This is a genomic window from Pseudarthrobacter sp. NamB4 (assembly GCF_005796185.1).
GTDB lineage: Bacteria > Actinomycetota > Actinomycetes > Actinomycetales > Micrococcaceae > Arthrobacter.
Window position 1 is genome coordinate 113,172 of the sequence record NZ_VAHM01000003.1, and the last position, 57,671, is coordinate 170,842.

Below are 57,671 nucleotides of genomic sequence, written 5' to 3' on the forward strand. Positions count from 1 at the left end.
AAGAAGACCTCTTTGAGGCACGCGGGCGGCTGCCCATGGTGTACGTGGAAGCAGTGCCGGTCAGGCTGGATCCGCTGGGTTTCGTCAACGAAGTGGGAACCCTGCTGCAGGCAGACTCGGACGGGACCATGGTCCGGTCCCTGGTATCGGGCCGGGTCATCTACCGTGAAACCATCCGCGCCGCCCTGCTGCGGCATATGGAAAAGGACCTGGGGCCGCTGGCGTTCCCGCAGCTGCCCATCAGCCCCGTCCCATTCACCGTGGCAGAATACTTCCCCGCGCCGTCCCAGACGGGCTTCACCGACGAGCGGCAACACGCCGTGTCCCTGGCCTACGTGATTCCTGTGACGGGCGAATGCGAGCCCCGGCAGGATGCACTGGAACTGACCTGGATGACCCCCGAGGAAGTGCTCAGCCCCGGCGTCCAGATGGAGTTCGCGGGCGGACGCGGCGGACTCATCCGCCAGGCACTGGCGTTCGCCGGCGTGGGCTTCTGACACCCCCCGGGGGGACAGGGGGTCCCCGGTTTTGAGGGCCCGCCTTTGTAGACTGGAGCGCGGACCGCAAGAGAACTTAAGGACTCCCATGACCGAAACACCAGCCGTCCGGCGCCACCAGGAACAGCAGGCTGGATCCCTGGTTACCGGCAACCATATCCTCCTGCCCGACGGCGGGCGGACGGCCGAAATACACCAGGTTGAGCTTGAGCGGGACGACTTCGGGGCGCCTGCGCTGGTCCTCGCCAGTCTTGCCGGTGGAGGGACCCTGCGCATCGCGGTGGGCACCACAGTGACAGTTGTGGACGGCATATCCGACGCCGTCACGCAGCTTCCGCCGGCTCCGGACCTTGCGCCGGCGGAGGGCCAGGAACAGCCCAAGCAGTCCGGCGCTGCCCCTGCGCCCGCTGTCGCCGCTCCCACCGTCGTCGTACCTCCGCTGCCTCCGGTACCGCCTGCGGTTAGCGGCCCCAGCGAGGAGGACCTGGCACTGATCCCCACTCCGGCCGGAACGCCGGAATCAGTGGTGGAGGCTGCCGCCGAGGCCCACCCCGATGCCATGGGAGTGCTGCTGCTGGCGGACCGGCTGGCCAAGGGAGTCAACTTCAAGTCCGGCAGCTGCCTGAAGGACCTGAGCGACCTCGCGCACGAACTGTTCATCACGTTGAAGGACGCGGATGGGGCCCTGGCCGTCGCCGACCTCCTCAACGTCCTGCCGTTCGACGGCAACCCCGGCCGGTGGGCGTCGGTGGAGGCGTCCCTGGCGCTGTCCAGCTACATCTGCAGGCAGGGCGGCCAGGCGGAACGGGCAGCGGTGTATGAAAAGCTCATCCGCACCCCGGAAAACCAGGAAACGGACCCGTTCAAGGCCCGGATGGCGGCAAAGGTGCGGCAGCGCTCGCTGAACGAGCCAAATCTGTACGACAAGGAGATCTTCCGCTCCATCGACAACTCCAACCACGATGCCGAACGTGAGTGGCGGCTGCTGCGGCTGGAATCCCTGCTGTTCCTGCGCGCGCACGGCGGCTCCGAAACCATCGGCACGGGCGAGCTTGAGCGCCGCATCAGCAATGAGCTTGAGGCCGTACGCGCCTGACCTCGCACCCCTTTTCGACGGCGTTGTTGTGCAGGGGGAAATTGCCCCTACCCGGGGCACTGACTCAGTTGTACATTCGGGGCTATGACGAACAATCTCAGCGTAGTGATCAACGCCGACGCGCCGCAGGTCTGGACCATGCTGCGTGAACCGTCCAAGGTAGCCCAATGGCATGGCTGGCAGTCTGAAGACCTGGACGCCGAGATCAAGGAGCTCTACTTCTCCGGCGATGTCGTGGAGTCGGCGGACCATACCAGCCTCACGGTCCACGGCGGCGATACGTTCGAACTCCATCCCGTTCCAGGCGGCACGCAGGTCAGCGTGACGCGCGGGGCACTGGACCACGACTCGGAGTGGGTGGCGTGGGACGAGGACATCACCCAGGGCTGGCTCACGTTCCTGCAGCAGCTCCGCTTCGCCCTGGAACGCCACCCGCACGGCAAGCGGCACACCCTTTTCCTGCACCTGACCGAGGGGCAGGGTTCCGCGCTCGAGAAGCTCGGCCTCGCCGACCTCCCGGCGCCGGGCGAGCCCTACCAGCTGACCCTTGACACCGGCGAGGAGATCAGCGGGAAGGTCTGGTACCGGACCAGCCACCAGGTGGGCCTGACCGTACACAGCTACGCGGAGCACGGCGACGGGCTGTTGGTGGTGGCCGACCATCCGGCCATCAAGGAAGTGCGCGAGGAGGGTGAAGGATCACTGGTCATCGCGTCCACCTACGATCTTGGCGCCGCCAGGCTGGAATCCATCCGCTCGTCCTGGGACTCCTGGCGGTCCAGGAACTATCCCGCCTCCGAACCCGTGAGCTGAGCCCCTGTCCCGTTTGCCGGGGCGGGGCTGATTGCTGGCACACTGGTACGGTGCCAGCCGACCCCGCTTCCGCCCCCTCCCCTGCCTCCGGCGCTGCCCACGTGCCGGCCCAGTCACAGTTCTCCTTCACCGTGGGCACCCGGCTGGCGGAATCATGCCCGCCCTCGGTGGCGCAGACCGTTGACAACGGCGGGGCATTCCTGGGCCGCACCGGCACCATCACCACCCCGCACGGCGAGATCCGCACCCCGGCGTTCATCGCCGTCGGAACCAAGGCCACCGTCAAGTCGGTGCTGCCGGAATCCATGGTGGAGCTGGGCGCCCAGGCGCTGCTCGCCAACGCGTACCACCTGTACCTGCAGCCGGGTGCGGACATCCTTGATGAGGCGGGCGGGCTGGGCGCGTTCATGAACTGGCCCGGCCCCACCTTCACTGACTCGGGCGGGTTCCAGGTGATGAGCCTGGGCTCGGGGTTCAAGAAGGTGATCGACATGAAATCGGTGGACGCCTCCGGCCCCGATGACGCCGTCGCTCCCGGCAAGGAGCGCCTGGCCCACATCGACGACGACGGCGTCTGGTTCAAATCGCACCTGAACGGGGACCGGCACCGCTTCTCCCCCGAAATCTCCATGCAGGTCCAGCACCAGATCGGCGCGGACATCATGTTCGCGTTCGATGAGCTGACCACGCTGCAGAATTCACGCGGCTACCAGGAGGAGTCGCTCGAGCGCACCCGGTTGTGGGCACTGCGGTGCCTTGAGGAGCACTTCCGGCTGACTGCCGAGCGGGCGGGCAAGCCGTACCAGGCGCTGTTCGGCGTGATCCAGGGTGCCCAGTACGAGGACCTGCGCCGCAAGGCCTGCCGGGATCTGGGCGCCATGCCATTTGACGGCTTCGGCATCGGCGGGGCGCTGGAAAAGGAGAACCTGGGCAAGATCGTGCGGTGGTGCAATGAGGAACTGCCCGAGGACAAGCCGCGGCACCTGCTGGGCATCTCGGAACCGAATGACATCTTCACGGCCATCGAAAACGGCGCTGACACCTTCGACTGTGTCTCCCCCACCCGGGTGGCCCGGAACTCTGCCTTCTACACCCCTGACGGGCGGTTCAACCTCTCCGGTGCAAAGTACAAACGCGATTTCGGCCCGCTCCAGGACGGCTGCGACTGCTACGCCTGCCGGAACTATTCGCGGGCGTACATCCACCACCTTTTCAAGGCCAAGGAAATGCTCTCCGCCACGCTGATTTCCATCCACAATGAGCGGTTCGTGGTGAAGATGGTGGACGACGCCCGCCTGGCCATCGAGGATGGCACGTTCTTCGATTTCAAGGCTGAGACCCTGGCGCGGTACTACTCGTAGCGGTTGCGACGGCCAGCAGCCGGGCCGCGGCCGCGGGATCCGTTCCTCTATCCTGACCCCATGCTGATTGAGATTCCGACCGCGCACGGCACCGCCGAGGCACTGGTGGCCCGTCCCTCCAGCGGCGAAGGCCCTTTCCCGGGTGTGATCCTCTACATGGACGCCTTCGGCCTGCGGCCCCGCATCGAGGAGATGGCACAGCGGATTGCCGATTGGGGCTACGTTGTCCTGGCACCGAACCTCTTCTACCGGGAGGGGACCGCTGCAGAGCTGGCCCCAAAGGGGGACATGACCACGCCGGAGGGCAGGAAGGCCGTCGGCAGGCCCGCTTTCGCACGGATCGGCCGGCTAACGGCGGACAAGGCGCTGCCGGACATCGATACCTGGGTGGCGGCGCTCAGGAATCTCGACGGCGTGGCGCCTGGTCCCATAGGTACTGTCGGCTACTGCATGGGAGCCAGGCTGGCCATGCGCACGGCAACAGCCCACCCCGAGGTGGTGGCGGCGTGCGGGGGCTTCCACGGCGGCGGGCTGGCGACTGACGAGCCTGACAGTCCGCACCTCGGACTAGGCAACGCCAGCGCGAGGTTTGTGTTCGGCCATGCGGACCATGACCCGAGCATGGCGCCAGACGCCATAGCCAGGCTGGGTGCCGCGCTGGAGGCTGCTGGCCTGCAGGCTTCCAACGAGACCTACCGTGGAGCGCCGCACGGCTACTCAATGGCGGACACGTCCGCTTACCACGCCGACGCCACCGAGCGGCACTTCCGGGAACTGCGCGACCTGCTGGACGGTACGCTCAAGGCCTGATGGCGGCGCCGCTGGAGGAGCTGCCGTCGTCCTCCCCCCGCCAGGCCTGGCCGTAGCTCGGTTCCCGCTTCTTCATCCAGCCGATCGCCAGGAACGTCACCGGGACCAGGATGAACTCCACCACGGTCTTGTACAGGAAGCCCACCACGACGTAGTTCACAAAGGTCGCGAAGTCAGCGATGCCAATGACCGGGGCCGCGATGCTGCAGAAGATCAGGGTGTCCACGAATTCGCCGGCCACGGATGAACCCATGATGCGGGCCCACAGTGACTTCTCCCCCGAGCGTGCCTTCATCCGCACCAGAATCCACGAGTTGATGGTCTGCCCCGCAAGGAAGGCCAGCAGCGACGCCAGGACGATCTGCGGCACCGGCCCGAGCGCGCCCTCGAGGGCTGACTGCTTGGCCGTTCCGAACTCGTCGTCGAAGCCGGGAAGGGCAATGATTACCCAGTAGCACAGCGAGGCAAAGACGGACAGCGCGAAGGTGGTGAAGATGGCTTTCCGGGCAACCTTGAAGCCGTAGACCTCGCTGATGACGTCGCCCAGGATGTACGCCAACGGGAAGAGGAAGAAGCCGCCGTCCGTGACTATCGGCCCGATCACCACGCCCTTGGAGGCGCCGATGTTGGACAGGATCAGCACCACAGCCATGATGGCGAGGAGGATCCCGAAGTACGGGGACCCGATCGAGGCAAACCGTGCCGGGCTGCCCGGGGCAGCGGTTTTGGGCAGGGCGTTGTGGCCTGGGGTTGTGGGCATGAAGAGTCCGTCCGTAGTGGTTCGCGCGGGCGCGGGAGTGTATCCGGGCGGCCGGCTGTATTAGCACTGTCCGCATCATTGTCCCATTGAACGTGCCCGGGAAGAGGCACTGTTCAGGCACACAAAGCGGGCGGCCGACGCCGGATGGCAGGATGGTGCCATGACTTCCGTTTCCGTTGCACCACAGTCCGCTGCTGCTCCGGCAGTTGTCCTCACCATCGCAGGTTCCGAAGCCACCGGCGGCGCAGGGGCGCAGGCGGACCTGAAGACCTTTCAGGAGCTCGGCGTCTTTGGCATCGCCAACCTCACCTGCATTGTCTCGTTCAATCCGAACGACAGCTGGAACCACCGCTTCGTCCCGGTGGACCAGCAGGTGATCGCCGACCAGCTGGAGGCCACGACTGCCGCCTACGGCCCGGCGCAGGACGGGGAGCCGCTGGACGGCCGTCCGGTGCTGGATACGGTCAAGATCGGCATGCTGGGCAGCCCCGCCACCATTGCCACCGTTGCCGGTGCGCTGGTGGGCAACAGGTTCGGGAATGTGGTGCTGGACCCGGTGCTGATCTGTAAGGGCCAGGAACCGGGCCATGCCCTGGACACCGACCAGGCACTCAAGGCGCAGATCCTGCCGCTGGCCACGTTCGTGACCCCCAACCACTTCGAGGCGGAGTCGCTGTCCGGCCTGGCCATCACCGACGTCGAGTCTCTCAAGGCCGCCGCCGTCCGCATCCACGAACTCAGCGGCGCTGCTGTCCTCGCCAAGGGCGGGGTACGGCTGGAAGGCCCGGACGCCGTCGACGTCTTTTACGACGGCGAAACCCTGGAGGTCCTCAGGGCGCCCAAGGTGGGCGAGGTGGCTGTTTCCGGTGCGGGCTGCTCGCTGGCTGCTGCCGTGACTGCAGAGCTCGCCAAGGGTGCTTCACCACTGGAGGCTGCCCGCGCTGCCAAGGCCTTCGTCACGGCGGGCATCCGCAACCGGGTGGCGTCGGGCGCCCCCTTCGATGCCCTGTGGCAGGGCGGCGCCCGCTAACCCGCCACCCAACCCCGGACGCTCTCTCACTTAATGCGCGTTTTTCCGGAACCCTCTTGCACCCGGCGCAAGAGGGTTTCGTATTTTCCCGCATTAGCTGATAGAGCGTCTGAGGAGGAGGACGACGGCGGGCTGGTCCCGGGACGTTCATTCACCTGGGGTCGGCCACAGTTCCCATGAACAGCGGCAGCCCAGTTTCAGCGTGGACGATCTGGTAGTGGAACGGCCGGTCGAACTCGATGGTCCGGTCGGGTTCCGGCGGAGCGCTGGTTGCCATTCCATTGATCTGGGTTACTGCGGCCGCAATGGTGCCCTTTTCGGCCACCGTGATGTTCGCAGCCTGGGCGGCCTGGGTGATCTTCATCTGCGGCTGGATATTATCGAAGTCCTCTGTAGTGCGGAGCATCTGCTCCAGGCCCAGCGCCTCAAAAACCTTCCGGAGGTCAAAACTGGACCTGTGGTCCCAGCGGGGCAGTTGTATCTGCACTGATTCGGGCTCGGAACTGTCAAATATGTCTGCGATCTCCGTTAGTTTTTCGGCGTCGAAGACCGCAGGGGCGGGAGTGTCAGCAGGAGCGGCCGTGTCCCCGGGCAGGACCAGCCGCATCACGAAGCCGTCGGCGTAGGGAAGATCCACACCCTGCCAGCCGGTGCCTTCCGCATATTTCATTTTGAATTCGTTGTGCATGGCCGGCACAGCGACTTCCTCACCCCCGGCCGTTGTGAAGGGCAGGTCAGAGGTGGCGTTCGGATCGAACGGTGTGCCCCAGGCGGAGGCGAAGTACAAAGAGTTGAGCAGGCTGACGGTATTGTCGCGGTCGTACTGCGCCGGGGCTTCCTTGATCCGGCCCCCGGTGTTCCTGTTAACCCAGGCATCAATGGCCGGTTTCGTTACACCCTCGTCACTGAATTCCACGGGATATACGCCGGTTCCATAGTGCCGGGCCAGCGTGTCCAGGAAGGGTTGCCCGGTTGGCACGTCTTTGTCGACGAACAGTCCTTTGGCCGAGTGCATGACCGGTTTCCGCGGCGGGTTATCCTCATCCGCCGCGCCGGGGTCGCCGTCGAACTTTTCGAGGGTTCGGAGGACCGAGTTCATGGCCTCATCGCGCTTCTGTGCGGGGAATTGCAGGATGTTGTCCATCTCGGCCGCGGTCCCACCGGTGGCCCCCGCACGGAGCATGGCGAGGGCAATCAGGAGGCTCCCGGGTGAGGACACCACGTTCCCGTTGCCGCCGTCGCCGCCGTCAGCCAGCAGCGCTTCGCCAAGGAGGAGCGCGGAAGCCCGGAAGGAGCGCAGTTCAGCGGCGTAGTCCGCGCGGCTAACCGAGACGCGCTCGACGCCGTCGGCCGTGAGGAGTTCCGGCGGCGCCGGCGGCGGGGCTGGCGCCGCACATCCTGCCAGTTCCATCAGGGCACCCGACGCAATCATCCGCTGAAAACGAAACACCTCTGTTGCCTCCCCCGGCGTGCCAAGGCGGGAATCCGCCTCCTTCCAGTGAAACAGCGACGGCGGCGCGGGGCGATGACCGCAGGGTCACGCTTTGCACTCGATTCAGTCTCGCGCCCGCGGGACGCCGCGTCGGACCCTCTCTCACTTAACGCAGAAAAACCCGGATCGCTCTAGCACTGTCCTGAAGAGAGTGATAAAGCGTTCCGGTATTTCCGGCAGGAGCTGATAGAGCGTCCTGGCGTGGTGGGCGGACGACGGCGGGCGGGCACCTGCCGTCGCCATCTGTCCTGCCGCAGGTCCGCCTCCGGCGTCTACACGCTGAGGAGGTCTTTGTCCTTATCGTCGTCCTTGCGGGCCTGGACCCAGGCGTTGCCCTGCTCGTGGTCCAGGTGCGTGGCCTTCTTGTTCTTCAGGGCGAAGATGTACACCAGCAGTGAGAGGGCGATGGCCGCGGTCACGTAGGTGAAGAACAGGTCAACCTGGCCTGCCTTCTGCAGCGCCGCTCCGATCAGTGGAACCGTTCCGCCGAAGAGCGAGTTCGCGATCGCATAGCCCAGTCCCACGCCAAGGGCGCGGATTGAGGCCGGGAACAGTTCAGCCTTCACCAAGGCGTTAATGGAGGTGTAACCGCCCACGATCAACAGGCCGCCCATCATCAGCAGGAAAGCCGTGAACGGGTCCTTGGTGCCGGACAGCGTCGAGAGCAGCGGCCACGTGAAGAGCACACCGGTAATGCCGAACCAGAGGAGGAGCGGCTTGCGGCCGATCTTGTCCGAAATCAGGCCATAGACGGGCTGCAGCAGCATGAAGATGAACAGCGCCCAGAAGTTGATGACGGAGGTGTCTGTCTTGGCGATGCCTGACGTATCGTTCATGAATTTCAGGATGAAGTTGGTGTACGTGTAAAAGGCAACCGTCCCGCCCAGGGTAACGCCGATGCAGATCAGCAGCGGCTTCCAGTGCCGGGTGAACAGCAGCTTCAAGGTGCCGGGCTGGGCCTCGCCGGCAACGTGGACATGGGCAGCGCGGATCTGGTCCGCGGACACAGTTTCCTCCATCGAACGGCGGAGCCAGAGCACCACCAGGGCAGCAGCGCCGCCCAACGCGAACGGGATACGCCAGCCCCATTCCGTCAGCGCATCGTTGCCCAGGGTGTTTTGCAGGATCACCAGGACCAGCAGGGCAAGCATCTGGCCGCCGATCAGCGTCACGTACTGGAAGCTGGAGAAGAAGCCGCGGCGCCGGGACGTTGCGGCCTCGGACATGTAGGTGGCGCTGGTGCCGTACTCGCCACCCACGGAGAAGCCCTGCAGCAGACGCACCAGGACCAGCAGGATCAATGCCCAAACGCCGATGACGTCCTGCGTGGGCAGCACCGCGATGGCGAAGGAGCCGGCTGACATCAGCGTCACGCTGAGGGTCAGGGCGGCCTTCCGGCCGTTCCTGTCGGCGTAGCGGCCGAAGAACCAGGCGCCGATGGGCCGCATCAGGAATGACGTCGAGAACACCGCCATTGCTTCCAGGCCGGCCTGGAGGTCGTCCTTGGAGTTGAAGAAGTGGGACTGAAAGTAGGCGGCGAAGACGGTGTAGACGTAGAGGTCATACCACTCCACGAGGTTGCCGGCTGAACCCTTGAGGATATTGCCGACGGCCCTGCGGGTCTGCGCGGCCTCAGACTGGGCTGCCCCATGCGGCGGCGCTGCTTTTTGGGTGCTCATCAGTGAACCTTCCTAGATGTGATGGGTCTCCCGAAAGCGCGGAGGACCCCCACAAAGCTATGGGTGATGCAGGGCACAGCCAACGTGGAGACGTATTTCCTAACACTTCCTTAGGATTAGGACCGGTTTCCGGGCGCGGGCGGCAGGAAACCCCGCCAGAAGGTAGTCTCCAGAAGCGGGGGACGCTCATCCCAGGCTTCAACGACAGGAACAGTGGCAATGGAAGTGCTCATCGTCGAGGACGACGACGCCATGGCAGGTGCGCTGGCAGCGGGCGTCGCGGCGGCGGGCCACAAGGCGACGAGGGTTTCCCGCGGGGCCGACGCGCTGCTGGCCCACCGTAACTTTGAGGTGATCCTCCTGGACCTGGGCCTGCCGGACATGGACGGGCTGGACGTACTGCGGAAGCTCCGCCAAGTGACCGACTGTCCCATTCTCATCCTGACCGCCCGCGACGACGAACGCAGCGTGGTGCTGGGACTGCGCTCGGGCGCGGACGACTACCTGGTCAAACCCGTCAAGCTGGTGGAGCTGCTGGCCCGCATCGAGGCTGTCACCCGGCGGGCAGCCAGGTCCCGGGGCAGCAGGCAACGCCGCGTTGTGCTGGGTCCGCTGGAAGTGGACCTGGAGCGACGGCTGGCCGTTCTCGGCGCCGAGGCCGTTCCTCTGACGGCCACGGAGTTCGACCTGCTCGCGCTCCTGGCCACCCATGCAGGATCGGTGGTGACCCGCGAACAGATCCTTGACGCGCTGTGGGGCGATGCCTTCATTGCCTCCTCACGGTCCCTCGATGTGCACCTCACGGGCCTCCGGGCAAAACTCGGACTGCCGGGCTTTATCATCAACGTGCGCGGTGTGGGCTACCGCGTTGAGGCGGGTTCAGGGTGAGACTCCGTGTCCTCGGAGTGCTGAGCGTCCTGTCCCTGCTCCTTGTGCTTGTGGCGTCCAACGCCATCCTTGCCTCGGCCGGCAGGGAACTTACCCAGGAACTCCAGATCAACCGGGCGGCCGCGCTCAACCGGTTCGCCCAGGTAGCCTTCGACGCGGGGGCCGAAGGCGGGGATTCCACACAGCTGCAGGCGGAAATGGACAGGTACTCCGAGCTTTATGGTGAAGGAGTCCTGATCCGGCTGCAGCAGGGCACCCTGCGATCCGGCGGACTGGACGAGGACCGTGCGGAAGTCAGGGATGCCCTTGCGAGATCCACGCTGAACCTCAGCGGCACCACCCTGTCCCCAGTACAACCCTTCGGCAGCGGCACACAGGTCATGTCCCGCTCTTTCGGAAGCGCCAGCCAGGTGCTCGGCGCAGCCGTCCTGGAAGTCAACCCCGACGCGGCCCGGCAGAAACTGCGCGAGCGCTGGCTCGCCGTCGGCCTGGCCGCCGCGGTGATGGCAGCGATGTTGCTGGCCATTGCCTCCAGGGTTACCCGCTGGGTGCTCCGCCCTGTCCACCGGCTTAATGCAGCTGTGGCCGAGCTTGGGACGACGGGCCGGAGCAGCCGGCTACCGGAGGAAGGACCGCCCGAGCTCCGGGAATTGAGCCGGTCCTTCACCGCCATGGCACAAAGCGTCAGCCACAGCATGGAGTCCCAACGCCAGCTCATTGCCGATACTTCCCACGAACTGCGAAACCCGGTGGGCGCCTTGCGGCTGCGGATTGACCTGCTGGAGCTGGAACTGAAGGCGTCCGGCCAAGGGGCTGCCGCCGCGGCCGTTGTCACCGAACTGGAACGGGTGGAAGGGATTCTGGACAGCGTACTCAAGCTCGCAGCGGCCGAACACCGGGCCTTCGAGGACTCCGTGGCCGCGCCCCTTCCCGGCATGGGCACGACAGGCCGGTCCGGCCGGGCCGCACCCATCGATCCTTTCCCGGTCCTGCAAGAGGAAACGGAGCGGGCAGGGCCGGCAGCACGCCTCGCCGGCGCCACCGTCATTCTCGGCAGTCCCCTGGAGCGCCCGGCGCTGATCGCCTGCAACCGTGACGACCTGTCGCACATGGTCGGGGAACTGCTGGGCAACGCGGTCAAGTACGCCGGCGCTGCCCACATCTCGGTGCGCGTGCTCATGAATGCCGCAGCAGTGGTGATAGAGGTTTCAGACGACGGTCCAGGGCTTTCGGCGGAAGAAACGGCTGCTGCGCGGCAGCGTTTCTGGCGTTCCCCGCGACACCGGGACCTGAGCGGCAACGGCCTGGGCATGACGATCGTGGACAAGCTGGCGGCAGCCAATGGAGGCCGTTTGGTGCTGGCCTCCGCACAACCATACGGCCTGGCTGCCCGCCTGGAGTTCCCGCAGACGGCGGACGTGGACAGGCAGGCGGCTCCCCATGGCTGAAATGACGTCAGGCAGTTTTTCCCGGCGAATGGCCTTGAGGGCGGGTGTTGGGCTTGGCCTGGCCGGTCTCCTGTCGTCGGCCCTGGGCAGTTGCAGCCAGGATGACCGGCCCGATTCCGTCACAGTGGCGGGCGGTGAACCCGGAGGTTTCTATCTTGAATTCGCTGCCCTGCTGGCGGCGTCCCTCCAGCGGAACGGCGTGGCGCGCCAGGCATCGGCGTTGACCACCGGAGGCAGCCTGGACAACCTCGAAAACCTCTTGGCTGGGCAGGCCACTTTCGCCGTTGCCCTGGCCGATTCTGCGGCCCAGAGCGCCGCACGGAAGAGCGCGGCCGGAGCTGGGCTCACCGCCCTTGGCCGGGTTTATGAAAACTATGTTCATTGCGTGGTCCGGAAGAGCGGCGGCATCCGCACGGTTTCCGATCTGGCCGGCAGGACGGTGGCTGTGGGCGAACCCGGCTCCGGCACATCCCTGACAACTCCGCGCCTGATCGAGGCCGCCGGGCTCGTTGCTTTCACCGGCACACCACCGGCAGCACGGGCCAGCCAGGCGGCCACAGTCCTGAGCCTCGGACTGAACAACGGACTCAGCGCACTGAAGGAAGGCTCAGTGGATGCCCTGTTCTGGTCCGGGGGTGTCCCCACTGCCGCCATCGCTGCCGTCAACAGCGATGTTGGACTTAACTTCCTGGATCTTTCCGTCGTCCTGCCGGCACTCCGCGCCAGGCACGGGGTGTTCTACGACCGGGTGCTTATTCCGGAGGGCGCCTATAACGGGGTTCCCGCTGTGTGGACGGTGGGGGTAACCAACCTGCTCCTGTGCCGCAGCGACCTTGCCGATGCGACCGTCAAGAGGACTGTGGAGCTCCTGGTGGAACATGCCGCTGAGTTGATCCCGCGCTCCAGCCTTGGAGTCCAGTTCCTCAGTCCTGAGTCGCTCATCAACACTGCCGGCCTGCCGCTGCACCCGGCAGCTGCCGCCGCCTACCGGGAGCTCCATGGGTGAGAGAGCGTCCGGCGAAACACTGCAGGACCTGATGGGCCGTCCTGCCGTCAGATCCCCGAGTGTGCCTGCAGGAAGCTGTACACCTCGGTCTCATCCACACCGGGGAACGCGCCCGGCGGCATGGCGGCCAGCAGGTGCGAGTGGGCCCGGGCGGACGGCCAGGCGTTGCCGGCCCACTCCGAGGCGAGCTCCGCGGGCGGCCGTTTGCAGCAGTTCGGATCCGGGCACGTGGACTTGGCCCTCGCTGTCGTCTCCCGCCCGCGGAACCATTTCACGTGCTGGTACGGGACGCCGATGCTCAGCGAGAACTCGCCGGTGGCGGAGCGCTCAGTCCTGGCGGTGCACCAGTACGTTCCCGAAGGCGTGTCTGTGTACTGGCTGTAGGCGCTGAACTTGTCCGGCACATCGAAGACGGCCCGGGACGTCCAAGCCTTGCACGACGGCTGGCCCTCGATGGCGCCGGTATGGTCCTGCGGGAACGTCACGCCGTCGTTCTCGTAGGCCTTGTAGATGATGCCGCTCTGGTGGGTCTTCTGGAAATGCGTGGTGAGGCCCAGGTGCTGCGTGGCGAGGTTTGTGAACCGGTGGGCCGCGGTTTCATAGGAAACGGCAAAGGCGTCGCGGATGTCCTCCACCGCAATTTCCTTGGCGGCCTTGGCCTTGTGCAGGAACTCCATGGTGGCCTGCTCGGGGAGCAGCAGTGCAGCAGCGAAATAGTTCGTGGCCACACGCTGGGCCAGGAAGTCGCCGTAGTTCTTAGGCGTTTCATGTCCCAGCACATAGTGCCCCAGGGCCTGCAGCAGCACCGAACGCGGGTCGTGGTCCTGGCGCTGGTTCTGCGTCAGGTAAATTCTGCGGTTCTTCAAATCCGTGACTGACCGGGTGGAATGCGGCAGGTCACCCACATGGTGGAGGGAAAATCCGAGGTTCTCCGCGATGTCCGCGATCACGTGCTGGCTCAGCGGTCCGCTGGTGTAACCCACGGCTTTGAGGACCTTCTGCGCCTCCGCCTCATATTCCGCGAAATAGTTGCCGCGCTCGCGCATCATGGCACGCAGTTCACCGTTGGCGCGGCGTGCTTCCTCGGGGGTGGCCACCTGCTCATTCATCTTCCGCTCCAGCTCATGCAGCAGCCCTACCTGGGCCTCCAGCACGTCCAGCGGGAGCCTTGAGCTGATGCGGATTTTGGGCAGGTTCAGCGTCTCGTACAGCGGGCTGCGCTGGTAGCGTTCCAGCTCGATCTCCAGGGCTGCCCGACGGCTGGGCGGCTCAGCACCTAGCAGCTGGTCGATGCTGACGTTAAGTGCGGCCGCCAGGTGCTGAAGGAGTCCCAGTTTGGGTTCCCGCTTGCCGTTCTCGATCAGGCTCAGCTGGCTGGGAGCAGTGCCGACGGCGGCGCTCAGGTTATCGAGGGTCAGCCCGGCCTGTTTGCGCAGGTGGCGCACCCTTCGGCCAAGGCTGATGACGTCCAGTTCAGCGGATGAGGTGGGCGGTGATAGCGTCGCGGCTTCGCGGTTCCAGCTTCCAAGCGGCATTTTTGAAGGATAAGTGAAAAAGTGCAATTCTTTCCAGTACTTTCGTCTGGAAAGCGCCCTGGAAGTGCTGAAAAGTAGTTGTCACGGAAAGAAACACCGCACCGGAAAGCCGGTGGGAGCCTCAAAGGCGAGGTTCCCACCTACCCGATTCCGGAGCTCAATCAAGGAGATCAACGATGACTGCAGCATTTGAGCCCACCCAGCAGACGCCCGAACAGCAGGCTGCCGCCCTGGAGCTCGAGTGGGACGCCAACCCCCGCTGGGAAGGTGTAACCCGGGACTACTCAGCCTTCGACGTCGTCCGTCTCCGCGGCCGCGTCTCCGAAGAACACACCCTGGCCCGCCGCGGTTCCGAAAAACTGTGGAAGCAGCTCACCGAGGAGCACAAGGAAGGCAAGTACACCAATGCCCTGGGCGCCCTGACGGGCAACCAGGCGGTGCAGCAGGTCAAGGCCGGGCTGCGGGCGATCTACCTTTCCGGCTGGCAGGTTGCCGCGGACGCCAACAACTCCGGCCACACCTACCCGGACCAGTCCCTCTACCCGGCCAACTCCGTACCCACCGTGGTCCGCAGGATCAACAACGCCCTGCTCCGGGCGGACCAGATCGAGTTCGCCGAGGGTGTCCAGAGCGTTGAAGACTGGCTGGTCCCGATCGTCGCCGACGCCGAGGCCGGCTTCGGCGGACCGCTGAACGCCTATGAACTCATGAAGTCCATGATCCAGGCCGGCGCCTCAGGTGTTCACTGGGAAGACCAGCTCGCGTCCGAAAAGAAGTGCGGCCACCTGGGCGGCAAGGTCCTCATCCCCACCCAGCAGCACGTCCGCACCCTGAACGCAGCCCGCCTCGCAGCCGACGTCGCCGGCACCCCCTCGGTGGTCATCGCGCGCACCGACGCCGAGGCAGCCACCCTGATCACTTCCGACGTCGACGAGCGCGACCGCGAATTCATCACCGGCGAGCGGACCGCAGAGGGCTTCTACAAGGTCCGCAACGGCATCGAACCCTGCATCGCCCGCGCCAAAGCCTACGCCCCCTACTCGGACCTGATCTGGATGGAAACCGGCACCCCGGACCTGGAACTGGCCCGCAAGTTCGCCGAAGCCGTCAAGGCCGAGTTCCCAAACCAGATGCTCTCCTACAACTGCTCCCCGTCGTTCAACTGGCGCAAGCACCTGGACGACGCCGCCATCGCCAAGTTCCAGCGCGAACTCGGCGCCATGGGCTTCACGTTCCAGTTCATCACCCTGGCCGGCTTCCACGCCCTGAACTACTCGATGTTCGACCTCGCCCACGGCTACGCCCGCGACGGCATGAGCGCCTACGTCGAGCTCCAGGAAAAGGAATTCGCCTCTGAATCCCGCGGCTACACCGCCACGAAACATCAGCGCGAAGTTGGCACCGGCTACTTCGACACCATCTCCACCGCGCTCAACCCGAACGCATCCACCCTCGCGCTTGTCGGATCGACAGAAGAGGGCCAGTTCCACTAATCCCTTTGCCACAGGTGAGGTTGTTCGCTCCGCTCACCTGGAGGCACGACGGCGGTGCTCACCTAAGCGTGATCGTCGCCCCCACCCACTCAGGCAAGTCCCGCCGTCGAATTTCCCTTTTCGTCTTTAAGGAGACAGAAATGAACAGCTTCACTGACAGCTTCACCATCAATGGCATCACCCTGACCGCGCAGCCCATCTGCCGGCAGAACGAGGTTCTTACTCCGGACGCTCTGGAATTCGTGGCCAAACTGCACCGGGCTACTGCCGAGCGGCGGCAGGAACTGCTGCAGGCCCGCCGGACCCGCCGTGCCGAGATTGCCGCCGGCGCCGACCCCCGGTTCCTCGCCGAAACCGCGGACATTCGGAACGATCCCTCGTGGCGGGTTGCTCCCCCGGCCCCCGGGCTGGAGGACCGCCGTGTGGAAATCACCGGCCCGGTGGACAAGAAGATGACCATCAACGCCCTGAACTCCGGCGCCAAGGTGTGGCTCGCGGACATGGAAGACTCCTCCACCCCCAGCTGGCGCAACGTCATCAAGGGCCAGCTGAACCTCACTGACGCCCTGGAACGCCGATTGGACTTCACCACCGACGAAGGCAAGGAATACAAGCTCCGCCCCGCATGCGAGCTGCCCACCATCGTGGTCCGCCCCCGCGGCTGGCACCTCCCGGAGAAGCACATGATTATCGACGGCGAACCCATTGCCGGCGGCATCGTGGACTTCGGCCTGTACTTCTTCCACAACTCCCGCCGCCTTCTCGCCCAAGGCAAAGGCCCGTACTTCTACCTGCCCAAGATCGAAACGCACCTCGAAGCCCGGCTCTGGAACGACATCTTCATCCTCGCCCAGGACCTGCTCGGCATCCCGCAGGGCACCATCCGCGCCACCGTGCTGATCGAAACCATCACCGCGGCCTTCGAAATGGAAGAAATCCTCTACGAACTGCGCGACCACGCCGCGGGCCTGAACGCCGGCCGCTGGGACTACATCTTCTCGCTGATCAAGAACTTCCGCACCCGCGGCCCCCGCTTCGTCCTCCCCGACCGGGCCCAGGTGACCATGACCCAGCCCTTCATGCGCGCCTACACCGAACAGCTCGTGCGCGCCTGCCACAAGCGCGGCGCCTTGGCCATCGGCGGAATGGCAGCAGCGGTCCCCAACCGCAAGGACCCGGAGGCGAACGCCAACGCGTTCGAGAAGGTCCGCGCTGACAAGACCCGCGAGGCCAACGACGGCTTCGACGGCTCCTGGGTGGCGCACCCGGACCTTGTGCCGGTCTGCCGCGAAGTGTTCGACTCCATCCTCGGCGACAAGCCCAACCAGCTGGACCGGCTCCGCGAGGACGTCATCCCGGACGACCGCGCCCTGATCAACGTGGCAGCCACCACCGGCACCATCACCGAACAGGGCATCCGGAACAACATCGAAGTCGGGATCCGCTACATCGAATCCTGGCTCCGCGGCAACGGAGCAGTGGCCATCCACAACCTCATGGAAGACGCCGCCACCGCAGAAATCTCCCGTTCCCAGCTCTGGCAGTGGATCTACGCCCGCGCCATCACAGACCACGGAGAGATCATCACCCATGAATGGATCGAAGAACTCCTCGATGAAGAGTTCGCCCGGCTCGAACGCTTCGACGGCGACCGCTTCGAGGACGCCCGCGACATCTTCGAGGAAGTCACCCTCGCCAGGGACTTCCCGACCTTCCTCACCCTCCCCGCCTATGCCCGTTACCTCACAGAGGCCCGTGAGAAGGCCACCGTCGAGGAGCTCGCGGCGGCATAGCGGCGGACAACCCGTCCAACTTCCGTCCGCCGGGCCTGCACGCCCTATCGCAACAGGCACCTCCGAAATCCGGAGCGCCGGCCCGGCGGCGGAGCATTCCACAACCCGCCGTCCATCCCGACGCTCTCTCACTTAATGCAGAATTTCCGGATCGCTCTCTCACTTCCCAATGGAAAGTGAGAGAGCGATCGTTATTGTGCGACGTTAAGTGAGAGAGCGTCGGAAGGGGGTGGAGACGTACGACGGCGGCGCCTGGCTCACCGTCCCTTAGGCACCTTCCGCACGGAGAGGGTGGTGGCGACGAAGAAGGTCAGCACCGAGGCTAGGACGACGAGCAGGGCAGGAGTCCAGGAACCCGAAGCATCGTGGACAAAGCCCAACAGGGGCGGTGCCACGGCGGCGAGGGCGTAGCCTAGGCCCTGGACCGTGGCGGACATCCTGCCGGCGGACGCCTGGTCCCGGGCCAACTGGATAATGGCAATGAAAATAACTGTGATGCCGCCGCCCTGCGCGATGCCGCCAAAAGTGGACCACAGCCACCAGAGCTGCGGCGCCAGCAGCAGCCCCGCCGGCACGGCCGTCCACAGCGCACCCACGGTGACCGCCACCGCCGTCGTACTCATGAACCTGGCCGCAAACGGCACGCCCAGGGCGCCCACGATCGCAAGGATCTGGAAAATGGAGGAAGCGGCACCGGCCTCTGCGGCGGACATCCCCAGCTCATCATCGAGGTAGGTGGGCAACCACGCCGTCACCCCGTAATAGGAAAACGCCTGACCGCCGAAGCCAGCCGTCAGTCCTGCTGTAATCCAGCCTGATCCGGCCACCCGCGGCCGGCTGCTGTCCCCGCTGTTCCCGGGGGAGGCCAGGAACGCGTTGCGGGGTCCCACGGCCAGGGTCCAGACCACGACGGCCGCCACGGCGAACACCGCCACGGAGCCCAGCGCGAAGCGCCACCCCGCCAGACCCGCCAGCGGTGCCGTCAACACCGACGTCAGGAATGAACCGATGTTCAGGGCCGCCGTGTAGATTCCCATCGCGGTCCCCTGCCGCCTGGGGGCGAAGTCGCGGCGGATGATCAGCGGCGCCGCGATGTTGCCCACTGTGATGGCGACGCCGATCAGCACCGTTCCTGCCACCACCAGCGCAGACCCGCCCGCCGAGCGCACCAGGACCCCCGCCAGCACACCGAGGATGGTCAGCGTTACGGCGAACTCGGCACCGAACTTCCTCGCCGCCAGGGAAGCCAGCGGTGCCGCGAGGGAGAAGCAGAGCACGGGGATGCTGGTCAGAAGCCCCAGCATAACGGGTGAAAAAGCCAGTTCCGCCTGGATCAGGCCAACTACCGGGGCAACCGCCACGAAGGGGCCCCGCAGGTTCAGCGCCAGCAGCCCGATGCAGGCGAGCAGGATCCAACTGTTGGGAAACCGGGAAAGGATCCGGCCTCTCATGCGGTGCGCGGGATATGGATACTCATCACTCCATTGCTATCACGCCCGGTGGTTGGGCGGGTCCGGCACGGCGGACAGTACTGTGCCATACGATGAACATCAGCCAGTGCCCCGGGACAAAGGACACCGCCATGCAGCACCGCCTCGCCATCCTTGATGACTACCAGGATGTAGCCCACGGATTCGCCGACTGGGCGGCCCTGGAAGCGGAAGGCGTCACCGTCATGACGTTCCGGGAACCCTTTGCCTCGCCGGAAGCCCTGGTGTCAGCACTGGCCGATACCACCGTCGTGGTCGCCATGCGGGAGCGGACCGCCTTTCCCCGGGAGGTTTTCGAGAAACTTCCCGCCCTCCAACTCCTGGTCACCACGGGGATGGCGAATGCCGCCATAGATGTTGCCGCCGCAACCGAGCAGGGCATCACCGTCTGCGGCACGCCGGGCTCCCCCGCCGCAGCTCCGGAACTGACGTGGGCACTGCTGCTGGCGCTGGCCAGGAACCTCACTCCGGAAGAGAACTCCCTGCGCGCAGGCTCGTGGCAGACGACGGTGGGCTTCGAGCTTTCCGGAAAGACGCTGGGCATCGTGGGGCTCGGCAAGATCGGCCGCCGGATCGCCGGTTACGCGAAGGCGTTTGGGATGGAGGTGCTGGCATGGAGCCGGAACCTGACGGCGGAGGCAGCGGCAGAGGCCGGCGCGCGCCTGGTGGACAAGGCGGAGCTGTTCCGCCTGTCGGACGTCGTCACTGTTCATCTGCGGCTGTCCGAGCGCTCGGAAAACACCGTGGGTGAGGAGGAACTGCGGCTGCTGGGCCCGGAGGGGGTCCTGGTGAACACGGCCAGGGGTCCGCTGGTGAACCAGGACGCACTGCTGCGGGCACTCAGCGAGGGCTGGATCCGTGGGGCGGCACTTGACGTGTTCGACCAGGAACCACTCCAGGCCGGCCATCCGCTCCTTACTGCCCCCAACACGGTGCTCTCGCCGCATCTTGGCTACGTCACCCGCGAAAGCTACCGCCAGTTCTACGGCGGCGCCTTTGAGGACGTCACTGCCTGGCTTGCCGGATCACCCATCCGCACCATCACGGCCTGACGGCGCGGATAGGGGTGGCGGTCCTGCCTGCATGATGCAGGTATCCGGGAGTCAGGCCGGAATCGGGAGGGAGGAAGTGAGGCTTTGCCCCAGTTCCGGAAGCTGCAGCACCAGCCAAGGACTGAATGCCCAAGGTGCGGCCTCAGTTGCCGCTATCAGATCCGGTAGGGGAGCCCATTGATATTCGCATAGCTCTGACGGCCGTGGCGTCAGGCCACCGGCAATCGTGGCGGTGAATACAGGGCAGACTTCATTTTCGACAATGCCATTCGCGTCCACAGCCCTGTAGCTAAAGCGCGGCAGGCACTGTTGCAGGTTGGAGATCTCCATCCCGAGTTCCCATCTGCCCCTGCGCCGGACCGCATCAACAGTGCTTTCCCCGGGCATCGGGTGTCCACAGAACGAATTTGTCCATACTCCAGGCCAGGCCGCCTTGGTGAGGGCACGCCGGGTAACCAGGACCCGTCCCGCCTCATCAAACACGTAACAGGAAAAGGCCAGGTGCAAGGGGGTATCCCCATGATGGACGTCCTGCTTCGGTGCTGACCCGCAAGGGATTCCGTCTGCGTCCAGGAGTACCACGAGTTCCTGGACCGGATCCGTAACAGTCATTCGGTTCTTCCTGCTATTGGAAAGATGTGCGAAAGCCGGGCCGGCGGATGGATGACCGCCCGGCCCGGCTTTCAGGCGAAACCTCAGCGGCCGGTACTAGAAGCGGAGCGTCCGCAGGTAGTTGTAGCCCACCTCGGCCGTCTGCAGCGGCGTGACGTCCGGCTGGTCGTTTTCGACGATGAACTCCTTGGGGGTGTGAGCCCGGAAAATGCGGGCGAAGTCGATGGTCCCGGTTCCCAGGTCAGCGAAACCACCCGAGACGTCGCGGTCCTTCACGTGGTACTGCAGGACCTTCTGCGGAGCCTGGAGGATAGTGTCGATGGCAAACTGGATCGGGTCTGCTGCGCCCACGCCGACACCGCCGCTGACGGCCCAGTAAAGGTCAACCTCAAGGTGGACCAGCTTGGGGTCGAGCCGGCTGGTGAAGATGTCCCAGGGGGTCAGGCCGCCGCCGAGGTCGGTAGTGAACTCGTGGGCATGGTTGTGGTAGCCGTACTTCAGCCCGGACTGCTGGGCAACAGCAGCCTCCTCGTTCATCTGGTCAGCCCACCGGCGCCAGTTGTCAGCGGAGCTGGAAACCAGGTACGGCACGTTGATGTGGGTCTGGCCGAGTGTCACTGCATTGGCGATCTTCGTCTCCAGCGCGGCCGGGGTGGCGCTGATTCCGTCGTGGCTTGAGGACGGGGTGATGCCGAGCGAATCGAGCGTCCCACGCATCGCTTCGGCGGTGCGGCCGTAGAGGCCGGCGAGCTCAACCTTGGTGAAGCCGAAGTCAGCCAGGCTTGCCAGCGTCGCTTCGATGCCCTCACCGCGCATGATGGAACGGAGCGTGTAGAGCTGGATGCTGATAAGTCCGGGGGCTACCGGTCGGCCGGCAGCCTGCGCGGCGGGTGCCGCGACAGCAGCGGTTCCACCGATGCCGGCGAGGCCAACGCCTACGCCTGCTGCTACTGCTCCCCTCAGGAAGCTGCGGCGGTCGACCCCCTTTTCTTCCAACGAGCGACGAAGGGCGCCTGGGGCATTAAATCCGAAGCACATAAGTTGCCTTTCCTGGCAGTGAGTGCGTTCCTCCACCGGCATTGGGGAGAAGCAGACGAAGCTGCAACGCAGCGGCTTTAAGGTTTCGCGGCACGCACTGATTATGGCTGCGGCTGGCAGGCCACGGTTAGTTGCTTCACCCACAGCGTCCTCGCCGTGAGCTCCGCGCGCTACCGCTGCCGTCGATCAGTACGGACACGAAGGGAGCAGGAACTCACTGCTACAGCTGTGGTGCGAGCTTTGCTGACTGAATTCCTTGATTTCACGCGCCTTATTGGCGCCCGAAACCCAAGCAGAAAGTGTTTTCTTCCGGCCTGGCCGGGCAACGGCGTCTTGTACTCGAAGTAGCGTCTCCGTTGACCGGGCTTCTGGCTTGAGACTATTCTCGGCTTTTGTTGTCTGTCAAGCAAAAGTCAAGGATTGTTAGGAGAAGTTTGTCGCCCTAGCCGGCCGCCGCACCGGAAAGGCCCAGAACCATGGCGTCGATGCGCTGCGGAGACATTGCATGGTGGATAGCGAGCATGCTGGCGCCAAGAACACCGGCGTCCAGACCGGACGTGGACTGGACAATCTGGAGGTGCTGGGTGGCCAGGGGGATGGTGCGGGAGTAGACCACTTCGCGAATGCCTGCCAGGAACTGCTCACCCGTCATGGCCATGGAACCGCCAATAACGATGACGGAAGGGTTGATCAGGCTGACGCACGCGGACAGCACCTCACCCACATCCCTGCCGGCCTGGCGGACGGCGTGCACAGCTTCTGTGACGCCGGCCCCTACGAGCCGCACAACATCCTCGCTGGTGCTTGCGTCCAAGCCGAGCGCACGCAACCTGGTTGCCACCGCAGGCCCTGACGCCACAGCTTCAAGGCAGTCCTGATTTCCGCAATGGCAGGGAATTCCGGTGCCGTTATGCACCCGGATATGCCCGATGTCGCCGGCCACCCCGTCCGCCCCACGCTGCAGCATGCCGCTCGACACGATGCCCGAGCCGATGCCCGTGGCAACTTTCACGAAGATGAGATCGTCCACGTTCGGCCAGGCAACGTTCCGCTCGCCCAGCGCCATGATGTTGACATCGTTGTCCACGAGGACCGGCACCTGGAAATGGCCCTGCAGGTAGCCTGGAACGTCGAAGCCGTTCCAGCCGGGCATGATCGGAGGATTGATGGGCCGGCCGGTCCGGTGCTCCACCGGGCCGGGAAGGCCGATGCCAATCGCGAGCAGATCCTCCATGGCCCTTCCGGATTCCTTGAGGAGGCCGGAGGCGAGCTCAACTACGTCCTGCAGCACAACATCGGGACCGCTCTTTACTTCGATGCTGCGGGCCGCCTCCTTTAAACGGTGCCCGGTGAGGTCCGTGACCGCCAGGCGCAGGTGCGATGCGCCGATGTCCACTCCCAGGACGATTTTGCTGCCGGCCTTCAAGGCAATGCGCGAGGAAGGACGTCCGCCGGTCGAGACGGCGTCGTCCACAAAGCCAACCAGCCCCAGTTCCATCAGCGCCTCAATGCGGAGCGTGATGGTGGAACGGGCCAGCCCCATCTGTTCCGCGAGCTCGGTCCGGGTGCGCGGACGTCCATCCCGAAGGATCTGAAACAGTTCGCTCGCTCCGGACGAACCCAGGCCGTTGAAGCTACTTATGTCACTCATCGACTAATTACAGCACACCTTTCGACGAAACGCCCCGACCTCGAAGTCGCACCCCTGCCCCCGGCAGCGTTATGTGCACCCCACTCCCACAAGCATGGGTAAAGGAAGGGTTAATCCGTCAACAATGGAAACAAGTGGCGTTACTCCTGCCAATTTCGCCCTAACTACGGCAGCAGACGTCATGCATATATCGATATGACGAGAACATTCGTTGTTTGCTGTCATTAGTCGTGTTAGGTTTCTTTGTGATCGGCACCACGCGCGTCAAGCGGCGTGACCGAGCGGCCGGCTGGCCGCAGCACCGCTTCAAGGAGGAAGACACATTGGGTACATCAGCTGACAGCACGCCGGGCACGGGCCCGATGGCAGAACAGGCCTCCCACGCCTACGGCAGGACGGGCATCTGGCTGATCGGGGCGCGCGGGTCTGTAGCCACAACGGCAACCGCCGGCCTAGCCGCCATTACCGCCGGACTGGCAAAGGCCACCGGGTGCGTCACTGAGCAGGATGCTTTTGGCGGCGTCGCACTGCCTGCCTTCGGGGACCTCGTGGTGGGCGGGCACGATATCAGCAGTGTCTGCATGGCAAAGCGCGCGGAAGCACTGGTCGAGTCGGGAATGCTGCCGCCCCATCTCGTCGAGGCTGTCCGGCCCCAGCTTCTGGAGGCTGACCAGCGGGTACGGCCCGGTTACGATCCTGCCCAGCAGCAGGAAGCGCAGGCTGAGGTGGCCCGGCGGCTTGCCCAGGACATCCTGGACTTCAAGCGCTCCAGCGGCCTGGACTGCGTCATAGTTATCGACGTCGCCTCTACGGAAGCACCTGTGGAGCAGATCCCCGAATTTGCGGATGCGGACCTTCTTCTTGCAGCACTCGAGGATCCGGCACGCCAGGTGCTGCCGGCCAGCTCCCTCAGCGCCTACGCCGCGATATTGGCCGGTTCGCCCTACGCATGTTTCACCCCGTCTACTGCACTCAATCTCCCTGTACTGCGGCAGCTGGCGGCACAGCACGGAATCCCCACCGCAGGCCAAGACGGCAAGACGGGCCAGACCTGGTTGAGGTCTGTCCTGGCTCCGGCTTTCGCCGCACGCGGTTTGCGTGTCCTGTCCTGGGCGGGAACCAACCTTCTGGGCGGCGGTGACGGTGCCACCCTCGCCGACCCTCTGGCGGTCTCCGGGAAGCTGCAGTCCAAGAACCGCGGGCTGCAGGAACTGACCGGGGGTGCTGTAACTCCGCTGCACATCGACAACGTCCAGGACCTGGGCGAGACGAAAGTGGCCTGGGACCACATCAACGTCGAGGGGTTCCTCGGCTCGCGCCTCTCGCTGCAGACGACCTGGAGCGCCTATGACTCCATGCTGGCTGCGCCCATGGTCCTCGACCTTTCGCGGCTGATGGCCCTGGCCCACGCGGCTGGAGAAGAAGGCCACGTCGGGGCGCTCGGATTCTTCTTCAAGGATCCATGGGGCAGTGACGAGCACGCCTTCGCCCACCAGACCCGCAACCTTGTGGAGTGGGCACGGTCCGCCAGCGCCAAAGCGGCCGCCGGTGCCGGAAGCTCCGGTCAGCTATGAGCTCCCTGAACGACTACCTGGAGCTCGTCCGGGCGCCTGCTGTCCTTACTGTCATCGGCGACACGCTGGCGGGCGGGGCGGCAGCGGGGCACCGACTCGGTGGCCGCAGGACCCTTCTTCCCCTGGCGAGTGCCTGCTTCTATGCCGGCGGCATGGCGCTCAACGACTATGCCGACCGCGGGACCGACGCAGACGAGCGCCCTGAAAGGCCCATCCCTTCCGGGCGTATCAGCCCGAACAAGGCTTTGGCGGCGGCTGCCGTCCTCACCCTGGCGGGTCTGGGCCTAAGCGCCGCCGGTGGAGGCAGGCGTGCGGCCGCCGTGGGCCTCCCCCTCGCCGCCGCCATCTGGACCTATGACCTGCTGGCCAAGCAGCATCCGGTTTCCGGTGCACTCACCATGGGCAGCTGCCGGGCACTCGATGTCCTGATGGGGGCCGGCTCGGCGAAGCTCCGGCCCGCGCTTGCGTCCGCCGGCCTCGTGGGCAGCCAGGCCGTGGCCGTGACAGTGCTCTCCCGCGGTGAAGTCGGGGGAACAACCACGACGACGGCTTCCGGCGTTGCCGCCGGCACTGGCCTTATTGCCGCTGCGCTGCTCGCCGGTGCTACAGGTCCCCGCGGCACATTCCCCGCCGTCCTCGCCGCCACCGCGGCCTATGCCGCACGTTGTGCCCCGGCACAGATCCGGGCTGCGCGGAGCCCCCAAGCCAAGAACGCGCTGGAGGCAACCAGGGCAGGAATCCGGGCCATGATCCCGCTGCAGACGGCGCTCACCCTCCGTCAGGGGAATCCGGCGGCGGCAGCAGTACTCGTGTCAGTGGACCTGTTTGGCAAAGCCATGCGGTCACGTCCCGGGAAAATGAGGATCAGCGAGTCATGACAGCCGGCACATCCCCCATGCCTTTCAGCCTCGGATACGGGACCAACGGATTTACGGACCATCCGCTTCCCATAGCGCTGGAACTCCTCGCGGAACAGGGCTACGGTGCGGTGGCCCTGACACTGGGCCACCCGCACCTGGATCCGTTCGCCGAGGACCTGGACGTCCAACTGTCGGCCCTGCGGCAACAACTTGATGAGCTGCGATTGCGCGTGGTCATTGAAACCGGCACCCGCTTCCTGCTTGACCCGCGGCACAAGCACCGCCCTGCACTGGTAGATGAGGAGGCCGGAATCCGCCTCGCCTTCCTTCGCCGTGCCGTCGACATCGCGGCCGGCCTGGAGGCGGAATGTGTCTCCTTCTTCTCGGGGATCCTGCCGGAGGACACAAGCGCCGAAACGGGATGGCAACGGCTGACCACGCGGGTAGCGGACATCGTTGACTACGCGCGTTCCCGCAACGTGACAGTCGCCGTCGAACCTGAACCCGGCATGCTGGTCCAAACAGTCTCCGACGTACTGCGCCTGCGGACAGCACTGGGAAATCCGGCCAACCTGCGTGTGACAGTGGATATCGGCCACTGCGTAGTAGTTGAACCCGCCGGTGTCCGCGGGGCCCTCCTCGAGGCCGGGCCGCTGCTGGCCAACGTCCAACTCGACGACATGCCCAAGCACAGGCACGAGCACCTGCCGTTCGGCGAAGGCGCCGTCGACCTGCCCCTCGCGCTCGCCACGCTGGCCGAACTGGAGTACCGCGGCGTTGCCGCCGTCGAACTGCCCCGGCATTCCCACGACGCTCCGGGGCTTGCCGCCCGGAGCATGGCCGCGCTTCGCGCCGGCTGGGAGGAATCGCTGCGCACCAGGGACCTGGAGCGCTGGCTGCAGGAGAGCGCGACGGCGGTCTCGGCGGACCGGGGGTCCCTCACCAGGGTTTTTGCGGCTGCCGGCCGCCGCCTGGGGCGGGGCCCCCTCCGGCCGGAGGCAGATCCGTCCGGCATCCTGTTCGGCACGACAAGCGACCACGCGCGTGGGCAGCTGATTGCCCGGCTCCGGGACATCCTGCCGGAGGAGGAACTGGCCGAAACGCTGCTGGCCCTGTACGACGGGGGCGACTCGGCGGAGCGCCGCGGCGTCCTTCGGGGATTGGGAGCGTTGGCTGCAGGATCACCCAAGCTGCCGGCCGCCGTCGTGGCCGCAGGACTGCGCATGACAACGGAGGCATTGCGGACCAACGAGAGCGGCCTGGTTGCCGCCGCCGCTGGTCCCTTCGCTGCCGCCCACCTGGACCAGCACAGCTGGCGCCACGCGGTGCTGAAGCTGGTCTTCCTGGGCATCAGCCTCACCGCCGTAACCGATCTCAGGGAACGGGCCGATGATGAGCTCGCCCGGATGGCTGGCGATTTCGCCGCCGAACGCCGTGCCGCAGGGCGGCCGGTCCCGGATGACGTCCACCTGATCCTGGCGTCTTCCCGTACCCCCACTTCTTCCTAAGGACATCCCGCATGCGCATTTTCGATCCCCATATCCATATGACAAGCCGCACCACCAATGACTACGAGGCCCTTTATGCCAGCGGAGTGCGGGCCCTCGTGGAACCGGCCTTCTGGTTGGGGCAGCCCCGCACCAACGTCGGCTCCTTCATCGACTACTTCGACTCGCTGCTGGGGTGGGAACGGTTCCGTGCCGCCCAATTCGGCATCCGCCACCACGCCACCATCGCCCTCAACCCCAAGGAAGCGAACGACCCCCGGTGCGTTCCCGTCCTCGAGGAAATTCCGCGCTACCTGATCAAGGAGGGCGTGGTGGCCGTTGGCGAGATCGGCTACGACTCGATGACTCCCGCTGAGGACGAGGCCTTCAGCCGGCAGCTGGAGCTGGCGCGCGAGTACTCCCTGCCGGCGATGGTGCACACACCGCACAGGGAGAAGCTTGCCGGCACGCGCCGAACACTTGACGTGGTCCGCGAGTCGGGGTTGGCCCCCGGAATGGTGGTTGTTGACCACCTCAACGAAACGAACGTTGAGATGGTCAAGGACGCCGGGGCCTGGATGGGATTCTCCATCTACCCCGACACCAAAATGGACGAGCAGCGCATGGTGGCCATCCTCCGCACCTACGGAACGGACAGGATGCTGGTGAACTCTGCCGCCGACTGGGGCCGGTCCGACCCCCTGAAGACAGTCAGCACCGCACAAGCAATGCTCGACGCCGGCTTCACTGCTGATGACGTGGATAAGGTGCTGTGGCGCAATCCGGTCGAGTTCTTCGGCCAGAGCGGCCAACTGATCCTCGATCCCATCCCGGGGTTCGATGCCGCGGAGCTGCCGGATGCGGCTGCCGGCTTTGAGGGCAACTCCGTGCTGCGGGGGGTTCGCGCCTGATGCTCCTCTCCTACTGCACCAACGTCCACCCTGCGGAGGACTTCGACGGCGTGATCCGCCAGCTCCGCGAATATGCGGGGCCCATCCGCCGCAAGGCAGGCCTTGACATCCTGGGCATCGGGCTGTGGCTGCCGGCCGGACTGGCCCGCCAGCTGGCAGGCAGCGCCGTGGACCGTGCAGCCCTCAGCGACGTCCTCGACGCCGAAGGGCTGCAGCTGCACACCATCAATGCTTTCCCCTACGGCGGCTTCCATAATGAGGTAGTCAAGCTTGACGTCTACAAGCCGACATGGGCAGAGACCGGGCGGCTGGACTACACGCTGGACTGCGCCGAAGTGCTGGCGGCCCTGCTGCCAAAAGGAACCACCGGTTCCATCTCCACCCTTCCCCTTGCGTGGCGGACGTCCTGGTCCGGGGAGGACGACGACGCCGCCACCTCCGGCTTCGCCGAGCTGTCCTCCCGCCTGCGGGACCTGCGCGAGCGGACGGGAAAGACCGTGCGCGTTGCCGTCGAACCGGAACCGGGCTGCGTCCTGGATACAGTCGCGGATGTTGTCGGTTGGCTGGAACCCCGGATCCAACGGGGCATCGATCCGGAATTCGTGGGCCTGTGTGTGGACACCTGCCACCTGGCTGTTTCGTTCGCTGACCCTGCCGGCGCTGTCCAGCAGATCGCCGCAGCAGGCCTGCGGATCGTCAAGGTGCAGGCGTCAGCCGCGCTGCACGTCGCCGATCCGTCCGATCCGGCAGCCCGGGAGGCCCTGGCGGGCTTCGTTGAACCGCGGTACCTCCATCAGGTGCGGGAAGCGCAGCCGGCCGGAGTTATCCGTGCCGACGACCTCGACGAAGCGCTCAGGGATCTGCCGGGGGAAAGCGCATGGCGTGTCCACTTCCACATCCCACTGCACCATGTGCCATCCGCCCCACTGGAGACCACCGTGGACGTACTGCGCCGGACGGTTGCCGAAGTTGCCCGGCTGCCTTACGCGCCTGAAGTCCACCTCGACATCGAGACCTATACCTGGAGCGTGCTGCCCGGCGCCTCGGTGGGTATCGCCGACGGAATCGCTGCAGAAATCACGTGGGCCGCGTCCAACCTGTTGGACGCCGCGGGCGTCCGGTGACCCGCAGCGCGTCCTGACCACCTGAAGCAAGGAATAACCGTGAAACCAGTACTGCTGCTGAACGTTGTTGGCCTGACCGCCAAGGCCCTGCGCCGGATGCCCCGGCTGTCGCGGCTGGCCGCGCAAGGCTGGTCCTCCGAACTGGCCACCGTGCTGCCGGCGGTGACGTGCACCGTCCAGTCCACGATGTTGACGGGCCTGTCACCGGCGCAGCATGGGATTGTGGGCAACGGATGGTACTTCCGGGAACTCGGCGATGTCTTCCTGTGGCGCCAGCACAACATGCTGGTCAGCGGTGAGAATATCTGGGAGACCGCGCGCCGCCGCCATCCCGGCTACAGTGCGGGCAACATCTGCTGGTGGTATGCGATGGGGATGTCCACTGACGTGACGGTGACCCCCCGGCCCATTTACCATGCGGACGGCCGCAAATCCCCTGATGCGTACGTACGCCCGGCGGAACTGCACGGCGAACTGGTGACCCACTTCGGCGACTTTCCGCTCTTCCAGTACTGGGGCCCCACGGCCACCATCAAGTCCACTGAGTGGATCGTCAACGCCACCCGGCACGTCCTGCGGAACCAGTCACCGAACCTGCTCATGGCGTACCTGCCGCACCTGGACTACGACCTGCAGCGGTTCGGACCGGACTCGCCGCAGGCTGACCTTGCGGCGGCAGAGCTGGACCGCGCCCTTGCCCCGCTCCTGGACGAGGCTGGAGAGCGCGGTTATGAAGTCATCGCCGTGGCGGAGTACGGGATCGAGAACGCGCACAAGCCGGTGGATATCAACCGCATCTTGCGCCGGGAAGGACTCCTTGAGGTTTACGTACAGGACGGCAGGGAGCAACTCGACCCATGGACTTCGCGCGCCTTTGCCGTCGCCGACCACCAGGTCGCCCACGTCTACGTCTCCAACCCCTCCGACCTGGAGCGCGTGGCGGCACTGCTTCGCGGGACCGACGGCGTGGACGAGGTCCTCGACCGGGAAGCGCAGGGCCGCTACGGACTCGACCATGAAAGGTCAGGGGAACTGGTAGTCATAGCGGAACCGGGCGCCTGGTTCACATATTACTTCTGGCTGGACGACGACCGGGCGCCTGAATACGCACGCGGCGTGGATATCCACCGGAAACCGGGCTATGATCCCGCCGAGCTCTTCTTCAACCCGGCGGACAGGCTTGCCAAGGCAAAAGCCGGCCTCAACCTGGTGAAGAAGAAGCTGGGCCTGCGTTATGCCATGAGTACAGTGCCGCTGGACCCCACGCACGTTCGGGGCACGCATGGCCGGCTTCCCGATTCAGCGGACAGCACGCCCCTGGTGATCGGTTCAACTGACCGGATTCCTTCTGCTGTCGAGGCGTTCGTGAATTCCGGCCGGCAGGTCCCCGCTGCCGCGGTGAAGGACCTTGTGCTGCAGACGCAGGGCATCGGCGTCTAAACCCGGGCCCCGGGATCGGGTTAAAAGTTTCAGGCAACAAATAAAGCCGAACCGACCTTTGCTTTTTTGCGCCTATTTCCGACCCCATGTTCCGTCTTCCGAAAGGAGTCGAAAGAAATAGCAGCACTTTGTTTGTTGAAACCACTAGGTAAAGCGCTGCAGTTCAATTAGCGTTTCAGGTACCGAGTCCGGCTGGTCCGGCTCCTCAATGACGAGAAGAAAGTAAATGATGACAGTCAATCGACAAGGGATAGCGAAAGCGGGCGCCGGCCTCGCGATGGCCGCACTGCTGGCCACCGCTTTTGCGGCCGCACCAGCCCAGGCACAGCCGGGCAACCCTGCTCCCGGTGCAGCCCCGGCCGACAGCAGCTTCCAAAAGGTGACGCTGAACGACACGCCGGGTGAGCCCGTGGACCTGGCGGTGCTGCCCAACAACAACGTCCTGCACACGACGCGCGGCGGTGAGGTCTGGCTCAACGACAACAAGACAGGGCTCAACACCCTGGCTGCAACGCTGGACGTCTACGAGCACGACGAAGAGGGCCTGCAGAGCATCGCCCTTGACCCCAAGTTCGGTACCAAGGGCAACAACTGGGTTTACCTGTACTACTCTCCCCCGCAGGACACCCCCGTTGACGACCCCGCCACCCCCGGAGTCAATGAAGGTGACGCGCCGTTCAGCGGTACGGCGGCGGACTTCGATAAGTTCAAGGGCTCCCTGGTGCTTTCGCGCTTCCAGTTCAACGGGTCCACCATCGACCTGGCTACCGAGCAGCAGATTATCGAAGTACCCGTGGACCGTGGCATCTGCTGCCACGTCGGCGGTGACATCGTGTTCGATGCCGAGGGCAACCTGTACCTCTCCACCGGCGACGACACCAACCCCTTCCAGTCCGGAGGCTATACGCCGATTGACGAACGCCCCACCAGCAACCCCGCACTCGATGCACAGCGGACGTCTGCAAACACCAACGACCTGCGCGGCAAGGTCCTGCGCATTACGCCCAAGGACGGCGGCGGCTACACCATTCCCGAGGGCAACCTTTTCCAGCCCGGTACTCCCCAGACCCGCCCGGAGATCTACGTGATGGGCCTGCGCAACCCCTTCCGCGTGGAACTCAACCAGAACACCGGCGAACTCTACATCGCCGACTACTCGCCTGACGCCCGTTCCGCCAACCCCCTCCGCGGTCCTGCCGGCACCGGCAAGTGGATGTCAGTCACGGAACCCTCCAACTACGGCTGGCCCTACTGCGCCACCGCAGAACTGCCGTACGTGGACTACGACTTCGCCACCGGCACCTCCGGTGCAGCCTTCAACTGCGCCGCTCCGGTCAACGAATCCCCGAACAACACCGGCCTCCGCGAGCTGCCTCCGGTTTCGCAGCCCCAGGTCTGGTACTCCTACGGCGCTTCGGCTGAATTCCCCGAGCTGGAACGGGGCGGAATCGGCCCGATGGCCGGCCCCGCCTACGAGTTCGACGAGAAGGCAACCAAGGGCAACGCCCCTGTCGCCTGGCCGTCCTACTACGACGGCAAGTCCTTCTTCTACGAGTGGACCCGCGATTACATCAAGGCCATGACCACCGAGAACGGCGACCTGGTCTCCATCGAGAACGTCGTCGACTCCCTCGTCGTCGACAACCCCATCGACATGGAGTTCGGCCCCAATGGTGCCCTCTACGTCCTTGAGTACGGCGACGGCTACTTCGGCGAAAACCCGGACGCACAGCTGTCACGCATCGACTACATCGGCGCGGGCGGGAACCACAGCCCGGTGGCTGTAGCCTCCGGCACCCCCACCGCTGGAGCCTCCCCCCTCAATGTCCAGTTCTCCAGCGAGGGCACTGCAGACGCCGACGGCGACAAGATCCGCTACGAGTGGGACTTCAACTCGGACGGCATCGTGGACTCTGAGGAAGCCAACCCCACCTACACCTACCAGAAAACCGGAACCTACACCGCAAGCCTGAAGGTTATCGACCTGGGTGGCAAGCACCGTGGCCGCCACTCCTCGGCGGAGGTTGCGATCGAGGTAGGCAACCAGGCACCTGTCATCGAATTCGTCAGCCCCGTTGCCGGCCAGGCGTTCCAGTTCGGTGACACCGTCACCTACGAGGTCCGCGTCACTGATGACCAGCCGGTGGACTGCTCGCTCGTCAAGGTGAGCTACATCCTCGGCCACCACACGCACGGTCACCCGCAGACCACCACTTCGGGCTGCACCGGAACCCTTACCACCACTGTTCCCGAAGGACACGACCCCGCCGTGGACGACCTCTCGGCAGTCTTCAGCGCAAGCTACACCGACGCCGGCGACGATGCTTCGGCTCCGCTCACCGGAACCGCGGAGGTAGTTCTGCTGGCCTCCAACTGATGCTCCCAGGAGTACAGGTGGCCGCACGCTAACGGCAAGCCTGCGGCGCGAAAGCGGACCCTGTCCCAGCCAAAGCTGGGACAGGGTCCGCTTTCTTTTTGGTAGCCGTAGGGAAAGGCTACGGAACCGGAATTGGCGTGCCGCCGTCGTCGTGCTGCGGGCGCAGGAACCCGGCGGGGTCCAGGATGAGCGGTTCAAAGGCGAGTTCCGCCGCGCCGACAAGGATGGGGTCCTCGCCAAGGGGGGCCAGCTCAATGGCAACGTTTTCCCGGGGACCGCGCGTTGCGGGAGCGCGCAACGCCTCGCTCAGGGCCTCCGGCGCTGCGCGGACGAGGATGCGCAGGAACCCTCCCATGACGATCAGGGAGGGATTCAGCAGGTTGACGACGCTCCTCAGGCCGGCGGCCAGCAGCTGGACTTGCCGGTCTATGATCCTGCGCAGGTCCTGGGACGCCGATTCGTCCCGCAGCTTTTCCAGAACGGCCTCTTCGAGGTTCTCCGTTTCACCTGCGGGAAGGCCGACGGCAGCGATGAGCTCTTCACGGGTAACCTCCGCTTCAAGGCAGCCGAAGGACCCGCAAGTGCAGCGGGCACCGCCCGAGCGTACGAGGGTGTGCCCAAGCTGCCCGGCGAACCCGGTGGCTCCGCGAACGAGGCGGCCCTCGCTGATGACGCCACCGCCAATGCCACTCGCTCCGCCGTAGAGATAGACAAGGTCGCAAACACCGCGGCCGGCACCGAACGTGGCCTGCGCCCTGGCGCCCACCACGGCGTCGTTCGCGGCGATCACCGGCAGTTTCAGGGCGTCGCTCAGGAGTGCCGAGAGCGGCTGGTCCCGCCAGCCAAGATGCGGTGCCTCGATCACTGTGCCGTCAACAGGATCCACCAGGCCCGGGATGGCCAACCCCACACCCATGATCCGGTGGCCTGCGGGCAGCGAGGTGCGCATACCGGTGTAGACCGCCGTCACGATATTAACCACTTCCGCTACCGAGGGAGGGCGGACCGTATGGAAACGGACAGGATTGACGATGCGGCCGCCAAGCGAGACGAGCGCAACGCTGACGACGTCGATGTCCGGGTTAACTGCCAATGCCAAGGCGCCCGGACTCGGCTGGATCATGATGCTCGGCCGGCCAAACCCCTGTGCCTGGTCCAGGTCGCTCTCCACTACCAGGCCGAGCTGGACCAGTTCCCCGACGAGCGCCGCGATGGTGGAGCGGTTAAGTCCGGTGGCGCGCGTGAGCTGGGCGCGGGAGACACCCGACATCGAGTGCACCAAGCCAAGCACCGTGGACAGGTTGTGCTGCCGGGTGGAGTCGCGGTTGTTTCCGAGGCTGCTGCCGGACAACCCCCACCGGACACGTTCCTCCTGCGGTGGCGAAGTCATGCCGTCATGATATCGGCAGGAAGGCTGTATCTATGAGGCGGGAACCATTATGGCGTACCCCGTTGTGGTTCCATGCCGGAGACGACGGCAAACAGCATCTCTTGAAGGCGCCGGCGCAGGGCGGGGGGCACTCCGTCCGACTCAAGATGCATTACCGCCAGCTGGGCGTTCTCGGTGGCCAATGCAATGGCATAGTTCTTTGCGCCGCAGGCCATCAGGACAGTCCGGACGTACCCGGCGTCGGCAGCGGTCATGTTCGGGGACCCGATGACTGAGGCGATCCTGCTCCACTCCGGCTGTGTGGCTGCATAGGAGAGCAGCGCGGTCCGCTTGCCTTCCCGAAGGTCCCCCCAGTTGGTTTTGCCGGTGCGGCTTTCCTTGCCGAAAACTCCCAGCACGTCATCGGCGATCTGGTACGCGATCCCGGCGTAGCGCCCGGCGGACGCAAGCGCGCAAATAACCTTTTCCGGTGCTCCGGCCAGCACGGCTCCTGCCTGCAGCGGCGCCTCAAAGGAGTAGACCGACGTCTTCTGGTAGGCAGTCTTGGTGATGTCCTCGATCGTGGGCATCGTGGAGGTGCGGCTGAACTCGACATCCAGGATCTCCCCGCCAACAGAGGAAAAAATCGCGTCGTCGAGGATGTCGTGCAGGCGCTGGCGCACACGGGCCGGCGCTTCGGATGACCTCAACAGCCGGTAGGCGCCGGAAAGCGCAAGGTCACCGGCGAGGAGCCCGGCCGCGACTCCGGCGTGCTCTGCGGTGGCAGCGGGGGCACCGGAACGCAATGCACGGCTTCGGTAGTGGCCGGACACGTTCGGGATACCGCGCCGAATGAAATCACGGTCAACCACGTCGTCGTGAACAATAAGGGCGCTGTGCAGGAGCTCGTAGGAGGCGCCGACTGCAGCGGCGCTGGAGAAATCAGTGCCGCCGAGGAGCCGGTACGCCAGCATAACCAACCGCGGGCGGGAACGCTTGCCGCCCGCGGTTGCCCTTTCAAGTGCTTCCCAAAGGTGCAGATAGGAGCCGTTGACGGCGGCAGCACGCAACTTCGCGTCCGCGAAAAACTGCTGCAGCGTATCCTCGACGAGCGCGAGGTCGGCGCTGGCATTCAGTGCATGGTCTGCGTCCACGTAAGTCACCGTCACGGCCCTCCACTCCGTCGTCCTGGCTCCCCCGGTCTGGCCGGTACTGTCTATGCGGCGGCTTTCTGCAGGCCTGGCTTTTCCCTCTTCCTGGGGCCCCGGGCTGCGAAGCGCTGCTGCAGGAGTACTGCAACAACGATGATCAGGCCCTTTGCCAGTGCCTGGACGGAGGTGTCGAGGTTGTTCTGGGTGAAGACATTGGTCAGGGTGCTGAAGATCAGCACTCCGAGGACCGTCCCCATGATCGTTCCACGCCCGCCGATGAGCAGCGTGCCGCCGACAACGACGGCGGCAATCGCGTCGAGTTCGTACAGGAGGCCGTGCGTTGAGGTGCCTGCGGTGGTGCGACCAAGCATCATGACGCCAGCGATGCCGGCGGCAAGCCCGGCAAGCACATAAAGGTAGACGAGGTGGCGCTTCACCTTGATGCCGGCCAGGCGGGCTGCTTCAAGGTTTCCGCCGATGGCGATGGTACGGCGGCCAAAGGTGGTGCGGTTCAGGAGGAACCAGCCCGCGATGGCCACGATAACGAAAATCCAGATCAGGAGCGGAACGCCGAGTACTTCGGCGCGCATGACCCGCAGGAAGTCACGGTTGGTCACGATCTGGGTGCTGCGCCCGGAGATGAGTTCGGCAAGGCCACGTGCCCCGACCAGCATGGCCAGAGTGGCAATGAAGGCCACGACGTTGCCGTACGCGATCACCAGCCCATTGATCAGGCCGGCAATCACGCCCACCGCGAGAGCGACGAGAACCATGAGGACCCATGACGACTGCGCAGCAGCCAGCTGAACGCTGGTCAGGCTGGCAATGACGGTGGTAAGCCCCATGACGGAACCGACGGAGAGGTCGATGCCGCCCGCCGTAATCACGAACGTGACGCCGATGCTGATCACACCAATAATCGAGGCGTACCGGAAGATGGTGAGCAGGTTCTCGAAGTTGAGGAACCGGTCCCCACTGGTGACGGCGCCGACCACGAAGAGCAGCGCCAGGGCGATTACCAGTCCCAGGCTTCGTCCTGCTGAGCCCTTTAGGAAACCCTGAAGAGGGCTGGCCTTGGGGGCGCGGTGGTCGGCCGGCGCGTTGGTGGGCGGTTCAGCGACCTTGGTGTTCTGCTCGCTCACGCGGCACTTCCCTTCATGACGAGGTCGAGCACTCCGTGCTCATCTATATCGCTTGCTTTTGTTTGGGTGAGGACTTTGCCGTCATCAATGACGAGCACGTTGTCGGCGAGGCCCAGGACTTCCTCGATTTCGCTCGAAACGACGATGATCGCCGTCCCGGCCGCCGCCAGTTTGCGGATGAGGGCGTAAATCTCGGAGCGTGCACCCACATCGACGCCCCGCGTCGGTTCGTCCAGCAGCAGGACCGACGTTCCGTGTACCAGCCAGCGGGCGAGGAGGATCTTTTGTTGATTCCCGCCCGATAGGGTCCGGGCGGGACGGTCAGGATCAGCCGGACGCAGCTCCAGTGCAGCGATCTGCTCACGGGTGGCGTCCCGTTCAGCCGCCTCGTTCAGGTGGCCGGCCCGGGCAAAGCGCTCGAAGGTCGAAAGAGTGACGTTCTTGAAGATCGGCTCATCCAGGATCAGCCCCTGGCTCTTGCGTTCCTCGGGCGATAGCCCGATGCCAGCGTTCACCGCGGATGTTACCGAGCCCGGTCGGAGCACCTTGCCGTTCACGGTCACCCGGCCGGAAGAGGCCTTGCGCGCACCGTAGACGGTCTCGAGGATCTCGGAGCGCTTGGATCCCACCAGTCCGGCGAACCCGAGGATCTCACCGGCGCGCACCGTGAAGCTGATCTTGTCGAAGTGTCCCAGGAGCTCGAGGTTGTTCACGTCGAGCACAACCGGGGCATCGGACGGCACGGGTTTCCCCTTCGGGAAGACATTCTCGACGTCCCTGCCCGTCATCAGGCGGATCAGTTCTGGCCTCGGAGTATCTGTCACGCTCAGCCCGTTTGCCGTGCTGCGCCCGTCCTTGATCACCGAGATGCGGTCGCCGATCTGCCGGATTTCTTCGAGCCTGTGAGAGATGTAAACGACCGCGATGCCCTGCGCGGTGAGTTCGCGGACCACGCGGAAAAGGTTGGAAACTTCGCCAGAGTCGAGGATGGCGCTCGGTTCATCCATGATGATCAGCTTGGTATCGCGAGACAGCGCCCGGGCCATGCTCACGATCTGCTTGTTTGCAGCGGAAAGGGTGCCTACTTCCGTGGAAGGGGAAAGATTCCCGTGCCCCAGCCTCTTCAGGAGGGTCCGGGCAATGGCGTTCGCCTTTTTTACATGCAGGACACCCCCGGTGGCGCGCTCATGGCCGAGGAAGATGTTCTCGGCAACAGAAAGCCCGTCGACGACGTCAAGCTCCTGGTACATGGTGGCGATGCCCAGGTCGAGAGCCGCAGTGGGGCGGGGAAGGGTAATCGGCTTGCCCTCCCAGCGAATTTCGCCGCTATCGGGCTGATGGACGCCGGAGAGCGTTTTGATAAGGGTCGATTTGCCGGCTCCGTTCTGTCCCATGACGCAGTGGACTTCTCCTGGCAGGACCTGCAGGTCGACACCTTTGAGCGCCTGGACGCCAGCAAATCCCTTGGTGAGTCCCCGGACTTCGAGCAACGGCCGTGGCTGATCTTCTTCGAACATGCGACGAACCTAACACATTATGTCGGCAATCGGTACAAGGTCGTCGATTTGTGCCAGTCTTCTGTTATTGTGACAGCAGTCACGCAAAGTAGCGGGCATGAAAGAGCATGCTGCACCAGGCGAAGACGCACCTAACTCATTGAGGAGATACACATGCTTGCAGTTCGTACGGGCCGGAAGATGCTCGTCACCACCGCTGCCCTTCTTGCTGTCGGCACCCTTGTTACCGGGTGCACGGAAGGGGACGGCGGTACTAACACGCAGCCGACCAACGCGTCCGTTGAAGGCAACCAGGCCCAAGGTGACACCGTTGTCATCGGCTTCTCCGGCCCGGCGGCTGACCACGGATGGCTTGGAGCCATTAACTCCGCAGCCATTGCGGAAGCGAAAAAGTACGGGGACATCGACCTGCGGGTTGCTGAGGGCACCAACGACGCAAACCTGCAGATCAGCCAGGTAGAACAGTTCATCAACGACCGTGTGGACGCCATCGTGCTGCTGCCAACTGACGGCGCCGCGCTGACACCGGTTGCCACACAGGCAATGGAAGCCGGAATCCCGGTGATCAACGTAGACCGCGAGTTCTCCACCCCGTTCGCGGCGCGCACCACTATCCTGGGCGACAACTACGGGATGGGTGTCAGCGCGGGGACCTACATCTGCGAGAAGCTCGGAGACAACAAGAATGCCGTCGTTGCGGAGATCGCCGGCATCGACTCGTTGCCCCTGACCCAGGACCGTAGCAAGGGCTTCGCTGACGCTTTGGAATCATGCGGACTCAACGTGGACAACCGCGTAGCAGCCGACTTCACCGTCCAGGGCGGTGAAGCAGCCACCTCGCAACTGCTGTCCGCTGCCCCGAAGATCGACGCCATCTGGAACCATGACGACGATCAAGGCATCGGCGTGCTGGCTGCCATCGACAACGCCGGACGCAAGGAGTTCTTCATGGTTGGCGGAGCCGGCTCGGCCAACGCCATGCGCGAGATCCAGTCTGACGAAAGCGTCCTCGACGCGACCGTCATCTACCCCTCCACCCAGGCGGCTGACGGCATCCGACTGGCCCGCCTGGTCGTCCAGGGCAAGGCCATGAGCGATCTCGTGGAAGTGGAAGTTCCGAAGCGCATCGTTCTCAACGCGCCGGTTGTTACCAGCGAGAACGTTGAGCAGTACCTGCCCACCGGCTTCGAGTCGTAGGACGGCGCGGTGTGGGTTCCCTGCCACTGGCGTGGAGCCCACACCGATCCAACTGCTTAACCACCATCTGCCGGATAAAGAGGAAAGAATGCTGAACGACGTACCATCCCTGAGGGTTGCCCTAATCGGACACGGATTTATGGGCGCAGCCCATTCGCAGGGATGGCGGGTTGCACCGCGATTCCATGACCTGCCGGCCAAGCCGGAGATGACACTGCTGGTGGGCCGCAACGCCCAGGCAGTTGAAGCATCGGCCGCAAAATGGGGTTGGAAGGAGTGGGAGACCGATTGGCGGGCAGCCATCGCCCGCGACGACATCGACGTTGTCGACATTGTTACGCCCGGTGGCGCGCATGCCGAGATCGCCATTGCCGCACTGGAGGCGGGCAAGCATGTACTGTGCGAGAAGCCCCTGGCAAACACGCTTGAAGAAGCTGAAGCCATGGCTGCCGCCGCCGACGCCGCCGGTAAGGACGTCTTCGCCATGGTGGGCTTTACCTACCGGCGTGTTCCTGCCGCGGCATTCGCAAGGGACCTGGTGCAGTCCGGTGCCATCGGTGAAATCCGCCAGGTACGTGCGGCCTACCTTCAGGATTGGCTGGTTGACGCCGAGGCGCCCCTAACCTGGCGGCTGCAGAAAGACCATGCCGGGTCCGGAGCGCTCGGAGACCTTGGCGCACATGCAGTAGATCTTTCCCAATTCATCACCGGCCAGAAGGTCACCGGCGTCAGCGGGATGCTGAACACCTTCGTCCACGAGCGCCCCCTGCTTGGCCAGGCATCCGGGCTGGCCGGCACTGCCTCAGCCGGGCGTGGCCAAGTCACCGTGGACGACCTCGCACTGTTCACCGGCCGTTTCGACGGCGGGGCAGTCGGTTCCTTTGAGGCCACCCGTATGTCCACCGGCCGGAAAAACGCGCTCCGCATTGAGGTCGCAGGCACTACCGGCGCCATCTCCTTCGACCTTGAAAACATGAACTCGCTCGGTTTTTACGACGGCACCGCACCGGAGACCCGCCAAGGGTTCACCAACATCATGGTCACCGAGCCCGCCCACCCCTACATGTCTGCCTGGTGGCCTGCCGGGCACACTCTGGGTTACGAACACGGATTCGCTCATCAGGCGAAGGACTTTGTGGAGGCCATCGCGGAACGACGCCGGCCGGAGCCGTCCTTTGCTGACGGCCTGCAGGTGCAGAAGGTACTCCATGCCGTGGAACGCAGCGCGGAGGCGGACAGCGTATGGACCAAAACGATCTAGTGTCGGACGCCACTGATCCTGCCACCGAAGGGGCCGAGGGGGCATGGCCCGCAGCCGGAGCCGCCTACTCTCGGCACCAGTGTTTGCTGCCGGAAGCCTTAGGTGAATCGGCGGTTGAACTGCGTGCCTTCTATGGCGCGCTCTCCGCTTTGTAGGCAGTGGCTCAGCCAGCCTTTCCAACAAAGCACCAGCTCTTATCAGTTTTACGTGCAACGACTTATGCTTGACCGTCTGAGAAAAGCCCTCCTACCTTTGCAGGAGATGGACATGCACCGGACGGGCGCATGCCAATGACGCCAGGAGACCCATGTCCTACTCACTTCAGCTCTATACCCTCCGCGATGCCATTGCGGAGGACCTGCCCGGAACCATCCGCAAGGTGGCGGACATCGGGTTCGCCCAGGTGGAGCCCTACAACTTTGTGGCCACGGCCAAGGAACTTGGAGCAGCGTTGAAGGAAAGCGGGCTGACGGCTCCGTCAGGTCACGCTCCCCTGCTGGGCCAGGACCAGGACGAAATCTTTGCCGCCGCCAGGGAACTGGGCATCAGCACTGTCATCGATCCTTTCATTCCCGCTGAGCTCTGGCAGTCGGCCGAAGACATCCGGGAAACCGCCGCGCGGCTTAACGCTGCCGCCAAAAAAGGTGCCCGGTACGGCATCCGGGTGGGCTACCACAACCACCAGTGGGAGCTGGAGTCCATCATTGAGGGCCGCACAGCCCTGGAGTTCTTCGCGGACCTGCTGGATCCCGGGCTGGTCCTCGAAGTGGACACCTACTGGGTTGCCGTGGGCGGCCAGGACCCGGTCGAGATCATCACGAAGCTGGGAGACCGGGTGAAGTTCATCCATATCAAGGACGGTCCGCTCACCACCGACACCAAGGCCCAGCAACCGGCAGGACAGGGCAAGCTTCCGGTCCTGGATGTCATCGCCGCCGCCACGTCGCTCGAGGTGGGAGTGGTGGAATTCGACGACTACGCCGGAGACATCTTCGAAGGCATCAACGAAAGCCTTTCGTTCCTGACGGCAACCGGCGAAGGAATCAAGGCATGAGCATCCCCGCCCCGGCAAAATCATCCCGCAAAGGCCCTGTGGGTGTCGGCGTTATTGGCGCCGGCAACATCAGCAAGCAGTACCTGGACAGCCTCACGGTCTTCCCGGACCTCAAGGTCCACGTCATTGCCGACCTCTTCGAGGAAGCCGCCGCGGCCCGCGCGAAGGAATACGGCATCCCCGAATGGGGAGGCGTGGATAAGGCACTGAACCACCCCGACGTCGAAATCATCGTCAACCTGACCATCCCGGCCGCGCACGTCGAGGTGGCAACCGCCGCCGTGAACGCAGGCAAGCATGTCTGGACCGAGAAGCCGTTTTCACTGGACCGGGAATCCGGCCTGGGGCTGCTAAAGGCAGCCGACTCCGCGGGTATCCGCCTTGGCTGCGCTCCCGACACCTTCCTGGGCGCCGGCCTCCAGACAGCACTGAGGCTGATCCAGCGCGGTGATATCGGTACGCCCCTGACCGGCATGACCACGTTCCAGACCCCCGGCCCGGAGTCCTGGCACCCCAATCCGGCCTTCCTGTTCCAGTACGGTGCGGGCCCGCTGTTCGACATGGGCCCTTACTACCTCACTACCTTGGTCCAGGCCTTCGGCTCCATCCGCAAGGTGGCCGCCGTCGGGTCCAAGGCGAAGGACATCCGCGTCATCGGCTCCGGACCCAAGGCGGGCGAGGAATTCACCGTGGAGGTACCCACCCACGTCTCCGCCATGGCGCAGTTCGAGTCCGGCGCGTCCTCCCACAGCGTCTTCTCCTTCGAGTCGCCCCGCACCCGGATGGGGTTCGTGGAGATCACCGGCACCGAGGCCACCATCTCGCTGCCGGACCCCAATAACTTCGACGGCGACGTCAGGCTCTGGCGGGCAGGCGACGAGGATTGGACCACCATCCCCGCAACAGGTCCGGCGAACGGGCGCGGCATGGGCGTCCTGGACATGGCACGCTCCCTCCGTGCCGGCGTCCCCCACCGCGCCACAGGAAGCCTCGCCTATCATGTGCTGGACGCCATGGTTTCCATCTCGGAGTCCATCGACTCGGGCACCTTTGTGGATGTTGAAAGCTCCGCGCCCGCCTCCGCGCCCCTTCCGGTGGATTGGGCACCGGAAACGATGACCCTTGGAGGTCATGCATGAGCCGGCAACAGGGCAAGACGCGCCTGGGCGTGGCGATGGTCGGTTACGCGTTCATGGGCAAGGCCCACTCGAACGCGTGGCGGAACGTTGCCAGCTTCTTCGAGGTCCCCGCCTTCGAGCAGAAGGTCCTGGTGGGCAGGGACGCCGCAGCCGTTTCCGAAGCCGCCGCCAGGTATGGCTGGTCCGAAACTGCGACGGACTGGCGGAGCATCCTGGACCGGGACGATATCCACATCGTCGATATCTGCGCACCGGGGTGGATGCATGCCGAAATTGCCACGGCCGCCCTTGAAGCCGGCAAGCACGTGCTCCTCGAAAAACCGCTCGCGAACACGCTGGCGGAGGCCGAGGCCATGACCGAGGCGGCACAGGCTGCCCGGGCCAGGGGCGTGCAGTCCATGGTGGGCTTCAACTACCGCCGCGTTCCCGCCCTGGCACTGGCCAAGGAACTGATCGCCACCGGCAGGATCGGGACCGTCCGGCAGGTCCGCGCCGCCTACCTGCAGGACTGGCTCGCCGACGACCAAGCACCCATGACCTGGCGGCTGAAGAAAGACACGGCCGGATCGGGCGCACTGGGCGACATCGCCTCCCACGCCATCGATCAGGTCCTCTTCCTCCTCGGTGACTACGTCACCGAGGTCTCCGGCCGCCTGCAGACCTTTGTCACCCGCCGGCCCGGCACCGGCGGGCTGGAGGACGTCACGGTCGACGACGCCGCCTGGGCCACACTGACCCTCGCCTCCGGAGCAATCGCCTCAGTCGAGGCCTCAAGGGTGGCCACCGGCCGGAAAAACTCCCTGCAGCTTGAGGTTTACGGCGACAAGGGCGCGCTCCGCTTCGACCTGGAAAACCTCAACGAACTGCAGTTCCTGGACGCCACGGCACCCGCCGACGAGCAGGGCTTCCGCCGGGTCGTCGTCACCGAACCGGAACACCCCTACCTGGAAGCCTGGTGGCCGCAGGGCCACATCATCGGCTGGGAACACACCTTCACGCACGAGATCCGCGACTTCCTGCTCGCCATCGACAGCGGTACCGCACCCTCGCCGTCGTTCGAGGACGGACTGGAAGTCCAGCGCATCCTGAACGCCGTGGAGGAATCGGCCGCCGCGAAAAGCACCACCATCCAACTGGCTTCACCGCCAGACTCCCCCGCCGCTGCCACTGCCACTGCTGCTGCCCGCATTGAAGGAGCCTGAGATGCCCCGCCCGTTCACCCTGTTCACCGGCCAATGGGCCGACCTCCCTTTCGAAGAAGTCGCCCGCCTCGCCTCAGGCTGGGGCTACGACGGCCTGGAAATCGCCGTCTCCGGCGACCACCTGGACGCCTGGCGCTGGGACGAACCCGGCTACGTCGACTCCAAACTCGAGATCCTGGACAAGTACAACCTCAAGGTCTGGGCCATCTCCAACCACCTCAAGGGCCAGGCCGTCTGCGATGACCCCATCGACTTCCGCCACCAGGGAATTGTCGGCGCGAAAGTATGGGGTGACGGTGACCCCGAAGGCGTCCGCCAACGGGCCGCCGAGGAAATGAAGCACACCGCCCGGCTCGCCAAAGCACTCGGCGTGGACACCGTTGTCGGCTTCACCGGTTCCTCCATCTGGCAGTACGTCGCCATGTTCCCGCCCGTCCCCGAGAAAGTCATCGATGCCGGCTACCAGGACTTTGCCGACCGGTGGAACCCCATCCTGGACGTCTTCGACGAAAACGGCGTCCGCTTCGCCCATGAGGTCCACCCCTCCGAGATCGCCTACGACTATTGGACCACTGTCCGCACCCTTGAAGCGATCGGCCACCGCGAAGCGTTCGGCCTGAACTGGGACCCCTCGCACATGATGTGGCAGGGCATCGACCCCGTCTCCTTCATCTGGGACTTCAAGGACCGGATCTACCACGTGGACTGCAAGGACACCAAGGTCCGCCAGACCGGCCGCAACACCGTCCTCGGCTCCCACCTGCCCTGGGGCGACCCCCGCCGCGGCTGGGACTTCGTTTCCGCCGGCCGTGGCGACGTCCCCTGGGAAGCCTCCTTCCGCGCCCTCACCGCCATTGGCTATGACGGCCCCATCAGCATTGAATGGGAAGACGCCGGCATGGACCGCCTCCACGGCGCCCCCGAAGCCCTCGCGGCGCTAAAGAAGTACGACTTCCCGCCGTCGAACACCTCCTTCGACGCCGCCTTCCAGCAGTAGGAAATAAATCCCTGCATGGCTTCAGCAATACGACAGGCAACAACGGACGACGCCGGGGCGCTGGCTGCCCTGGCGTCGGTCACCTTTCCGCTGGCATGCCCGCCGTCCACGTCACCTGAGGACATTGCCGCCCACCTGGCCAACACACTGAGCGAAGGCCACTTCCGGAAATACCTCGGCGACCCTGGCGTCACCGTGCTGGTCATTGACGCAGAGGGTGACCTCCGGGGCTACAGCCTCCTGGTCAACAGGCCCACGGCGGACCCGGACGTGTCCTCGGTGCTGACACGGACGCCATCCGTGGAACTGAGCAAGTGCTACGTCCATCCCGGGCACCACGGGTTGGGCGCGGCGGCCGATCTCATGCACGCCAGCCTGCAAGCGGCGGCCGCCGCGGGCGGTGCCGGCATCTGGCTCGGCGTGAACAGCCAGAATGCCCGCGCCATCCGCTTTTACGAGAAGTCGGGCTTCCGGAAGGTGGGCACCAAGTCCTTCCAACTGGGAAGCACTGTGGAACACGACTTCGTGCTGGAGCGGCCCCTTCCCTGACGGCCGTACTGATGCGGCTTATCTTGCCGCCTGCTTCAGGTCGCTCTGTCCGGAGCCTGCGGCCCCAGCCTGAGGCGGGTAGGCCAGCGGTGGCCGCGGCTCTGCCACGAGCTTGAGGCCGGGCGGAAGGCCCTCGATGTCGCCGTGGTTCCCGCGCGCCTTAATCGTGATCCGCGAGGTGTCCAGCAGCACGTTCTCGGCCTGGAAGTCGCCCATGTCCTCGGGCAGGATCGGGGCCAGGTGCACTACTCCGCGGGTGTGGACGGGGTCGAAACGCAGCAGCGCACGGATCAGCTGAATGGGCGCTGCCGCCGCCCACGCCTGCGGTGAGCAGGCGGTTGGGTAGGGCACGGGTCCGGGGAACTCGGCGCGGTCGAAGCCGCAGAACAGCTCAGGCAGCCTGCCATCGAAATGTTCGGCGGCCTCGAAGATGCCGGAGGCTACCCGCCCGGCCTCCTCCACGAACCCGTATCTCATCAGCCCGGTGGCGACCAGCGCAGTATCGTGCGGCCACACCGACCCGTTGTGGTAGCTCACGGGGTTGTACGCACCCATGTCCGAGGCAAGCGTCCGGATCCCCCAGCCGGTGAACATCTGGGGTGACATCAGGTGCTCCACCACGGAGGCTGCTTTGTCCTCATCCACAATGCCGAGCCAGAGGCAATGGCCGATATTCGACGTTAGGCCGTCCACCGGCCGTTTGTCCTTGTCCAGTGCCACCGCGAAGTAGCCTTTCTCCGGCAGCCAGAACTTTTCGTTGAAGGCGGCCTTCAGGTCCGATGCCCGTTGGGCCCAGTGCTGTTCCAGGGCAACGTCACCGCTCCAGCGGGCCAGCAACGACCGGCCCACGTAGGCGGAATAGACGTAGGCCTGGACCTCGCAAAGGGCTATGGGGGCCTCGGCCATAGTTCCGTCCGCGAAATTGATGCCGTCCCAGGAGTCCTTCCACCCCTGGTTGATGAGCCCGTGGTCGTTGGGGCGGAGGTACTCCACGAATCCATCGCCGTCGCGGTCGCCGTAACGGTCGATCCACTCCAGGGCGCGGTCAACGTGCGGCAGCAATGATTCGATGATGTCCTCCGACAGCCCCCACCTGCTCAGTTCCCCCAAGAGCGCAGCAAAAAGGGGCGTGGCATCGGCCGTTCCGTAGTAGGCCGTTCCGCCGAGGGACAGGCCCGCTGTGACGCCGAGCCTCACTTCATGGGGGATGCGTCCGGGCTCTTCCTCGGAGTCCGGATCCACTCTCCTGCCCTGAAGGCCGGCCAACGTCTGCAGCGTCCCCGCGGCCAGGTTGGGATCAACCATCAGGCTCATGTAGGAGGCCAAAATGGAGTCCCGTCCGAACAACGCCATGAACCAGGGCGCGCCTGCCGCCACGGCAGCCCGTTCCGGATGGTGGGGATCAAAAATGCGCAGTGACCCCAGATCGCTCTGGCTGCGGTTCAGCAGTGCCTGCAGGTTTGCATCCCCCACGGTAATCACCGGGACGTTCTGTTCCCAATGCCGGTGCCGGCGCACACCCTCCCGATGGCGCGGAAGCCCGTCGTCGGAGAAGGCTCCGGCGGGCGCCTGCCCGTTGATCAGCGGTACCACAATGACGCTCGTTGCCCACTTGCCGCGTGGCGGAATCCTTGTGCGGAATCGTAGTCCCTCACTGCTGACAGTCGCGCCACGCGCGTGGACGGCAGATCCGCGCTTTTGGCCGTTGTGGGATGTTTCGATCACGAGCTGGCCGTCACGGACAGTACGCACGGGTTCGGGATGCTGGGACGCCCGCCCTACCTTGACGTCAAACAGATCAGCCTGGTCCGCATCCACCAAGAGCTCGATATCGCAGTCCACAGACTCCGCCGAGTAGTTTTCCAAGGTGATGTCATCCTGCAGGCCGGCGCCAATATGCCGGGTGTGGCGCACTACGAGAGGGCTGTCGAAACGGCCGTCCGGCCATTTCGCCCTACCAACAAAAGTCGCTTCAAAGGGTTTCGGGCGCTGGGCCACCAGCGGCTCGCGCAAGGATTCGTTGATGCGCAGTACCCAGTCGGAAATGATGCGCGTGTCCTGGAAAAAGGCCCCGTTAGTGCCTGAGTCGGAACTGATGTCTCCGGTCCCGGACGAAATGCAGAATGAGGATCCTTCCACCACCGTTACCGATCCTGATTCGGATGCTGCAGCCTCGGTATCGGCGTTCCATGCAGTCATGGAAAGGGCTCCTTCCTGAAGGATTCGGGATGCTCCGCGGATCGGAGGACCGCCGCCCCTTAAAGATTCTGGTGCAAAGCCACCACATCCGGAACCCCTGCTGGCATTCTGCCGTCAAGCAGTTCCGTGAAAAGCCGAAGGTGGTCGTTCACCATGCGTTCCTCGCTGAACCGTTCCGCCACAACCCGCCGGCACACGTTCCGATCCAGGCCCGCTGCCTGCTGGATGAAGCCGGCCAATTGTCCAGTCGATCCCAAGCAGCCTGTGCGTCCGTGCTCGATGATTTCGGGTGCTGAACCTATCAAAGTGCCTACTACCGGGGTCCCAGTCGCCAGCGATTCGATCATCACCAGCCCGAAAGGCTCCGGCCACTGGATTGGATTCAGGAAAGCCACTGCCTCCCCCATCAGTTTGTACTTGGCGGCATCATCCACCTCGCCCACAAAGTCTTCGTTCGGTCCCAAGATTGGTTCGATGACCTCACGGAAGTAACGGATCTCTCCCTGCTCGCGCATCTTGACCGCGATCCTCAGCGGAATTCCGGCCTCGCGGGCGATCATGACCGCTTCCAGCAGTCCCTTGTCCGGACAAGCCCTCCCTACGAAACACAGATAGCCTCCACTGCCGGAACCCGTCGGCACGGACGAGAGGTCCATGCCGTGGTGAATCACGCGGGTGACAGGAACCTCGGGAGCACGTGAACACTGATCCCGGGAAATGGCGATGAGTGCTGCTTTCTGCGCAATGGCGCTGTAAACGTCCTTGGCTTCGGCGTTGAGCGGGCCGTGGATCGTGGTTACCAGGGGGATATGTTCCGGCCGCTGCAGATAAAGCGGGCCGGCCATCGTGTGGTCATGAATGATGTCCACCTCATCCAGTCCGGCGTACGCCCGGACGACATGGCTCAGCTCGGAAAGAGTCAGGTTCAACTCCTCCGGAATTGAGGGCCTCATCCCTGCCACCTTCGGCACGGGGCATCCACTGTCCGACGGTGCCGCCAGTAACACCTCATGTCCGGCAGCAGTGAAGCCCCTGGCGAGGCTGTCCACCACTCTTTCCGTTCCGCCGTACGTCATTGGCGGGACCGTGATCCAAGGTCCTGCAACCAGTCCTATCCTCATCCCTGACCTCCATGAAATGACAGGCCGGGCTCCCCAGCAGGCCGGGCGCCTTTCCCGCGGATCACTCCAGATCCGCGAATGCTGTTCGGAGTACAACAAGGCGTCTGCTTATCCCACAATCTGACTATTGCCCACGAACCCCCCGCAGACAAGGCCCCCTGTGCCGGATCTCACGACCCTCCATGGAATGGCAGGTGACGCCCTGCTGTTGGGCAGGACATGAAGATCGAAATCTGGTCCGACGTCGCGTGCCCCTGGTGCTTCATCGGCAAGCGGCGCTTCGAAGCAGCCCTCGCCGCCTTCCCGCACCGCGATTCAGTGGAAGTGACCTGGCGCAGCTACCAGCTGGACCCCACCCTGCCGGAACACTATGAGGGAACCGAACTGGAGTACCTGAGCAGCCGTAAGGGACTTCCGGCGCAGCGGGTTTCACAGATGTTCGATCACGTGGCGCAGCAGGCACGAGCTGAAGGGCTGGACTACCGTTTTGACGCAGTGGTGGTGGCCAACAGCTTCACGGCGCACCGGCTGATCCACCTGGCTGCAGCGCACGGCAGGCAGGACGAGGCCAAGGAACGTCTGCTTAGCGGCCACTTCGAACATGGCCAGGACATTGGCAGCCGTGAATACCTGACGTCGCTGGGCGTGGACCTGGGCCTAGGCCGCGGCGAGGTGGAGGAGCTGTTCACCACGGACAAGTACGCGAACAGCGTCCGGTCCGATGTCGAGGAGGCGCGGTCCCTGGGCATCAGCGGCGTCCCGTTCTTCGTCATCGACCGTAAGTACGGGCTCTCGGGCGCCCAGCCCGCCGAAACCTTCACGGCCGCGCTCAACCAGGCCTGGCAGGAATCGAACCCCCTGGTGCTCGTGAACTCAACCGACGCTGACGCCTGCGGCCCCGACGGCTGCCAGGTTTAGCCGGGCGGTCATGCCGGTAGGGCGGTTTACTGACACATAGCGGTAAAGTGTCTGTATGCCCAGGATTTCAGCGGCCAGCAACGCCGAGCAACGCGCGGACACCCAGCGCCGCATCCTTACTGCCTTTGGCGAGCTGCTGTTTTCCCACGGCCTGCCTGGGCTGACCATGACGGACGTGGCCCGGCACGCCGGCGTGGGCCGGACCGCCGTCTACAACTACTATGCGGACATCGAAGAGCTGCTCATTTCCTATGCGCTGGAGGAAACAGAGAAGTTCCTGTCCGAGCTGCGCGAGGAGCTCGGCCGCCTGGACAACCCGGTGGACCGGCTGGCACTGTACGTGCGCGCCCAGGTGGTTGACCTCAGCCGCCGCCACCTGCCTCCTGGACCCGCGATGGGGGCGGTGCTGTCGCCGTCGTCCTTTGCCAAACTTGCCGACCATGTGGGCGAGCTGAGCGTCCTGCTGCAGGGCATCCTGCGGGACGGGATGGAACAGGGCTACCTGCCTGCTGGAGACGTCCACCAGCAGGCACAGCTGATCCTGGGCACGCTGTCCTCCAGCGCCGCCAGGGGCAGCGATGAACCCGCCGAACTGGAGGCGCGGGTAACCAGGACGGTGCGCTTCATCCAGTTGGGTGCCGGCGCACGGTTCGACGACGCCGGCCACCCCGTGCGCGTTGCCCCGCTTCCCGCCGTGGCCAGCTAGTTACCCTGTCAGCTGTGATCCTGATCAGAACTGTTCAGCAACCCGGTTTGACAGCGCAACTGCCGGCCCTCAGGGAGTGGGCGCCGCCGTCGGGACAACCGGCACCTGCTGGTCATCTGCGATGCGCCGGCTTTCGCGGGGACAACTGAGTGTTCCGGGCGTTTGGTCAACGAGCTCGGGTGGCGTCAGCCCCCTGTAATCCTGCGCCAGGATCACATCAACGCTGCCGTCCAACCTGCCGTCCTGGAAGTAGTCGGACCCCGCAAGGTTCCGCTGCACACTGAAGGCCGCCGCCTGTCCGGCTGCCCCGGAAATTACCGCGGCAACGCCACGGTAACCGGCGTCGATATTGGACACCGCACCCACCACGAACTTCCTGGCCAGGAATTCGTCCGCCACGGTGCGGGCAAGTCCTGGCCGGCTGGTGGAGTTGTAGACGTTCAGGTTGATCTGATCGTTGGGAGTGTAATCGAAGGTTGCATCCGGGCAGGCGGAGACGGTCTCTTCGGCAGCAGGCTCGGCGGCAGGAATCTTCAACCGCCCATCAATGATGGCCAGGGCGGTGATGATGGCCGCCACGATCAGGCCGATCAGGAGGACCAGGACCACCCCGTGCAGGGAGCGGCGGCGGATGCGGGCGGTATCGTCGGCATCGCGGGCAGCGTCAAAGGTGGCACGCAGTTCGGAGCCGGTGACAACGTGGTGGCCGTGGAGGACGCTGGGGTCCTGCTGCTTGTTCCTAGCCATCGAGCACCAGGACACGGGCGTGGATCGCGGTGCGCTGGTGCAGGGCGGTGCGGACTGCGCGATGCAGCCCGTCCTCCAGGTACAGGGTTCCCTGGTACTGCACCACGTGCGGGAAAAGGTCGCCGAAAAACGTGGAATCTTCAGCCAGCAGGGCCTCGAGGTCGAGGGTGCGCTTGGTGGTCACCAGTTCGTCCAGCCGGACCGGACGCGGCGGGAGCGAGGCCCACTCCTTGGGCGTCGTGTAACCATGGTCGGGGTAAGGGCGGCCCTCGCCCACAGCTTTAAAGATCACCTTGCCACACTAGGCATCCTGCACGCTGAGCGAAAGTGCCCGGCCCCTGCCTCTGCAGGTTGTGGCCAAACAGTGACCAAGCGTTACATGGTTCCACGGCGGCTGGCGGCACGGGCGGCCCCGGCACTGCTGACAGAATAGGACCATGACAGCACCCCAGGCCCCTGCCGCGTCCGCACCCGCAGCCCACCCGCCGGCAACGCCGCCGCTGGCGCTCCTGCTCGATGTGGACGGGCCGGTGGCAAGTCCTGTCACCCGCAACGTGAAGCCGGAGATCATCGATGACCTCGTGGCCCTCGCCGCAGCCGGAATTCCGGTTGTTTTCAACACAGGACGCTCCGATGCCTTTATCCGTGAACAGGTCATGGAACCCATGATCACCGCCGGAATTCCCGCCGGCACCATCATCCACGCCGTGTGCGAGAAGGGTGCCGTGTGGTTCAGCTTCACGTCAGCCGGTCCTGGCCCCATCCATGTGGACCGGGAACTCGCCGTGCCTGCGGCCTACGGCGACGACATCCGCCGCATGGTGGCCGAGGACTACGCGGCGCACATGTTCTTTGACGAGACCAAGCGTGCCATGGTGTCGGTGGAGCAGCACATCGGGGTTCCCAGCGCAGACTACCTCGCGGAGCAGAAACTCTTCGACGCCGACGCCATGGACCTGATGGCGCGCCACGGGCTGGGTGTTGTGCGGCTGGACCACCATGCCCCCAATTCCGACGACGAGGTGGACTACCGCGTTGACCCCACCATTATCTCCACAGACATAGAGTCGGTGCGGCTCGGCAAGGACCTGGGCGCCAGCCGGGCGGTGGAGTTGCTCGCCGCGCAGGGGATCACCCCTGAAGCGTGGCGGACCGTGGGCGATTCGCGCACGGACTACGCCATGGCCGATTGGCTGCACCACAACGATCACGCCGTCAAGCATGTGGACGTCCGCCCCGCGGACGGGATTCCGGCCAAGCCGTACGCCATCCTCACGGCCGGGGACCTGGGGCTTGGGGAGTCCGTTATCCATGACGACGCCGGCGGTGCCTTCCTGCGCAGTTGGCGGGAGGCGCTGGGCGCCTAAGCCCCTTCCGGCGGAGTGCGCCGGAAACCTGCAGTTACCCCGGCAGGGCTATCATGCACGTAGGAACGCTCACCTTTCACCAGCACGGAGACAGCCATCACAGAAGCACCGGTACAGGACGAGGTCTACTTCGGTGGCCAGGCGTCCGTAGAGGAACAATTTCACGAGGAAGCCACCTCCGCGGCTGCGGAGCGGCGCCTCAACCATCGGCCCGACGTCATCAGGCACCGGGGACGGTATGCGCTGATCAACTACAACAGGACCCACTACCAGGCCATGGTCGAGGACCTGCTGTTCCTGCGGACTGTCCTCGCGGACGCGGGCCTGGCGTACCTGCTGGTGCGCGGCAACAATGACCGGCCCGTCATAGCCCTGGACTGGAAGGACCGGAAGAAGCTCCGCGCGGCCCTGGTGGAAGCCTGCCGGGATGAGCCCTTTTACTCCATGACCGTGGATGCCAAGAAGAAGACCTCCATCCTGGTTGCCGACGGCGAGCTTTCCACCAACCGGCAGACGCGCATCTTCCGGCTTTACCGGCCCCGGGTCGAGCCCGGGGGCGGCTTCGAATTCGGCGCGTCCGCGGGCGTACAGATCGAGCTGTGGTCCTTCAAGGGCGACGAAATCGTCCTTCCGATCGAAAACTCCCTCACCCGCAGGACAATGCTCCGGCAGGATGCCGTGCGCGGCACCGTTGAGCGCTATGGGCACACCTGGCCCACCATCGAGAACATGTTCGCCGACCACGCCAGCGATATCAGCTTTGACATCGACCTGGTGTTCTCGTGGGTGGACGGCAGCTCCCCCGAGTACATCGCGGCCAGGCGGGCCCAGCAGAAGGACGTGGTCCTGGGCGAGGGCGATGACCACGAGGCCCGCTTCCGGCAGATCAACGAACTGAAGTACGCCCTCCGGTCGGTGTACATGTTCGCGCCGTGGGTACGCCGGATCTTTATCGCAACGGATTCACCGGCTCCGGAATGGCTGGCTGAACACCCGTCGGTGACCATCGTCCGCAGCGAGGAGTTCTTTTCGGACCCCTCCGTCCTTCCCACGCACAACTCACAGGCTGTGGAGTGCCAACTCCACCACATCGATGGACTGTCGGAGCACTTCCTGTACTCCAATGACGACATGTTCTTTGGCCGGCCGGTCAGCCCGGATGTGTTTTTCACTCCTGGCGGCATCACCAAGTTCATCGAGGCCGAAACCAGGATTGGCCTGGGCGAGAACGCGGCAGAACGCAGCGGTTTCGAGAACGCGGCGCGGGTCAACCGGAAACTGCTATGGAACAGGTTCGGACGGATCACCACGCGCCACTTGGAGCACTGCGCCGCACCCCTGCGCCGCAGCGTGGTGGCGAAGATGGAGCGCGAGTTCCCTGAGGAGTTCCGCAAGACGGCAGCCAGCCGTTTCCGTGCGGCGGACAACATCTCCGTCACCAATTCCTTCTACCATTACTACGCCCTGCTCACGGGCCGTGCCGTGACACAGACGGCCGCGAAGGTCCGCTACGTTGACACCACCATGCGGGTTGGCCTGAACTACCTGCCCAAGCTGCTGTCCAAGCGGAATGTGGACTTCTTCTGCCTGAACGATGGCAGCTTCCCGGAGGTGGACGCTGACGAGCGGGCCAAACTGGTCACCGATTTCCTGGAAAAATACTTCCCGGTCAAGGCGCCCTGGGAGAAGTAGAAGGCAAAAGAACAGGGCCGCCTCCCGTAATTCGGTTACGGGGATGCGGCCCTGTTCCTGCGCCTGAGCTTCTCATGCCTGCCAGGTTTCCGGACTGGGCAGGAGTTCCTAGCGGCCCGCAGGCAGTCCGAGCTTCGCGCTGTTCCGCTGCTTGGCGGTCTCGGGGATGCGGATGCCAGCGGCAGCCAGCCGTCGCTGTGTCTCGTCCGGGGAGACATACTCCCCCACCGTCGTCGAGCTGCCCAGCGGAACCACCGAGTGCACGATCGTGTGCTCGTATACATGCACCAGGTTGAAGGACTGCCCCGCGTCCTGTCCGCGGGTGCCTCCCACTGGCACATTGAGGTCCTGGGTGTAGCAGCTCGCCGAAGCCACCGAGACCGGGATGCCGGCAAAGGTGGCCGTCGTCGAGTAGTGCAGGTGGCCGGCGAGAATGCTGCGGACATCCGAATTCCGGATGACTGCCTCGAGCGATGCCTGGTCCCGCAACTCAACCAGCACCGAAAGGTCAAGAACTGAAGGCACGGGCGGGTGGTGCAGTGCCAGGATGGTGCCGTCAGGGGCAGGGGTGTCCAGCTGCCGCGTCAGCCATTCCAGCTGGGACGCGCTCAGCTCCCCATGGTGAAAGCCGGGCACTGTGGTATCCAGGGTGATGACCCGGAGCCCATTGACGAAGTAGCTCTTGTCCACGGGATGATCAGTGGCCGGTTCATCAAGCAGGGCCGTCCGGAAATTGGCGCGGTTGTCGTGGTTTCCCATGGCCCAGATGATTTCCGCGCCGAGTTCCTTGCATGCCGGTTCAACGATGCCGCGAAGCTTCGCGTAGGCTCCCGGTTCGCCCTTGTCTGCCAAATCTCCCGTGAAGATGACTGCCTCCGGCCGCGCCCCGGATGCCTTCACTTCTTCGAAAAGTTGGATGAGGCGCGCTTCGCTGTCGACGACGCCGTAAAGGGGGTCCGGCCCTCCCATCAAGTGGGGATCGCTCAAGTGGAGTAGGAAGTGGCGTGGCCGGGGGTGTTCGGCCTCGATGTGCTCCATTGCTGCCTCTGTGGTCGGTGGGAAACGGCGCTTCCCTTGTACCCTTCAGTAATATTTATCCAATCAGACATTGGGCAAATTTTGGGTAAATTGCCGCAGGTGATGTGGAAAAAGATGAAAGAACTGCGCTTTTGCAGGTCCGCATTCGCCTGGAAGCCCCTAGTCAGGCAAGGGCCTCTTCAATGGCGTCAATGACCTCCGGCGCATCGGGCTCCACGGTAGAGCCCCGCATACTGGGGCGTGAAACCGCAGTTGGAGGCAACGTTGGCCACCATCACCACCTTCCCCTTGAATCTGCCGAAGTCAGTGGCGGTACCGTCGTTCAGGGTCAGCGGGATCTGGTACAAGGGGGGCACAGGCTGCGTCCTCGGGTAGTTGTCCATGCTTGGAATTCGTCGCAAAGGGACAACCGTGCTGGCCCCGGCTTGGTGTTCCTGCATGGCCTTCCCCATAAAGCCGGCGGTTACGGCGTCGCGGACGGGCTCGTTGTGGGCGCAGGTTCGGTTGGCGCCGGGTCCGTCGGGGCTGCAGTCGGTGCAGGTGCAGGCTGAGTCGGCGCAGGTGCAGGCTGAGTCGGGGCAGGCTCCACCGGCACCGGGGCAGCGGTCGGCGCAGGTGCCGGCTGAGTCGGGGCAGGCTCCACCGGCACCGGGGCAGGCTCACTTGGGGGCGGTTGGGTCGGCGCCGGGGTCACCGTCCCCGGATCCGAGGGCGGGGTCGGCGCCGGGGTCACCGTCCCCGGATCCGAGGGCGGGGTCGGCGCCGGGGTCACCGTCCCCGGATCGGAGGGCTGGGTCGGCGTCGGGGTCACCGTCCCCGGATCGGAGGGCTGGGTCGGCGTCGGGGCCACCGTCCCCGGATCGGAGGGCTGGGTCGGCGACGGGGCCACCGTCCCCGGATCCGAGGGCTGGGTCGGCGACGGGGCCACCGTCCCCGGATCCGAGGGCTGGGTCGGCGACGGGGCCACCGTCCCCGGATCCGAGGGCTGGGTCGGCGACGGGGCCACCGACCCCGGACCAGCCGGCTTCGTCGGCGACGGTGATCCAGAGTCAGCCGGCCACAGCGCCGACGGCGAGGATGACGGCCTGGACGTTGAGGCGGGCGACGTCGTCGGCCAATTCAACCAGCGGGGAGCCGGCGGAGGCTCGCTGCCCTGCCCCACCGGAATGGTCCAGCGTATGGGTCCGGTGGACGGACCAGCGGGTCCGGGCACGTACGTCCGCAGGTCGGCCTCTCCCACGCCGAGTGGTATGAGCGGTATCAGGCGCCACTTCAGTGGACTGGTGTGGCGCCCGTTGAGGATTGTTTCGAAGTGCAGGTGGCATCCGGTGGACCACCCGGTGGAGCCCACCCGGGCAATAACTTCACCAACGTTGACGGAATCTCCGCTGCGGACCGCAATGGACTCAAGGTGGTTATAGGTAGTGATGAGCCCGTTGCCGTGATCTATCTCCACCCGGTTGCCGCCGCCCCAGGGGTGCCAGCCCGCTGCACGGACCACTCCTGAATCAGCCGCATAGACCCGTGTACCGCATGGAGCCGCATAGTCCTGGCCAAGATGGAAGTCCCCGTCAGCACCGGACAAGGGGCTGACCCGGAACCCGAAGGGCGACGAGGGATTCAGCAGTTTGAGGGGCGCCATAAGATAACCCGCCGGCGGCCTGCCCAGCCCTGTCAGCTGAACGGACAACGGTGAGGAGGTCTCCTCGCCAGGACCGCTCACCAGGGGACGCGGGAAGAAAATCTCAACCTCGGGAGCCGTCAGGAGGGCTTCAGTCTGTGGGCCGGCAACAAGGCCGTCCAGGGGCAGCAGGCCCGTCCCAGTGCTGCCAGGCATGTGCGTGGAAGTGTTGGCACCGGCCGGGGCGGCGGAACGCGTCGGAATGCCCGCAGCACCCATGCCTGCGCCGGAACGGACGGCGGAGGCCGTAGCCGTCCCTGCTTCAGGTGTACCGCCGGAAAGGTTCAGTGCCCAGACGGAAACGGCG

At 64.9% G+C, this 57,671-nt stretch carries 48 protein-coding genes and 1 pseudogene (2 of these 49 cut by a window edge); 30 read left to right on the forward strand and 19 right to left on the reverse strand.

What is annotated here, in order from left to right; translation table 11 throughout:
- From FDW81_RS03515 to FDW81_RS03535, 5 genes are all read left to right on the forward strand, one after another.
- Window positions 1-497, forward strand: the 3' portion of a protein-coding gene (locus tag FDW81_RS03515) for an NUDIX hydrolase family protein (protein ID WP_138132787.1). Its footprint begins 43 nt before the window's first position; 497 of the gene's 540 nt are visible here — the last part of the coding sequence; its start codon lies off the left edge, out of view; the stop codon is at window positions 495-497.
- A gap of 88 nt (window positions 498-585) precedes the next feature.
- Window positions 586-1,593: a DUF6707 family protein gene (locus FDW81_RS03520; protein WP_138132788.1), complete on the forward strand. Its 1,008-nt coding sequence runs from the start codon at window positions 586-588 to the stop codon at window positions 1,591-1,593.
- Window positions 1,594-1,677: 84 nt separating this feature from the next.
- Complete coding sequence (locus FDW81_RS03525; protein WP_138132789.1) at window positions 1,678-2,406, forward strand: SRPBCC domain-containing protein; 729 nt, start codon at window positions 1,678-1,680, stop codon at window positions 2,404-2,406.
- Window positions 2,407-2,456: 50 nt separating this feature from the next.
- Entirely contained in the window at window positions 2,457-3,767 is a 1,311-nt protein-coding gene (gene tgt, locus FDW81_RS03530) for a tRNA guanosine(34) transglycosylase Tgt (RefSeq protein ID WP_138132790.1), read from the forward strand.
- A 60-nt stretch (window positions 3,768-3,827) separates the two neighbouring features.
- Complete coding sequence (locus FDW81_RS03535) at window positions 3,828-4,577, forward strand: dienelactone hydrolase family protein (RefSeq protein ID WP_138132791.1); 750 nt, start codon at window positions 3,828-3,830, stop codon at window positions 4,575-4,577.
- On the opposite strand, the gene FDW81_RS03540 is transcribed toward FDW81_RS03535, so the two are convergent.
- Window positions 4,567-5,337 carry a queuosine precursor transporter gene (locus tag FDW81_RS03540; RefSeq protein WP_138132792.1) on the reverse strand — a complete coding sequence of 257 codons (771 nt, stop codon included), beginning with the start codon at window positions 5,335-5,337 and terminating at the stop codon, window positions 4,567-4,569. The two genes, FDW81_RS03535 and FDW81_RS03540, sit on opposite strands and share 11 nt — an antisense overlap.
- A gap of 160 nt (window positions 5,338-5,497) precedes the next feature.
- Here FDW81_RS03540 and FDW81_RS03545 point away from each other — a divergent pair, with 160 nt between their 5' ends.
- A complete protein-coding gene (locus FDW81_RS03545; RefSeq protein ID WP_138132793.1) occupies window positions 5,498-6,367 on the forward strand; it encodes a hydroxymethylpyrimidine/phosphomethylpyrimidine kinase in 870 nt (289 codons plus the stop codon).
- 151 nt (window positions 6,368-6,518) lie between these two features.
- Here the strand turns inward: FDW81_RS03545 and FDW81_RS03550 are convergent, their stop codons facing one another.
- Both FDW81_RS03550 and FDW81_RS03555 read right to left on the reverse strand, forming a co-directional pair.
- Complete coding sequence (locus tag FDW81_RS03550; protein ID WP_138132954.1) at window positions 6,519-7,778, reverse strand: serpin family protein; 1,260 nt, start codon at window positions 7,776-7,778, stop codon at window positions 6,519-6,521.
- A 353-nt stretch (window positions 7,779-8,131) separates the two neighbouring features.
- Complete coding sequence (locus FDW81_RS03555; protein WP_138132794.1) at window positions 8,132-9,538, reverse strand: MFS transporter; 1,407 nt, start codon at window positions 9,536-9,538, stop codon at window positions 8,132-8,134.
- Window positions 9,539-9,757: 219 nt separating this feature from the next.
- On the opposite strand from FDW81_RS03555, the gene FDW81_RS03560 reads away from it, so the two are divergent.
- Genes FDW81_RS03560 through FDW81_RS03570 form a run of 3 tightly spaced genes read left to right on the forward strand, consistent with a single transcriptional unit; the run spans window position 9,758 to window position 12,880 of the window.
- A complete protein-coding gene (locus FDW81_RS03560; protein WP_138132795.1) occupies window positions 9,758-10,426 on the forward strand; it encodes a response regulator transcription factor in 669 nt (222 codons plus the stop codon).
- Window positions 10,423-11,874 carry a HAMP domain-containing sensor histidine kinase gene (locus FDW81_RS03565; RefSeq protein ID WP_138132796.1) on the forward strand — a complete coding sequence of 484 codons (1,452 nt, stop codon included), beginning with the start codon at window positions 10,423-10,425 and terminating at the stop codon, window positions 11,872-11,874. Before FDW81_RS03560 ends, FDW81_RS03565 begins: the two co-directional genes overlap by 4 nt.
- A gap of 1 nt (window position 11,875) precedes the next feature.
- Window positions 11,876-12,880, forward strand: coding sequence for a TAXI family TRAP transporter solute-binding subunit (locus tag FDW81_RS03570; RefSeq protein ID WP_370278731.1), 1,005 nt, complete (start codon window positions 11,876-11,878; stop codon window positions 12,878-12,880).
- 47 nt (window positions 12,881-12,927) lie between these two features.
- On the opposite strand, the gene FDW81_RS03575 is transcribed toward FDW81_RS03570, so the two are convergent.
- Window positions 12,928-14,442 (reverse strand): XRE family transcriptional regulator, encoded by a 1,515-nt coding sequence (locus tag FDW81_RS03575; protein WP_138132798.1) that lies wholly within the window; start codon window positions 14,440-14,442, stop codon window positions 12,928-12,930.
- Window positions 14,443-14,591: 149 nt separating this feature from the next.
- Here FDW81_RS03575 and aceA point away from each other — a divergent pair, with 149 nt between their 5' ends.
- Together aceA and aceB are read left to right on the forward strand one after the other, a co-directional pair.
- On the forward strand, window positions 14,592-15,908 hold the full coding sequence (aceA, locus tag FDW81_RS03580; RefSeq protein WP_138132799.1) for an isocitrate lyase: 1,317 nt from the start codon (window positions 14,592-14,594) through the stop codon (window positions 15,906-15,908).
- 140 nt (window positions 15,909-16,048) lie between these two features.
- Entirely contained in the window at window positions 16,049-17,701 is a 1,653-nt protein-coding gene (gene aceB, locus FDW81_RS03585; RefSeq protein WP_138132800.1) for a malate synthase A, read from the forward strand.
- A 257-nt stretch (window positions 17,702-17,958) separates the two neighbouring features.
- Here the strand turns inward: aceB and FDW81_RS03590 are convergent, their stop codons facing one another.
- A complete protein-coding gene (locus tag FDW81_RS03590; protein WP_138132801.1) occupies window positions 17,959-19,152 on the reverse strand; it encodes a CynX/NimT family MFS transporter in 1,194 nt (397 codons plus the stop codon).
- A gap of 131 nt (window positions 19,153-19,283) precedes the next feature.
- On the opposite strand from FDW81_RS03590, the gene FDW81_RS03595 reads away from it, so the two are divergent.
- The gene (locus FDW81_RS03595; RefSeq protein ID WP_138132802.1) at window positions 19,284-20,243 is read left to right on the forward strand and encodes a D-2-hydroxyacid dehydrogenase family protein; all 960 of its coding nucleotides are present in this window, start codon (window positions 19,284-19,286) and stop codon (window positions 20,241-20,243) included.
- 51 nt (window positions 20,244-20,294) lie between these two features.
- Here the strand turns inward: FDW81_RS03595 and idi are convergent, their stop codons facing one another.
- The 3 genes from idi to FDW81_RS03610 all read right to left on the reverse strand — a co-directional run bounded on the left by idi (window position 20,295) and on the right by FDW81_RS03610 (window position 23,544).
- The gene (idi, locus tag FDW81_RS03600) at window positions 20,295-20,855 is read right to left on the reverse strand and encodes an isopentenyl-diphosphate Delta-isomerase (protein ID WP_138132803.1); all 561 of its coding nucleotides are present in this window, start codon (window positions 20,853-20,855) and stop codon (window positions 20,295-20,297) included.
- Window positions 20,856-20,951: 96 nt separating this feature from the next.
- Window positions 20,952-21,851, reverse strand: coding sequence for a sugar phosphate isomerase/epimerase (locus tag FDW81_RS03605; RefSeq protein WP_205754591.1), 900 nt, complete (start codon window positions 21,849-21,851; stop codon window positions 20,952-20,954).
- A gap of 484 nt (window positions 21,852-22,335) precedes the next feature.
- Window positions 22,336-23,544, reverse strand: a complete 1,209-nt coding sequence (locus tag FDW81_RS03610) for an ROK family transcriptional regulator (RefSeq protein WP_138132805.1) — start codon at window positions 23,542-23,544, stop codon at window positions 22,336-22,338.
- 323 nt (window positions 23,545-23,867) lie between these two features.
- Here FDW81_RS03610 and FDW81_RS03615 point away from each other — a divergent pair, with 323 nt between their 5' ends.
- The 7 genes from FDW81_RS03615 (at window position 23,868) to FDW81_RS03645 (ending at window position 33,317) form a co-directional block, all read left to right on the forward strand.
- The gene (locus tag FDW81_RS03615) at window positions 23,868-25,118 is read left to right on the forward strand and encodes an inositol-3-phosphate synthase (RefSeq protein ID WP_240719893.1); all 1,251 of its coding nucleotides are present in this window, start codon (window positions 23,868-23,870) and stop codon (window positions 25,116-25,118) included.
- On the forward strand, window positions 25,115-25,996 hold the full coding sequence (locus FDW81_RS03620) for an SCO3242 family prenyltransferase (protein WP_138132806.1): 882 nt from the start codon (window positions 25,115-25,117) through the stop codon (window positions 25,994-25,996). The genes FDW81_RS03615 and FDW81_RS03620 overlap by 4 nt, the downstream gene beginning before the upstream one ends.
- Window positions 25,993-27,486: an EboA domain-containing protein gene (locus tag FDW81_RS03625; protein ID WP_205754592.1), complete on the forward strand. Its 1,494-nt coding sequence runs from the start codon at window positions 25,993-25,995 to the stop codon at window positions 27,484-27,486. The genes FDW81_RS03620 and FDW81_RS03625 overlap by 4 nt, the downstream gene beginning before the upstream one ends.
- An 11-nt stretch (window positions 27,487-27,497) precedes the next feature.
- Window positions 27,498-28,376, forward strand: coding sequence for a TatD family hydrolase (locus FDW81_RS03630; protein WP_138132807.1), 879 nt, complete (start codon window positions 27,498-27,500; stop codon window positions 28,374-28,376).
- Window positions 28,376-29,500: a metabolite traffic protein EboE gene (gene eboE / locus FDW81_RS03635; RefSeq protein ID WP_138132808.1), complete on the forward strand. Its 1,125-nt coding sequence runs from the start codon at window positions 28,376-28,378 to the stop codon at window positions 29,498-29,500. Before FDW81_RS03630 ends, eboE begins: the two co-directional genes overlap by 1 nt.
- A gap of 39 nt (window positions 29,501-29,539) precedes the next feature.
- Entirely contained in the window at window positions 29,540-30,940 is a 1,401-nt protein-coding gene (locus FDW81_RS03640) for an alkaline phosphatase family protein (protein ID WP_138132809.1), read from the forward strand.
- A 226-nt stretch (window positions 30,941-31,166) separates the two neighbouring features.
- A complete protein-coding gene (locus tag FDW81_RS03645; RefSeq protein WP_205754593.1) occupies window positions 31,167-33,317 on the forward strand; it encodes a PQQ-dependent sugar dehydrogenase in 2,151 nt (716 codons plus the stop codon).
- Between the two features lie 118 nt (window positions 33,318-33,435).
- Here FDW81_RS03645 and FDW81_RS03650 read toward each other — a convergent pair whose 3' ends face one another.
- The 4 genes from FDW81_RS03650 to FDW81_RS03665 are packed head-to-tail and all read right to left on the reverse strand — an operon-like array spanning window position 33,436 to window position 38,496.
- Window positions 33,436-34,707, reverse strand: a complete 1,272-nt coding sequence (locus FDW81_RS03650; protein ID WP_138132810.1) for an ROK family transcriptional regulator — start codon at window positions 34,705-34,707, stop codon at window positions 33,436-33,438.
- Window positions 34,708-34,754: 47 nt separating this feature from the next.
- Window positions 34,755-35,855 carry a polyprenyl synthetase family protein gene (locus tag FDW81_RS03655; protein WP_240719895.1) on the reverse strand — a complete coding sequence of 367 codons (1,101 nt, stop codon included), beginning with the start codon at window positions 35,853-35,855 and terminating at the stop codon, window positions 34,755-34,757.
- Window positions 35,856-35,902: 47 nt separating this feature from the next.
- Window positions 35,903-36,979, reverse strand: a complete 1,077-nt coding sequence (locus tag FDW81_RS03660) for an ABC transporter permease (RefSeq protein ID WP_138132811.1) — start codon at window positions 36,977-36,979, stop codon at window positions 35,903-35,905.
- The gene (locus FDW81_RS03665; RefSeq protein WP_138132812.1) at window positions 36,976-38,496 is read right to left on the reverse strand and encodes a sugar ABC transporter ATP-binding protein; all 1,521 of its coding nucleotides are present in this window, start codon (window positions 38,494-38,496) and stop codon (window positions 36,976-36,978) included. Before FDW81_RS03665 ends, FDW81_RS03660 begins: the two co-directional genes overlap by 4 nt.
- A 153-nt stretch (window positions 38,497-38,649) precedes the next feature.
- Here FDW81_RS03665 and FDW81_RS03670 point away from each other — a divergent pair, with 153 nt between their 5' ends.
- The 7 genes from FDW81_RS03670 (at window position 38,650) to FDW81_RS03700 (ending at window position 45,895) form a co-directional block, all read left to right on the forward strand.
- Window positions 38,650-39,693, forward strand: coding sequence for a substrate-binding domain-containing protein (locus FDW81_RS03670; RefSeq protein WP_138132813.1), 1,044 nt, complete (start codon window positions 38,650-38,652; stop codon window positions 39,691-39,693).
- A gap of 88 nt (window positions 39,694-39,781) precedes the next feature.
- Window positions 39,782-40,954 (forward strand): Gfo/Idh/MocA family protein, encoded by a 1,173-nt coding sequence (locus FDW81_RS03675; RefSeq protein ID WP_138132814.1) that lies wholly within the window; start codon window positions 39,782-39,784, stop codon window positions 40,952-40,954.
- Window positions 40,955-41,261: 307 nt separating this feature from the next.
- Window positions 41,262-42,008: a sugar phosphate isomerase/epimerase gene (locus tag FDW81_RS03680; RefSeq protein WP_138132815.1), complete on the forward strand. Its 747-nt coding sequence runs from the start codon at window positions 41,262-41,264 to the stop codon at window positions 42,006-42,008.
- Window positions 42,005-43,147, forward strand: coding sequence for a Gfo/Idh/MocA family protein (locus tag FDW81_RS03685; protein ID WP_138132816.1), 1,143 nt, complete (start codon window positions 42,005-42,007; stop codon window positions 43,145-43,147). The genes FDW81_RS03680 and FDW81_RS03685 overlap by 4 nt, the downstream gene beginning before the upstream one ends.
- Window positions 43,144-44,349 carry a Gfo/Idh/MocA family protein gene (locus tag FDW81_RS03690; protein ID WP_138132817.1) on the forward strand — a complete coding sequence of 402 codons (1,206 nt, stop codon included), beginning with the start codon at window positions 43,144-43,146 and terminating at the stop codon, window positions 44,347-44,349. The genes FDW81_RS03685 and FDW81_RS03690 overlap by 4 nt, the downstream gene beginning before the upstream one ends.
- Before the next feature lies 1 nt (window position 44,350).
- On the forward strand, window positions 44,351-45,346 hold the full coding sequence (locus FDW81_RS03695) for a sugar phosphate isomerase/epimerase (RefSeq protein ID WP_138132818.1): 996 nt from the start codon (window positions 44,351-44,353) through the stop codon (window positions 45,344-45,346).
- 15 nt (window positions 45,347-45,361) lie between these two features.
- Complete coding sequence (locus FDW81_RS03700; protein ID WP_138132819.1) at window positions 45,362-45,895, forward strand: GNAT family N-acetyltransferase; 534 nt, start codon at window positions 45,362-45,364, stop codon at window positions 45,893-45,895.
- A gap of 18 nt (window positions 45,896-45,913) precedes the next feature.
- On the opposite strand, the gene FDW81_RS03705 is transcribed toward FDW81_RS03700, so the two are convergent.
- Together FDW81_RS03705 and FDW81_RS03710 are read right to left on the reverse strand one after the other, a co-directional pair.
- Entirely contained in the window at window positions 45,914-48,094 is a 2,181-nt protein-coding gene (locus tag FDW81_RS03705) for a glycogen debranching N-terminal domain-containing protein (protein WP_138132820.1), read from the reverse strand.
- A 59-nt stretch (window positions 48,095-48,153) separates the two neighbouring features.
- Window positions 48,154-49,215: a glycosyltransferase family 4 protein gene (locus tag FDW81_RS03710; RefSeq protein ID WP_138132821.1), complete on the reverse strand. Its 1,062-nt coding sequence runs from the start codon at window positions 49,213-49,215 to the stop codon at window positions 48,154-48,156.
- Window positions 49,216-49,434: 219 nt separating this feature from the next.
- Here FDW81_RS03710 and FDW81_RS03715 point away from each other — a divergent pair, with 219 nt between their 5' ends.
- Together FDW81_RS03715 and FDW81_RS03720 are read left to right on the forward strand one after the other, a co-directional pair.
- Entirely contained in the window at window positions 49,435-50,133 is a 699-nt protein-coding gene (locus FDW81_RS03715) for a DsbA family oxidoreductase (protein WP_138132822.1), read from the forward strand.
- Window positions 50,134-50,188: 55 nt separating this feature from the next.
- Window positions 50,189-50,839 (forward strand): TetR/AcrR family transcriptional regulator, encoded by a 651-nt coding sequence (locus tag FDW81_RS03720; protein ID WP_138132823.1) that lies wholly within the window; start codon window positions 50,189-50,191, stop codon window positions 50,837-50,839.
- A 69-nt stretch (window positions 50,840-50,908) separates the two neighbouring features.
- Here the strand turns inward: FDW81_RS03720 and FDW81_RS03725 are convergent, their stop codons facing one another.
- Together FDW81_RS03725 and FDW81_RS03730 are read right to left on the reverse strand one after the other, a co-directional pair.
- Entirely contained in the window at window positions 50,909-51,586 is a 678-nt protein-coding gene (locus FDW81_RS03725) for a LytR C-terminal domain-containing protein (protein WP_138132824.1), read from the reverse strand.
- A complete protein-coding gene (locus tag FDW81_RS03730) occupies window positions 51,579-51,878 on the reverse strand; it encodes a type II toxin-antitoxin system VapB family antitoxin (protein ID WP_138132825.1) in 300 nt (99 codons plus the stop codon). Before FDW81_RS03730 ends, FDW81_RS03725 begins: the two co-directional genes overlap by 8 nt.
- A gap of 145 nt (window positions 51,879-52,023) precedes the next feature.
- Here FDW81_RS03730 and FDW81_RS03735 point away from each other — a divergent pair, with 145 nt between their 5' ends.
- Both FDW81_RS03735 and FDW81_RS03740 read left to right on the forward strand, forming a co-directional pair.
- Window positions 52,024-52,953, forward strand: a complete 930-nt coding sequence (locus FDW81_RS03735) for a hypothetical protein (RefSeq protein ID WP_138132826.1) — start codon at window positions 52,024-52,026, stop codon at window positions 52,951-52,953.
- Between the two features lie 276 nt (window positions 52,954-53,229).
- The gene (locus tag FDW81_RS03740; RefSeq protein WP_138132827.1) at window positions 53,230-54,645 is read left to right on the forward strand and encodes a stealth family protein; all 1,416 of its coding nucleotides are present in this window, start codon (window positions 53,230-53,232) and stop codon (window positions 54,643-54,645) included.
- A 108-nt stretch (window positions 54,646-54,753) separates the two neighbouring features.
- Here FDW81_RS03740 and FDW81_RS03745 read toward each other — a convergent pair whose 3' ends face one another.
- The 3 genes and pseudogenes from FDW81_RS03745 to FDW81_RS03755 all read right to left on the reverse strand — a co-directional run.
- Window positions 54,754-55,683, reverse strand: coding sequence for a phosphodiesterase (locus FDW81_RS03745; RefSeq protein WP_138132828.1), 930 nt, complete (start codon window positions 55,681-55,683; stop codon window positions 54,754-54,756).
- A 221-nt stretch (window positions 55,684-55,904) separates the two neighbouring features.
- A pseudogene (locus tag FDW81_RS03750) lies at window positions 55,905-56,066 on the reverse strand (glutathione peroxidase); the annotation flags it as partial.
- Between the two features lie 80 nt (window positions 56,067-56,146).
- Window positions 56,147-57,671: the 3' portion of a M23 family metallopeptidase gene (locus FDW81_RS03755; protein ID WP_138132829.1), read on the reverse strand. Its footprint extends 92 nt past the window's final position; only the last 1,525 of its 1,617 coding nucleotides appear in the window; its start codon lies off the right edge, out of view; its stop codon occupies window positions 56,147-56,149.

Coding starts and splice junctions, on each gene's coding strand:
- FDW81_RS03715 (WP_138132822.1), top strand. CDS start 49,435: ATGAAGATCGAAATCTGGTCCGACGTCGCGTGCCCCTGGTGCTTCATC.
- aceA (WP_138132799.1), top strand. CDS start 14,592: ATGACTGCAGCATTTGAGCCCACCCAGCAGACGCCCGAACAGCAGGCT.
- FDW81_RS03560 (WP_138132795.1), top strand. CDS start 9,758: ATGGAAGTGCTCATCGTCGAGGACGACGACGCCATGGCAGGTGCGCTG.
- FDW81_RS03555 (WP_138132794.1), bottom strand. CDS start 9,538: ATGAGCACCCAAAAAGCAGCGCCGCCGCATGGGGCAGCCCAGTCTGAG.
- FDW81_RS03685 (WP_138132816.1), top strand. CDS start 42,005: ATGAGCATCCCCGCCCCGGCAAAATCATCCCGCAAAGGCCCTGTGGGT.
- FDW81_RS03650 (WP_138132810.1), bottom strand. CDS start 34,707: ATGACTTCGCCACCGCAGGAGGAACGTGTCCGGTGGGGGTTGTCCGGC.
- FDW81_RS03720 (WP_138132823.1), top strand. CDS start 50,189: ATGCCCAGGATTTCAGCGGCCAGCAACGCCGAGCAACGCGCGGACACC.
- FDW81_RS03540 (WP_138132792.1), bottom strand. CDS start 5,337: ATGCCCACAACCCCAGGCCACAACGCCCTGCCCAAAACCGCTGCCCCG.
- FDW81_RS03620 (WP_138132806.1), top strand. CDS start 25,115: ATGAGCTCCCTGAACGACTACCTGGAGCTCGTCCGGGCGCCTGCTGTC.
- FDW81_RS03735 (WP_138132826.1), top strand. CDS start 52,024: ATGACAGCACCCCAGGCCCCTGCCGCGTCCGCACCCGCAGCCCACCCG.
- FDW81_RS03745 (WP_138132828.1), bottom strand. CDS start 55,683: ATGGAGCACATCGAGGCCGAACACCCCCGGCCACGCCACTTCCTACTC.
- FDW81_RS03670 (WP_138132813.1), top strand. CDS start 38,650: ATGCTTGCAGTTCGTACGGGCCGGAAGATGCTCGTCACCACCGCTGCC.
- FDW81_RS03675 (WP_138132814.1), top strand. CDS start 39,782: ATGCTGAACGACGTACCATCCCTGAGGGTTGCCCTAATCGGACACGGA.
- FDW81_RS03705 (WP_138132820.1), bottom strand. CDS start 48,094: ATGACTGCATGGAACGCCGATACCGAGGCTGCAGCATCCGAATCAGGA.
- FDW81_RS03525 (WP_138132789.1), top strand. CDS start 1,678: ATGACGAACAATCTCAGCGTAGTGATCAACGCCGACGCGCCGCAGGTC.
- FDW81_RS03590 (WP_138132801.1), bottom strand. CDS start 19,152: ATGAGAGGCCGGATCCTTTCCCGGTTTCCCAACAGTTGGATCCTGCTC.
- FDW81_RS03625 (WP_205754592.1), top strand. CDS start 25,993: ATGACAGCCGGCACATCCCCCATGCCTTTCAGCCTCGGATACGGGACC.
- FDW81_RS03710 (WP_138132821.1), bottom strand. CDS start 49,215: ATGAGGATAGGACTGGTTGCAGGACCTTGGATCACGGTCCCGCCAATG.
- FDW81_RS03535 (WP_138132791.1), top strand. CDS start 3,828: ATGCTGATTGAGATTCCGACCGCGCACGGCACCGCCGAGGCACTGGTG.
- FDW81_RS03570 (WP_370278731.1), top strand. CDS start 11,876: ATGACGTCAGGCAGTTTTTCCCGGCGAATGGCCTTGAGGGCGGGTGTT.
- eboE (WP_138132808.1), top strand. CDS start 28,376: ATGCTCCTCTCCTACTGCACCAACGTCCACCCTGCGGAGGACTTCGAC.
- FDW81_RS03725 (WP_138132824.1), bottom strand. CDS start 51,586: ATGGCTAGGAACAAGCAGCAGGACCCCAGCGTCCTCCACGGCCACCAC.
- FDW81_RS03610 (WP_138132805.1), bottom strand. CDS start 23,544: ATGAGTGACATAAGTAGCTTCAACGGCCTGGGTTCGTCCGGAGCGAGC.
- FDW81_RS03690 (WP_138132817.1), top strand. CDS start 43,144: ATGAGCCGGCAACAGGGCAAGACGCGCCTGGGCGTGGCGATGGTCGGT.
- FDW81_RS03645 (WP_205754593.1), top strand. CDS start 31,167: ATGATGACAGTCAATCGACAAGGGATAGCGAAAGCGGGCGCCGGCCTC.
- FDW81_RS03545 (WP_138132793.1), top strand. CDS start 5,498: ATGACTTCCGTTTCCGTTGCACCACAGTCCGCTGCTGCTCCGGCAGTT.
- FDW81_RS03520 (WP_138132788.1), top strand. CDS start 586: ATGACCGAAACACCAGCCGTCCGGCGCCACCAGGAACAGCAGGCTGGA.
- FDW81_RS03665 (WP_138132812.1), bottom strand. CDS start 38,496: ATGTTCGAAGAAGATCAGCCACGGCCGTTGCTCGAAGTCCGGGGACTC.
- FDW81_RS03680 (WP_138132815.1), top strand. CDS start 41,262: ATGTCCTACTCACTTCAGCTCTATACCCTCCGCGATGCCATTGCGGAG.
- FDW81_RS03695 (WP_138132818.1), top strand. CDS start 44,351: ATGCCCCGCCCGTTCACCCTGTTCACCGGCCAATGGGCCGACCTCCCT.
- FDW81_RS03550 (WP_138132954.1), bottom strand. CDS start 7,778: ATGGAACTGGCAGGATGTGCGGCGCCAGCCCCGCCGCCGGCGCCGCCG.
- FDW81_RS03595 (WP_138132802.1), top strand. CDS start 19,284: ATGCAGCACCGCCTCGCCATCCTTGATGACTACCAGGATGTAGCCCAC.
- idi (WP_138132803.1), bottom strand. CDS start 20,855: ATGACTGTTACGGATCCGGTCCAGGAACTCGTGGTACTCCTGGACGCA.
- FDW81_RS03630 (WP_138132807.1), top strand. CDS start 27,498: ATGCGCATTTTCGATCCCCATATCCATATGACAAGCCGCACCACCAAT.
- FDW81_RS03740 (WP_138132827.1), top strand. CDS start 53,230: ATGGTCGAGGACCTGCTGTTCCTGCGGACTGTCCTCGCGGACGCGGGC.
- FDW81_RS03700 (WP_138132819.1), top strand. CDS start 45,362: ATGGCTTCAGCAATACGACAGGCAACAACGGACGACGCCGGGGCGCTG.
- aceB (WP_138132800.1), top strand. CDS start 16,049: ATGAACAGCTTCACTGACAGCTTCACCATCAATGGCATCACCCTGACC.